This window comes from Variovorax sp. W1I1 (genome assembly GCF_030815625.1).
GTDB lineage: Bacteria > Pseudomonadota > Gammaproteobacteria > Burkholderiales > Burkholderiaceae_C > Variovorax > Variovorax paradoxus_C.
The window spans coordinates 5,342,288-5,399,958 of record NZ_JAUSWZ010000001.1; the positions used below are offsets into that span (position 1 = coordinate 5,342,288).

Annotated in this window: 39 protein-coding genes (2 of these 39 running past the window's edge); 24 read left to right on the forward strand and 15 right to left on the reverse strand. The window is 66.4% G+C overall.

From position 1 onward, the window contains the following. A protein-coding gene (locus QFZ83_RS25015) for a pectate lyase (RefSeq protein WP_307510917.1) crosses the window boundary here: on the forward strand, positions 1-1,643 show its 3' portion. It extends 16 nt beyond the left edge of the window; 1,643 of the gene's 1,659 nt are visible here — the last part of the coding sequence; its start codon lies beyond the left edge, outside the window; it ends in the stop codon at positions 1,641-1,643. 237 nt (positions 1,644-1,880) lie between these two features. Next, the gene (locus QFZ83_RS25020; protein WP_307510919.1) at positions 1,881-2,756 is read left to right on the forward strand and encodes an alpha/beta fold hydrolase; all 876 of its coding nucleotides are present in this window, start codon (positions 1,881-1,883) and stop codon (positions 2,754-2,756) included. Between the two features lie 26 nt (positions 2,757-2,782). Here QFZ83_RS25020 and QFZ83_RS25025 read toward each other — a convergent pair whose 3' ends face one another. The 3 genes from QFZ83_RS25025 to QFZ83_RS25035 are packed head-to-tail and all read right to left on the reverse strand — an operon-like array spanning position 2,783 to position 9,283. After that, a complete protein-coding gene (locus QFZ83_RS25025) occupies positions 2,783-3,625 on the reverse strand; it encodes a fumarylacetoacetate hydrolase family protein (RefSeq protein ID WP_307510921.1) in 843 nt (280 codons plus the stop codon). A gap of 53 nt (positions 3,626-3,678) precedes the next feature. Then, positions 3,679-4,572 (reverse strand): hypothetical protein, encoded by an 894-nt coding sequence (locus QFZ83_RS25030; protein WP_307510923.1) that lies wholly within the window; start codon positions 4,570-4,572, stop codon positions 3,679-3,681. Then, entirely contained in the window at positions 4,535-9,283 is a 4,749-nt protein-coding gene (locus QFZ83_RS25035) for an RICIN domain-containing protein (protein WP_307510924.1), read from the reverse strand. Before QFZ83_RS25035 ends, QFZ83_RS25030 begins: the two co-directional genes overlap by 38 nt. Positions 9,284-9,496: 213 nt before the next feature. Between QFZ83_RS25035 and QFZ83_RS25040 the strand changes: the two genes are divergently transcribed. From QFZ83_RS25040 to QFZ83_RS25075, 8 genes are all read left to right on the forward strand, one after another. After that, a complete protein-coding gene (locus QFZ83_RS25040; protein WP_307510925.1) occupies positions 9,497-11,089 on the forward strand; it encodes an ABC transporter substrate-binding protein in 1,593 nt (530 codons plus the stop codon). A gap of 10 nt (positions 11,090-11,099) precedes the next feature. Continuing rightward, positions 11,100-12,044, forward strand: coding sequence for an ABC transporter permease (locus tag QFZ83_RS25045; RefSeq protein WP_307510927.1), 945 nt, complete (start codon positions 11,100-11,102; stop codon positions 12,042-12,044). 3 nt (positions 12,045-12,047) lie between these two features. Next, complete coding sequence (locus tag QFZ83_RS25050; protein WP_307510929.1) at positions 12,048-12,887, forward strand: ABC transporter permease; 840 nt, start codon at positions 12,048-12,050, stop codon at positions 12,885-12,887. Beyond that, the gene (locus tag QFZ83_RS25055) at positions 12,887-13,933 is read left to right on the forward strand and encodes an ABC transporter ATP-binding protein (protein WP_307510931.1); all 1,047 of its coding nucleotides are present in this window, start codon (positions 12,887-12,889) and stop codon (positions 13,931-13,933) included. Before QFZ83_RS25050 ends, QFZ83_RS25055 begins: the two co-directional genes overlap by 1 nt. 157 nt (positions 13,934-14,090) lie before the next feature. Beyond that, a complete protein-coding gene (locus QFZ83_RS25060) occupies positions 14,091-15,068 on the forward strand; it encodes an ABC transporter ATP-binding protein (protein ID WP_307510932.1) in 978 nt (325 codons plus the stop codon). Continuing rightward, positions 15,065-16,381: an amino acid deaminase gene (locus QFZ83_RS25065; protein ID WP_307510934.1), complete on the forward strand. Its 1,317-nt coding sequence runs from the start codon at positions 15,065-15,067 to the stop codon at positions 16,379-16,381. Before QFZ83_RS25060 ends, QFZ83_RS25065 begins: the two co-directional genes overlap by 4 nt. A 20-nt stretch (positions 16,382-16,401) precedes the next feature. Continuing rightward, positions 16,402-17,895 (forward strand): amidohydrolase family protein, encoded by a 1,494-nt coding sequence (locus QFZ83_RS25070; RefSeq protein WP_307510936.1) that lies wholly within the window; start codon positions 16,402-16,404, stop codon positions 17,893-17,895. A gap of 39 nt (positions 17,896-17,934) precedes the next feature. Further along, the gene (locus QFZ83_RS25075) at positions 17,935-18,897 is read left to right on the forward strand and encodes a LysR family transcriptional regulator (protein ID WP_307510938.1); all 963 of its coding nucleotides are present in this window, start codon (positions 17,935-17,937) and stop codon (positions 18,895-18,897) included. 34 nt (positions 18,898-18,931) lie between these two features. On the opposite strand, the gene QFZ83_RS25080 is transcribed toward QFZ83_RS25075, so the two are convergent. From QFZ83_RS25080 to QFZ83_RS25090, 3 genes are read right to left on the reverse strand one after another with little or no spacing between them, the layout of a single operon-like run. Continuing rightward, complete coding sequence (locus QFZ83_RS25080) at positions 18,932-20,374, reverse strand: aldehyde dehydrogenase (protein WP_307510939.1); 1,443 nt, start codon at positions 20,372-20,374, stop codon at positions 18,932-18,934. An 18-nt stretch (positions 20,375-20,392) separates the two neighbouring features. Further along, positions 20,393-21,589, reverse strand: a complete 1,197-nt coding sequence (locus QFZ83_RS25085; RefSeq protein ID WP_307510940.1) for an ABC transporter ATP-binding protein — start codon at positions 21,587-21,589, stop codon at positions 20,393-20,395. A gap of 35 nt (positions 21,590-21,624) precedes the next feature. Continuing rightward, positions 21,625-22,413 (reverse strand): SDR family oxidoreductase, encoded by a 789-nt coding sequence (locus tag QFZ83_RS25090; RefSeq protein ID WP_307510941.1) that lies wholly within the window; start codon positions 22,411-22,413, stop codon positions 21,625-21,627. A gap of 363 nt (positions 22,414-22,776) precedes the next feature. Here QFZ83_RS25090 and QFZ83_RS25095 point away from each other — a divergent pair, with 363 nt between their 5' ends. From QFZ83_RS25095 to QFZ83_RS25105, 3 genes are all read left to right on the forward strand, one after another. Continuing rightward, a complete protein-coding gene (locus QFZ83_RS25095; protein WP_373457510.1) occupies positions 22,777-24,000 on the forward strand; it encodes an ABC transporter substrate-binding protein in 1,224 nt (407 codons plus the stop codon). 93 nt (positions 24,001-24,093) lie between these two features. Further along, the gene (locus QFZ83_RS25100; RefSeq protein WP_307510944.1) at positions 24,094-24,984 is read left to right on the forward strand and encodes a carbohydrate ABC transporter permease; all 891 of its coding nucleotides are present in this window, start codon (positions 24,094-24,096) and stop codon (positions 24,982-24,984) included. Next, positions 24,981-25,847, forward strand: a complete 867-nt coding sequence (locus tag QFZ83_RS25105) for a carbohydrate ABC transporter permease (protein WP_307510946.1) — start codon at positions 24,981-24,983, stop codon at positions 25,845-25,847. The genes QFZ83_RS25100 and QFZ83_RS25105 overlap by 4 nt, the downstream gene beginning before the upstream one ends. A gap of 60 nt (positions 25,848-25,907) precedes the next feature. Here the strand turns inward: QFZ83_RS25105 and QFZ83_RS25110 are convergent, their stop codons facing one another. Further along, on the reverse strand, positions 25,908-27,629 hold the full coding sequence (locus tag QFZ83_RS25110; RefSeq protein ID WP_307510948.1) for a thiamine pyrophosphate-dependent enzyme: 1,722 nt from the start codon (positions 27,627-27,629) through the stop codon (positions 25,908-25,910). Positions 27,630-27,783: 154 nt separating this feature from the next. Next, a complete protein-coding gene (locus QFZ83_RS25115) occupies positions 27,784-28,548 on the reverse strand; it encodes an SDR family NAD(P)-dependent oxidoreductase (RefSeq protein WP_013539157.1) in 765 nt (254 codons plus the stop codon). A gap of 202 nt (positions 28,549-28,750) precedes the next feature. Between QFZ83_RS25115 and QFZ83_RS25120 the strand changes: the two genes are divergently transcribed. Beyond that, entirely contained in the window at positions 28,751-28,954 is a 204-nt protein-coding gene (locus QFZ83_RS25120; protein WP_307510951.1) for a hypothetical protein, read from the forward strand. Positions 28,955-28,984: 30 nt separating this feature from the next. Beyond that, positions 28,985-29,956: a DUF72 domain-containing protein gene (locus QFZ83_RS25125; RefSeq protein ID WP_307510954.1), complete on the forward strand. Its 972-nt coding sequence runs from the start codon at positions 28,985-28,987 to the stop codon at positions 29,954-29,956. Between the two features lie 35 nt (positions 29,957-29,991). On the opposite strand, the gene QFZ83_RS25130 is transcribed toward QFZ83_RS25125, so the two are convergent. From QFZ83_RS25130 to QFZ83_RS25145, 4 genes are read right to left on the reverse strand one after another with little or no spacing between them, the layout of a single operon-like run. Beyond that, positions 29,992-30,174: a hypothetical protein gene (locus QFZ83_RS25130; RefSeq protein ID WP_307510955.1), complete on the reverse strand. Its 183-nt coding sequence runs from the start codon at positions 30,172-30,174 to the stop codon at positions 29,992-29,994. A 24-nt stretch (positions 30,175-30,198) separates the two neighbouring features. Continuing rightward, on the reverse strand, positions 30,199-30,678 hold the full coding sequence (locus QFZ83_RS25135) for a UdgX family uracil-DNA binding protein (RefSeq protein ID WP_307510956.1): 480 nt from the start codon (positions 30,676-30,678) through the stop codon (positions 30,199-30,201). Further along, positions 30,654-30,983, reverse strand: a complete 330-nt coding sequence (locus tag QFZ83_RS25140) for a four-helix bundle copper-binding protein (protein ID WP_307510957.1) — start codon at positions 30,981-30,983, stop codon at positions 30,654-30,656. The genes QFZ83_RS25135 and QFZ83_RS25140 overlap by 25 nt, the downstream gene beginning before the upstream one ends. Continuing rightward, positions 30,983-31,198: a hypothetical protein gene (locus tag QFZ83_RS25145; RefSeq protein WP_307510958.1), complete on the reverse strand. Its 216-nt coding sequence runs from the start codon at positions 31,196-31,198 to the stop codon at positions 30,983-30,985. The genes QFZ83_RS25140 and QFZ83_RS25145 overlap by 1 nt, the downstream gene beginning before the upstream one ends. A 256-nt stretch (positions 31,199-31,454) precedes the next feature. Here QFZ83_RS25145 and QFZ83_RS25150 point away from each other — a divergent pair, with 256 nt between their 5' ends. The 4 genes from QFZ83_RS25150 to QFZ83_RS25165 are packed head-to-tail and all read left to right on the forward strand — an operon-like array spanning position 31,455 to position 34,539. Next, positions 31,455-32,468, forward strand: coding sequence for an acyl-CoA dehydrogenase (locus QFZ83_RS25150; RefSeq protein ID WP_307510960.1), 1,014 nt, complete (start codon positions 31,455-31,457; stop codon positions 32,466-32,468). Continuing rightward, complete coding sequence (locus tag QFZ83_RS25155; protein ID WP_307510962.1) at positions 32,456-33,214, forward strand: PIG-L deacetylase family protein; 759 nt, start codon at positions 32,456-32,458, stop codon at positions 33,212-33,214. Before QFZ83_RS25150 ends, QFZ83_RS25155 begins: the two co-directional genes overlap by 13 nt. Before the next feature lie 9 nt (positions 33,215-33,223). Beyond that, positions 33,224-33,829 carry a bifunctional 2-polyprenyl-6-hydroxyphenol methylase/3-demethylubiquinol 3-O-methyltransferase UbiG gene (locus QFZ83_RS25160; RefSeq protein WP_307510963.1) on the forward strand — a complete coding sequence of 202 codons (606 nt, stop codon included), beginning with the start codon at positions 33,224-33,226 and terminating at the stop codon, positions 33,827-33,829. After that, a complete protein-coding gene (locus QFZ83_RS25165; RefSeq protein WP_307510964.1) occupies positions 33,826-34,539 on the forward strand; it encodes a glycosyltransferase family 2 protein in 714 nt (237 codons plus the stop codon). Before QFZ83_RS25160 ends, QFZ83_RS25165 begins: the two co-directional genes overlap by 4 nt. Before the next feature lie 555 nt (positions 34,540-35,094). On the opposite strand, the gene QFZ83_RS25170 is transcribed toward QFZ83_RS25165, so the two are convergent. Genes QFZ83_RS25170 through panD form a run of 3 tightly spaced genes read right to left on the reverse strand, consistent with a single transcriptional unit; the run spans position 35,095 to position 36,179 of the window. Beyond that, positions 35,095-35,451 carry a PIN domain-containing protein gene (locus QFZ83_RS25170; protein ID WP_306883156.1) on the reverse strand — a complete coding sequence of 119 codons (357 nt, stop codon included), beginning with the start codon at positions 35,449-35,451 and terminating at the stop codon, positions 35,095-35,097. Beyond that, on the reverse strand, positions 35,452-35,751 hold the full coding sequence (locus QFZ83_RS25175; RefSeq protein WP_306883157.1) for a hypothetical protein: 300 nt from the start codon (positions 35,749-35,751) through the stop codon (positions 35,452-35,454). Positions 35,752-35,777: 26 nt separating this feature from the next. Next, positions 35,778-36,179: an aspartate 1-decarboxylase gene (panD, locus tag QFZ83_RS25180; protein ID WP_306883158.1), complete on the reverse strand. Its 402-nt coding sequence runs from the start codon at positions 36,177-36,179 to the stop codon at positions 35,778-35,780. 170 nt (positions 36,180-36,349) lie between these two features. On the opposite strand from panD, the gene QFZ83_RS25185 reads away from it, so the two are divergent. From QFZ83_RS25185 to QFZ83_RS25205, 5 genes are all read left to right on the forward strand, one after another. Further along, the gene (locus QFZ83_RS25185) at positions 36,350-38,176 is read left to right on the forward strand and encodes an ABC transporter ATP-binding protein/permease (protein WP_307510965.1); all 1,827 of its coding nucleotides are present in this window, start codon (positions 36,350-36,352) and stop codon (positions 38,174-38,176) included. Positions 38,177-38,258: 82 nt separating this feature from the next. Further along, positions 38,259-39,029: an SDR family oxidoreductase gene (locus QFZ83_RS25190; RefSeq protein WP_306883160.1), complete on the forward strand. Its 771-nt coding sequence runs from the start codon at positions 38,259-38,261 to the stop codon at positions 39,027-39,029. An 822-nt stretch (positions 39,030-39,851) separates the two neighbouring features. Then, positions 39,852-40,067: an MbtH family protein gene (locus tag QFZ83_RS25195; RefSeq protein ID WP_306883161.1), complete on the forward strand. Its 216-nt coding sequence runs from the start codon at positions 39,852-39,854 to the stop codon at positions 40,065-40,067. Between the two features lie 108 nt (positions 40,068-40,175). Next, entirely contained in the window at positions 40,176-44,468 is a 4,293-nt protein-coding gene (locus QFZ83_RS25200) for a MupA/Atu3671 family FMN-dependent luciferase-like monooxygenase (protein WP_307510966.1), read from the forward strand. A 154-nt stretch (positions 44,469-44,622) separates the two neighbouring features. After that, positions 44,623-57,671, forward strand: partial view of a non-ribosomal peptide synthetase gene (locus QFZ83_RS25205; protein WP_307510967.1) — the 5' portion only. The gene runs 1,267 nt beyond the window's last position; 13,049 of the gene's 14,316 nt are visible here — the first part of the coding sequence; its start codon is at positions 44,623-44,625; its stop codon lies off the right edge, out of view.

A 57,671-nucleotide genomic window follows, 5' to 3' on the forward strand; every position in this document is an offset into this window, starting at 1 on the left:
CCTACCGTGGCGGCTACGTGTGGTCGTACTCGCCCGACCTCACGCAGACGTTCGGAGAAATGGAGGCCAAGCGCACCATGCTCTGGCTGCAGCCGCCGGGAACCTCCTCCATCGGCCACATCTACCTGGACGCCTACCACGCGACCGGCGACGAGCGCTTCTATCAAGCGGCCGACCGCACGGCCAAGGCCGTCGCCGCCGCCCAGCACAGCTCGGGCGGCTGGAACTACATCCATGACTTCAACGGCGAGGCGTCGCTGCAGGACTGGTACGAGACGGTGGGCAAGAACGGCTGGCGCCTCGAGGAGTTCCAGCACTACTACGGCAATGCGACCTTCGACGACGCCACCACCGCCGTGGCCTCGCAATTGATGCTGCGCATGTACCTGGAGAAGAACGATCCCGTCTATCGGACCGCGACCGACAACGCCATCCGATTCATCACCGACGCGCAGTTCGGCTCCCAGTTCGGCGTGGCCGACGGCGGATGGCCGCAGCGCTTTCCGCACAACCCCAACGCAGTCGCGTCCATGCCGCTGCCCAACCCAGCGCAACTGCCGGCGGGCGCACGCGCAGGCATGGAAGACGGCGACTACACGCTGCACGTGACCTTCAACGACGACGTGATGGGCGAGAACATCAAGTTCCTCACGATGTGCGTGATGACGCTGGGCCGCACCGACCTCGTGGCCAACATCACGCGGGCGATGGATTGCATGCAGCGGATGCAGTGGACCTCGCCGGCGCTGGCGCAGCAGTCGGGCTGGAGCCTGCAGCACCTGTCCCGCACGACGGGCGGCCGTGCCGCCGGCGAACCCGGCGGCGCGCGCTCGTACGAGCCCCGCTCCCTGGCCACGCACACCACGCAGACAAACATCCAGCAGCTCCTGGGCTACTTCACGCTGACCGGCGACAAGAAGTACCTGTCGCAGCTGCAGAAGGCGATCGACTGGCTGAAGTCGCCCTCGATCCAGTTGCCCGCCAACGTCGCGACGCTCAATCCGCTGCTCGCCGGACGCAACGTGGCCACCTTCATCGAACTCGACACGAACGAGCCGCTCTTCGTGCACCGCTACGGCTCCAACATCCACAACGGCGCCTACTTCTTCGACAAGGACATCACCAACACCATCAGCCACTATTCGTCGGGCCGTTCGGTGGACCCCGCCGCGCTGCAAAAGCGCCTGGACGAATTGAATGCGATGACGCAGCCGCAGATCGATGCGATGGTCGCGAAGTCGCCGCTGAAGGCCACCGCGCCCCGCGCACTGCCGAAGTACTTCGCCGCGGTGCGTGAAGTGGACTTTCCCGACCTGTTCGAAGGTGCGGTGCTGAAGACGCCCACAGTGCCTGAATCCGAAGCGCAGACGATCGTGGCCGCGCTGGTGAACGGCAACTACTGGACCGCGCCCGTGCCCGAGATCGTGAACCCATACCGCGGCGACGGCCCCACGGCGCCGTATACCGGCACGGCCTATCGCAGCCGCCACGTCGGCGACATCTACGACACCTCGCCCTACCCGGCCGATGCGCCGCCGGAGATCGCGCCGTATGTGAAGCGCGACAAGCCGCAGTTCATCACGACGGCGAATTTCATCGCCCGCATGGGGCGGCTGATCTCGTTCATTTCACCGGTGTCCTGAAGACCGGCCGCGGCGCCGGTCTTCAGTACCGGCGCCGGTACGGGTTGAAGGCCAGCAGCAAGCCTGCAAGCCCGCGAGCCCAGAAAACGAGGATCGCGCGAGCATGTATTTCAGCCTTGGCTTACGGCCCGCGTCGGCGCTCACTGACCGCAGCAACGGTGCAGGGATTCTTAGCCTCCGTCGATTGCCGGGCCCACACGACTCTGGGTCCGCCCGGCAAGCGAACAGGAGATGCTCATGAGCAATCAAGTGCAGCACCGCCGCATCCAGGTCGGCGATGTCGAGACCTTCTACCGCGAGGCCGGCCCGCAGGACGCGCCGGTCGTCCTGCTGCCGCACGGCTACCCGTGCTCGTCGTATGAGTTCCGCAACCTCATACCGCGCCTGGCCGACCGCTGGCGGCTGGTCGCGCCCGACTATCCCGGCGCGGGCTACAGCGCGACACCGGAGGGCTTCGACTACAGCTTCGATGGCTATGCGGAATTCCTCGACGGCTTCGTGAAGACGCTCGGCATCGAACGCTTCGCCCTGTACCTGCACGACTTCGGTTCCCCGATCGGCGCGCGCTTGGCCATCAAGGCGCCCGCGCGTGTGGCGGCGCTCATCATCCAGAACGGCGATATCCCTTACGAGGATGCGCTCGGGCCGAAGTACGCCGAGATCGAGAGCACATGGACGCTGCCGCGGGCGCAGATGCGCGCGAAGCTCGCCGAGGCGATCACCGAAGAAGTGTTCAAGGAAGAATTTCTCAACGCGGTGAGGCCCGAGCTCGCCGGGCGCATTCCACCGGACCTGTGGAAGCTGCACTGGTCGCTGGTCACGCCAAGGCGCAAGGAGATCGCGATCGACCTGATCGCCGGGTTGAAGGAAAACCGCGCCTGGTTCCCGCAGCACCGTAAATACCTCGCCGAGCACCGCCCGCCGACGTTGATTCTTTGGGGACCGCAGGATCACTACATGCCGGAGAAGTCGGGACGCGCCTATCTTCGAGATCTGCCGGATGCGGAGTTCCATCTGCTGGACGGCGGGCACTGGCTGCTGGAGACGCACCTGGATGAAGTGGTGGCGTTGATGCGAGATTTCCTGGGGCGGGTGCATGGGCGGCCCGGGTGATGCCGCCAAAAAAAAACGGATTTTTCTTAGCCCTGCACCGCAACCTGCCGCTGTGTCCCCATCCCGTCGATGCCCAGCGTGACGACATCGCCGCTCTTCAGGTACACCGGCGGCTTCAATCCCATGCCCACGCCCGGCGGGGTTCCCGTGGAAATGATGTCCCCCGGATGCAGGCTCATGAACTGCGAGAGATAAGCGATGAGATAGCGCACCCCGTAGACCATGGTGGCCGTGGAGCCGCTCTGCCGCCGCACGCCATTGACCTCCAGCCACATGTCCAACTGCTGCGGGTCGGGCACTTCATCGGGCGTCACGAGCCACGGCCCGACGGGTCCGAAGGTGTCGGCCGACTTGCCCTTGGTCCATTGGCCCTGGCGTTCGGTCTGGAAGGCGCGTTCCGACACGTCGTTGATCAGGCAATACCCCGCCACGTGGTCCATCGCCTCCGCTTCGTCGATGTACTTCGCGGTCTTTCCGATCACGATGCCCAGCTCCACCTCCCAATCGGTCTTGGTCGAGCCGCGGGGAATCTCCAACGGGTCGTCCGGCCCTCCGATGGCCGAGGTTGCCTTCAGGAAAACGATGGGCTCGGGCGGCACCGTGGCCCCCGTCTCGACCGCGTGGTCCGAGTAGTTGAGCCCGATGCAGATGAACTTGCCCGTGCCGGCCACGCAGGCACCGATCCGCGGAGAGCCCTCCACCAGCGGGAGCGTCCGCGGGTCCAGCGCTGCAATGCGGGCGAGACCCGAAGGCAGCAACACGTCGTGTGCGATGTCGTTCACATGAGCGGAGAGGTCGCGCAAGCGGCCTTCCGCATCGAGCATGGCGGGCTTCTCCTGGCCGGCAGCTCCATAGCGCAGCAGTTTCATTCTTCGTGGTTCCTTGATGTCTCGGCGAGGGTCGGTCTGTCAGCTGCGCGCCCTCATGTCGCGACACGCTCGAACTGAACGCTCCGACAATCCATCTCGTACTCGAGGTCGATCACCGGCGGCCGGTTGTAGTGCCAGGTCAGCCCGTGCCGGGCGGCACCGCGCCTGACGATCTCATCCGCGATGAAGGGATGGATGTCGTGCACCGTGTACAGCTGCGACCCCGTGGTGCTCGCCCACGTGAATCCCAGCGATGCGAGGCGCCGTTCCATTTCATCGAGCACCCATTGGGCTTTTTTGAGGATGGCGGGCGGCGAGGTATCGCCCAGGCCCACCGCATGGTCGCGGTAGTGCCCCTTGCCTTCGGGTGCTTCGGCGCTGCCGGCCACCACGAAAGAAGCCGCCGCCGAGGCGTCGGGCACGGTGTAGCTGAACGCATGGAACGAGGGCTCCGCCGGCGGCGACACCGCCGGGCACACGTTGCTTCGCGCCACCGGGTTGAGGTCATCGATGAAGAGGCCCCATTCCTTCAACGTTCCTACGTACAGGTTGTTGAACTCGACGAAGCCTTGTTCCGTGAACGGTGCGGGGGACCGCAATTCGCATGCGCAAAACGCCGCCAGCGGGCGTGAGGCCTCTTCAAGGATTTCCTTGATGCGCCGAAAGCCCTGTTTCAGCGGCAGGGGCTCCGCGAATCGCACGCGCTCGATGCGAAACCCAGGCTCGGCGGCCACGCCAGCCGAATATTGCTGGACGCCCGGAATGAACCGATAGCCACCCGGGAGGGAAAGTTGAAGTGCTGGCACGTGATTTCCTTTTGTGGAGAGAGCAAGAGAGAAGAAAGAGAAGCAGGAGAACGGACGCGCCCCGGAGCTTTCGGCCAGGTCGAACGTGCCCGTTCCCGCCTGCTCAGGGAATCTGGCTCCAACGCTGGTTAGCGCCGCCATGGCAGGCGTAGGTGGACAGCGCGGTTCCCTGCGTGGTCGAAGAGCCGGGGACATCGAGGCAAGCGCTGGGAGACACCCGGTTGCGCAGCGTCGCCCCGACCACACTCCACTGCGTGGCCAAGGTGGCCACGCCCGCCGTGGCGCACGCGAGCTGCACCAGGGGGCCGCCGCCGGTGCTGGTGTTGCCCTGCGCCAGGCACAGGCCGCTGTGCTTGGCGACAAACTGGCTGTAGCCGCCGCTGCTGTTGACGGTGAATATCTCGTTGTCGCCGTTGCCGCAGGCCCGCTGCACCACCGTGGCGCCGCTGGCTGTCGAGCCGCCCGACACGTTTACGCACAGGTTGTTGACCTCCGAGCGGATGCGCGTGTCGAAAGCCGGCGCCGTGTCGAGCGATTTCACGTACTCGCCCAGCGCGAGCAAGTCGGCGGCCGGCAGGCTCGATGCATTGCCGTGGCCACCCGCGAGCACGTCCTGCATCGTGGCCTTCTGGCCGTTGTGGAAGAACGTCGGATTGCTCCAGGTGCCGTAGAGCGTCGGCGTGTCGAAGCCCACGCCGGTCAGCGGCTGGTTGCTGCCCTTGCCCGACGAGAGCTGGATCGTGCCCACGTCATGCCGCAGTCCATCGCGCAGCGTGCCGGCCGTGTGGCAGGTCGCGCACTGCGCGGTGTTGAACACCGTCTGGCCGCGCACGGCGTCCACGCTGAGGTTGCCGTCCGCCGTGCGGGCGGGGCTGCGCATGTACTTGTTCAACGAGTTCAGATAGGCCGCGAGATCGTCCAGCTGTGCGTTCTTCCCCGCCTTGGGCACGCCGAGCGGATCGCCCGTGGCCGAGAAGTCGGCGTTCGAGAGAAAACCGGTGCCGCCGAATTCGTTTCGGATGTCGTGCTCGAAGTCCTGCACCTCGTCGAAGTTGGCGGTCCAGTGCAGCTTGCCGTGGCCGGTGCCGCGGCGTCCCTGCAGGCTGATCGTGCGGCGCAGCCCCTCGCCGCGCTGCGTGAAGTCCCACACCATGCCGTCGTCGCCGGCATCCGCATGGCAGCTCGCGCATGACATGTAGTTGTTCATGCTCATGCGCCGGTCGGAGGCGTTGTAGAACACCTGCTTGCCACGCAACGCAGCGGCCGCCATCGGCTCCTGCGCGACCGTGGTGACGCTCTGCAGAAATGCCGGGGCCGCGGACTCCGAGGACAGCACCGAGGCCACGTCGTGCACCGACACCGAGCGCGCGAGGAAGTTGTTGACGTAGAGGCGCTTTCTCGCCGCATCGAGGTACAGGCCGTGCGGCGCGCTGCTGGCGTTGATCTCGCCGCGCACCGAACGGTTGTACGCATCGACGATGGCCACGCTGTTGCCTTCCATCTGCGCCACGAAGATGTAGTCGCCGCTCGGCGAATACAGCGCGGCGCGCGCCGGAGCGCGGTCGTTGAAGTCGATCTGCTCGCCGAACACTTCCGACGCCGTCTGCAGGTTCACTTGCGAGAGGATCGAACGCACGGTCTTGTCGTGCTCCAGCGGCAGGCCGTCGCGGAAGGTTCCGCGCACGATGTTGTCCTTCTTGGAGGGCAGAAGCGCTCGCGCGCCGTCGGGGGAAATCACCACCTGGCTCAGGTAGTTGGGCACACCGCGCGCGGCGGCCTCGGTATCCACCGTGGTCGTGTCGACCGCCAATGCGATGGTGGTGGCGCCGCTGAGGCTCTGCAGGTTCACCTTGTACAGCTGGCCGCCCGTCATCTTCGACTTGAAGCGCGTCACGTAGGCCGATTGCGAACCCGCATCGACCGCGATGCCGCGCACCGCGCCCTCCAGGGCGAGCGTGCCGGTGGTGCTGCCGTTGCTCGGGTCGAAGCTCATCAGCACCGACTTGCTTTCCAGCGTCAGCAAGCCCTTCGCCCCATTGGGCGTGAAGACGACGCCGTACGGACCGCTGCCGTAAGCAAGCGCCACGGTGGCCGAGACGCTGCCGTCCGCCGCATTGAGCGCCACCAGCTTGTCTTCGCCCTGCACCGCGACCCAGATGCGGCCGTCGGGGCCGACCGCCAGCGTCTTCGGCTCCTCGCCAACGCGCACTTCCCAGCGCTTGGCCAACGTTTGTGCATCGATGGCGGCGACGGTGCCACTGTCGGGATTGACCGAGTACACCGAGTTCGCATCGCCCGCGATGTTGGTCGTGTGCGTCGGCGCCAGCGCCGTGACGGGCGCGATCACCGTGAGGTTGTAGGTGTAGAAGGTCTCCTGGCCGTTCGCGGCCTTCACCGTCAGCGTCACGGTGTAGTGGCCGGGCCGCGTGTAGGTGTGCGTGACACCCGGTTGGGTGGCGTAGGCGCTCTGCGTGCCGTCGCCGAAGCTCCAGCGGAACTGCGCGCCGCCGCTGCCCAGCGTGGCCGGGTTGAAACTCAGTTGGCCGTTGACGATCTTCGGTGCGCCGGCGATGCCCGGATCGCCGATCACGGCCTGCTCTCTCAGCGCCGCCACGTCGCTGTCGCCGAGCACGCGGCCGTATACGCGCACCTCGGCCAGCGTGCCCTTGAAGAGCGCGGTGTTGCCCTGGATCTGGCCCAGGATCTTGAACCTGGTCGTCAGGCCCTTGATGCCGGTGGGGCCGGTCGAGGTGGTCTTCACGCCATCGACGTACACCGCCTGCGCGCCCGAGGCCGCGTCGCGTGTCAGCACCACGTGGTGCCAGTTGCCGTCGTTCACCGACGCCTGCGAGCGCGTGCCCGCATCGTCGCCCACCGACAGCTTGATCTTGCCGGTGCTGTCGAGCCAGCCCCAGAACACGTCGTCGACGCCCGGCGACTGGTCGCGTCCGAAGATGCCGGGCGCGGTCCAGGAGTTCGCACCGCCCGCCTGCGTGGTCTTCATGTAGAAGCTCAGCGATGCGGTTCCGCCCAGCGTGGTGGCCACGGTGTCGTTCTTCAGCTGCACGCCCGTGGTGCGGTTCGCGAAGTTCAGGCCGATGCTCTCGAACGCATCGCCGGTGGCGGGCGTGCCGTTGTTGGCGCCGATCTGGTCGGCGAGGCTGCCAGTCAAAGGCCAGTGGTGCGACAGGCTGATGTCGCTGGCGTTGCCGGTGTTGAAGGTGGAGCGGTAGTCCGCGCCGATCGCGTTGCCCGCATAGTCCTTCAGGCCGTTGGCCGGCAGGAACACCTCATAGCTCGTGCCCGGCTGCAACGGCTGCTCAGGGTGGAAGTTGACGATGCCCAGCTGCACGCTGTAGGTGCCCGCCAGCGTGTTGCCGCCCACCGGGCGCACGATGAAGGTGTTGGCGTTCACGCTCTCCGGCAGGATGCTGTCCGTCATGCCGAGGCCGATGCGCGACGTGAGGGCCTGTTGCCTGGCGCCGTTCACGGGCGAGACCTGCTTGACTTCGGGCTTGGTGGTGTCGGGGGCCACCGCATGCACGATGAAGCCGCTGCCCGAGCCGTGGTCGTTGCCTACGTAGATCAGATTTCCGAAGGGCGACACCTGGCCATGGTCGGAGCTCGAAAAATGCGGGTCCGACTCCACGAAGAGCCCGCCGCGCCCGACTTCGACATGGTTGAGCGGATTGCTCACATCGACCTTGTGAATGTAGTTCTGCGCACCCTGGAAAACGTAGTTGTCCTGCGTGCCGCAATACAGCTGCTGGTTGATCACGAGCCGGTTGTCTTCTGCCACGAAGCGCGATCGATCGGTAAGGTCGTAGCCGAACATCTTGCCGCCGCTCTCCTGCGCGGAGCCATAGACCTTCTTGCCGTCGAAGCAGGTGGCGTAGTAGTTGGCCGTGGCCCCGGCAACGGCGTCGAGCACCTTGGGATTCAGCGGGTCCGAAATGTCCAGGCTGGCGAAGCCGCTGGTGTTCGTCATCGAAGTCAGCACCATGTGGTTGCCCATGGTGAAGATCGGGCCCACGCGAAAGCCGCCGAGCTCGCCGGTCGGCACCGGATTGGGCTTGCCGGCGCCGCGATTCGCGAGGACGGCGTTGGCCGGGTCCCTGGCATCGATGATGAAAATCCCCTGCTCCGCCGCCGCCACATACAGATAGGGCGCCTGCCACCAGAGCTGCCAGCTCACGTTGCCGTAGTCACCCTTGTTGACGTTGGGCAGCACCAGCTTCTTGACCTGCTTGATGTCGTTGATGTCGGTGAAGTCCCAGAGCTCCACGCCGAAGACACTGGGCATGGCGACGTACTGCTTGCCACCGATGTGGGCGATGCCGATGGCATGCGGCTCCCTGAATTCCTTGGTGCGGCCGTCCGGTTCGTAGATCCGCTTGGCGAGCTTGATGTTGCGCGGATCGGAAATGTCGTAGAGCAGAAAGCCCCCGGGGCCTAACCCGCCATCGGGCGCGAACGTCGTGAGGAAGTAGCCGTTGAGCATGAGACCCACGTTCTGGCCGTACTTGTACTTGATGTACCCGGCGGTGGGGTGCGTCACTTTGCCACCGGGGATCTTCGGCACGTCGGCACCCGTGCCTGCTCCGGCGCCGTCGTCGGACACCTCATGGATCGTGGAGATGGGCTTGAACAGCTCGGCCTGCGTGTAGGTCAGGTTGCCGAAGCCGGGGCCCTGCAGCGGCAACGGATCGGCCATGAGACCGGCGGCCGCGGAAGCCATGCCCGTGGCAGCCTTCCTGATCGTGTCCAGCGGGTTCACCCCGGTGATCGCCGCGTGCGTCAGCACGGCACAGCAGAACAGGGAACCTACCGCAAGAACTTTCTTGATGCTCATTTTTCATCCTCGCAAATTCGATCGGACGCCATCTTTTCGGTGAGAAAAGATTCGACCGAAATCTAGCAGCGGATCGATGCGGGAACGGCATTGAATTTCGAAGGGAGAGTTCTAATATTCAGATCGGTTCTCAGGGTAAATGGTGATGTTTTGGCATGGGTTGTGCTTCAGAGTTCGGGCCTGAAAAGGGAATCCATTGCCAACCCGCTCTCCATGAAAGAACGTCCCATGTTCCACGCCCCTCTTGTCCGGCGCCTGCCCAGGCTGTCGAAGCGCAGCCTGCTGGGTGCGTCTCTCTTCGCGATGCTGTGCGCCGCGCTGCCGCATCAACAGGCGCATGCCCAGGGGCCGCGCAACTTCGCGACGCTTGCGATGGTGGCCGAGCCTCAGACGCTCGACCCGATGGCATCCACGGCCGACCTGGTCGGAACCATCATGCAGCACGTGTACGAGACGCTCTACACCTTCGACGCCAAGTGGAACGTGGTGCCGATGCTGGCCGAGACCATGCCGAAGATATCGGCCGACGGCAAGACCTACGCCATCACGTTGCGCAAGGGCGTGATGCTGCACAGCGGCCGCGAACTCAATGCCGACGATGTGGTGGCGAGCCTGCAGCGCTGGATGGACCAGTCGCCGCGCGGCAAGGCCGTGGGCAAGGAGATCGAGAGCCTGAAGGCCAAGGGCCCGCTGGGCGTGGAGATCGTGCTGAAGGCGCCTTATGCGCCGCTGCTCTCTCAATTCGCGTTGCCCAGCAATGGCACGGCCGCGATCATGGCCAAGGAATCGATGGCCTCGCCGCTGAAGGACTTCGTCGGCACTGGCCCCTACAAGTTCAAGGAGCGCCGCCCCGACCAGTTCGTGCTGCTCACGCGCTTCGACAAGTACGCCGCACGCAAGGAACCCGCGAGCGGCTACGGCGGCAAGCGCGAAGCGGCCATCGAGGAGCTGCGCTTCGTGCCCGTGCCCAACGCCAGCACGCGCGTCGAAGGCGCGCTCGCGGGCCAGTACGACTTTGCCGACCTGCTGCCGGTCGAAGCGCTGCCGCGCCTGGAGAAGGCCAGTGGCAAGACCGTGCCGATCATCACGCCGTCCTTCGGCTTTCCGCTGGTGGTCTTCAACACCAAGGAGGGCGTGGTCGCCAATCAGGCCGTGCGCCAGGCGATCCAGACCGCGCTCGGCGAAGGCGAAATGCTCGCGGCCGGTTTCGGCGACACGCGCTTCTTCGTGGCCGAGGCCAATCACTTCCCCAAGGGCTCGCCGTTCTACTCGACCGCCGGCGGCGACCAGTACAACCAGCGCAACGCCGCCAAGGCCAAGGAGCTCGCGGCCAAGGCCGGCTACAAGGGCGAGCCGATCCGCGTGCTCACCAGCCGCCAGTACGACTTCCACTACAACATGTCGCTGCTGATGGCCGAGCAGCTCAAGCGCGCGGGCTTCAAGGTCGACCTCAACGTGGTGGACTGGGCGACGCTCACCCAGCGCCGAAACGATGCACGTTTGTGGGAGATCTTCATCACCCATTCGGGGCTCTTCCCCGAACCGATGCTCTCGCCGCCGCAGCTCGGTGACGGCGCACCGGGTTGGTGGGACACGCCCACCAAGAAGTCCGCGCTGAGCGCCTTCAATACCGAGAGCGATCCGGCCAAGCGCGGCGCGCTGTGGGGCAAGGTGCAGCAAGTGGTGTACGACGAGGTGCCCTACATCAGCGTCGGCAAGTTCAACGCGCTCTCGGCCAGGAGCCCCGCGCTGGACAACTACCAGCCCACGAACTGGCCGTTCTTCTGGAATGTGAAGATCAAGTAGGAGGCACCCCTTGTTCCTCCGCTACATCGCCTCCCGCGCAGGCGGCATGCTCATCGTGCTGGCCATCGTGGCGGTGCTGGTCTTCGTGCTCACGCGCGCCGCATCGGGCGACCCGGTCTCGGTGCTGCTGGGCGACCAGGCCACGGCCGCCGACATCGCCCGCGTGCAGAAGGACTACGGCCTCGACAAACCGCTGCCCGTGCAGTTCGGCTACTGGCTGCGCGAAGTGCTGCAGGGCAACCTGGGCACCTCGATCTTCCTGCAGCGCCCGGTGACACAGGCGCTTTGGGAGCGCGCCGAGCCCACCACGCTGCTCGCGCTCATGGCCGTGGCCATCGCGGCCCTGATCGGCGTGCCCTGCGGCATCGTCTCGGCGGTGTTCCGAGGACGGGTGGTCGACCAGCTCTTCACCGGCATCGCGATGCTGGGCGCGAGCATTCCGAGCTTTTGGCTGGGCATCGTGCTGATCCAGATCTTTGCGGTGTCGTTCGGGTGGTTCCCGGTATCGGGCTACGGCGCGCCCGATGCGCCGTTCATGGAGAGGCTGCATGCGCTGGTACTGCCGGCGACGGTGCTGGGCCTTCTGAACTCGGCGCTCATCATCCGCTTCACGCGTGCCTCGATGCTCGATGTGCTCGGTGAAGACTATGTGCGCACCGCGCGCTCCAAGGGCCTCAGCGAGAGCAAGGTGGTGCTCAAGCATGCGCTGCGCAATGCGCTGGTGCCCATCGTCACGGTGATCGGCCTCACGGTCGCGCTGATGATCGGCGGCGCCGTCATCACCGAGACGGTGTTCGGGCTGCCCGGCGTCGGCAACCTCGTGGTGAGTGCGGTGCTGCGACGCGACTATCCCGTCATTCAAGGTGCGCTGCTCGTGATTGCCGCGATCTACGTGCTCATCAATTTCTCGATCGACCTGCTCTACGCCGTCGTCGATCCTCGCGTGAAGGTCTGAGCCGTGCAGATGCCAAGAATGCTCCGCCAGTTGATGCACCGCCGCATCGTGATGGTCTCCGCGCTGGTGCTGCTGGTGATCGCTGTGCTCGCCATCGGCGCGCCGCTGTTCGCCTCCATCGACCCCAACGACACGGCAGTGCTCGACCGCCTCAAAGCGCCGAGCGCCGAGCACCTGCTTGGCACCGACGAACTGGGCCGCGACATGTACTCGCGCATCGTCCACGGCGCGCGCTACTCGCTGGCCATCGCGGCGCTCACCGCGCTGGGCTCGGTCATCGCCGGCACAGTGCTGGGCCTGATGGCCGGCTTCTTCCGGCGCCTGGACACCCCGCTCATGCGCGTGGTCGACGCGATGATGTCCTTCCCCGACATCCTGCTGGCCATCGCATTGGTCGCGATCCTCGGGCCTTCGCTGATGAACACCGTGCTCGCGCTGGTGCTGGTCTACACGCCGCGCGTGGCGCGGGTGGTGCGGGCCTCCACGCTGGTGGTGCGCGAACTGCTGTTCGTCGAAGCCGTGCGTGCGCTGGGCGTTCGCACCTCGCGCATCCTGTGGCGGCACATCCTGCCGAACCTCATGTCTCCGATCCTCGTGCAGGTGTCCTTCATCTTTGCCTACGCCATCCTGGCCGAGGCGGGCCTGTCGTTCCTCGGTGTCGGCGTGCCGCCCGAGATCCCGACCTGGGGCACCATGGTCGCGGGCAGCCAGCAGTACGCGCACCAGGCCTTCTGGGTGGTGCTGTTCCCGGGCCTGGCGATCATCTTCACGGCGCTCTCGCTGCAACTGCTCGGTGATGGCGTGCGCGACCTGCTCGACCCCAAGCTCAAGAAGACCTCGTGATGACGAACGCCAACAACACGCCACACGCGCCACGCCTCACGGTCAGCAACCTGAGCACCAGCTTCCCCACCGAGGACGGCCTGATCCGCTCGGTGGCCGATGTGAGCTTCTCCATCCAACCGGGCAAGACCACTGCGCTGGTCGGCGAATCGGGCTCGGGCAAGTCGGTCACCAGCCTCACGCTGATGCGCCTGTTGCCCAAGACCGCGAACGCGCAGGTCAGCGGCAGCGCTTCGTTCGTCACGCGCGAAGGCAAGACGCTGGACCTGCTGCAGATCGGCGAGCGCGAGATGCGGTCTCTCCGCGGCAACCAGCTGTCGATGATCTTCCAGGAGCCGATGACCAGCCTGAACCCGGTCTTCACCATCGGCGAGCAGATCGCCGAGAGCGTGCGGCTGCACAAAGGGCTCGATCGCAAGTCGGCCCTGGCCCATGCGCTGCGCATGCTGGAACTGGTGGAGATTCCCGCGGCGGCGCAGCGCATCCACGAGTACCCGCACCAGCTCTCGGGCGGCATGCGCCAGCGCGTGATGATCGCGCTGGCGATGGCCTGCGACCCGACGCTGTTGATTGCCGACGAGCCCACCACCGCGCTGGACGTGACGATTCAGGCGCAGATCCTCGAACTCATGCGGCGCCTGCAGGCCGAGACGGGCATGAGCATCCTCTTCATCACGCACAACCTGGGCGTGGTCGCGCACCACGCGGACGATGTGGTGGTGCTGTATGCGGGCCGCGTGGTCGAGAGCGCGCCGGTGCGGCCGCTGTTCGCGCAGCCTGAGCATCCGTACACGCAGGGTCTCTTGGCCTGTCTGCCGGGCAAGGCGCGCGTGCCGGGGCAGCCCAAGCCCAAGCGGCTCTTTGCGATCCGCGGGCAGGTGTCGAGCCCGCTCGCGCCGCCGCCCGGCTGCGCGTTCGAGCCGCGTTGCGACCTGGCGCTGCCCGAATGCAGCGTGGCAATGCCGCCGCTGATCGAGACGCACCATGGGCGCGAAGCGCGCTGCGTTCGCGTGCAGCCGGCCCAGCCTTTGGTGAGGGCCGCATGACAAGCGCGCTGCCTGGCGTTTTGCTCCTTCCCCTTCCGGGGGAAGGCTGGGATGGGGGCAAGCGGCGTTCGTTCGGCGCAGTGCTTCATCCAGTGCCGTCGTGCCCCCACCCCCACCCTCCCCCGGAAGGGGAGGGAGCCAAAACCACAAGCCCACGATGACCACCGCCACTCCCCTCATCGAAGTCCGCGGACTCAAGAAATACTTCGGCAGCAGCGATCGTCCCGTGCGCGCGGTCGACGACGTGTCGTTCGCGATCCAGCCCGGCGAGACGCTGGGGCTGGTCGGCGAATCGGGTTCGGGCAAGAGCACCATTGGCCGCACCGTGCTGCGGCTGGTCGAGCGCACCGAGGGCCAGGTGCTCTACCGCGGCGACGACATCGGCGCGCTCTCGGGCGAGCGCATGCGGAAGCTCCGCAGCAAGCTGCAGATCATTTTTCAGGACCCGTACGCGAGCCTGAATCCGAAGATGCGCATCAGCGCGATCCTGGGTGAGGCGCTGTCCACGCACGGGCTGCACAAAGGGGCAGCGGCGCGCGACAAGCGCATCGCCGAACTGCTGGAGACCGTCGGCCTGCGCGCCGAGCATGCGAGCCGCTTCCCGCACGAGTTCTCGGGCGGGCAGCGCCAGCGCATCGGCGTGGCGCGGGCGCTCGCGGTCGAGCCCGAATTCATCGTGGCCGACGAGCCGCTGTCGGCACTCGACGTATCGATCCAATCGCAGGTCATCAACCTGCTGGCCGACCTGCGCGAGCGCCTGGGTCTCACCATGCTCTTCATCTCGCACGACCTCGATGTGGTCGAGTACCTGTGCGACCGCGTGGTCGTGCTGTACCTGGGCAAGGTGATGGAAGTGGCCGAGACTGACGAGCTCTTCGCGCGGCCTTCGCACCCCTACACCCAGGCGCTTCTGGCCGCGAGCCCGAAGCCCGATCCGACGCTCGCGACCGAACGCATCGCGCTCAAGGGCGACATCCCCAGCCCCATCTCTCCCCCTTCGGGCTGCGTGTTCCGCACGCGCTGCCCGCACGCCATCGAGGCCTGCGCGCAGACCGTGCCGCCGCTCGACGAAATTTCTCCCGGACACTACAGCGCCTGCATCCGCAAGGAACTGCTCTCCAACATCGCCGCATGACGACCATGACAGACACCTCCGCTACCAAAGCCAACTTCAACGACCCGCTGCTGGGCAGCAACTTCAAGGGCTACCCGCGCACGCAGCCGCCGCGCCTGCGCAGCGAAGTCGGCGCCGCTGGCTGGAACGTGCTGGCCGGCGACCTGCCGCTGCCGCTCGCGATGCTCAAGCGCGAGGCGCTGGAGCACAACCTGGCGTGGATGCAGTCTCGGGTGCGCGAGTGGGGCATCGACCTTGCGCCGCACGGCAAGACGACCATGTCGCCGCAGCTCTTCCAGCGCCAGCTCGATGCGGGCGCGTGGGGCCTGACCTTCGCCACTGTCACGCAGCTGGCCGTTGGCGTGGCCGCCGGGGCGCGCCGCACGCTCATTGCCAACCAGGTGGTGAGCGATGAAGACCTGGCGGGCATCCAGCTGCTGCTGAGCGCGAATGCGGGTTTGCGCATCGTGTTCCTGGTCGACTCGCTCGCGCAGCTCGGGCTCATCGAAGACTGGGCCAAGCGCCATCCCGCGAGCGTGCCGTTCGAAGTGATGCTCGAAATAGGCATCGATGGAGGACGCACCGGCTGCCGCACGCACGAAGAAGCGATCGCCGTTGCCAACGCACTGCGCGCCAGCAGCGCCGCGAAGCTGGTGGGCATTGAGAGCTACGAAGGCTTGAATGCCACCGGGTCGACCGAGGCGGACACGGCCTTCGCCAAGGCACTGATGGACCGGATCGAAGCCGTGGCGCGCCACTGCGATACGCACCAACTCTTCGAAGCCGACGAGGTGCTGGTCTCGGCCGGTGGCTCGGCCATCTTCGACCTCGTGGCCGGGCGCCTGAAGCCCGCGCTGAATTCGCCGGTGCGCGGCCTGCTGCGCTCGGGCTGCTATGTCACGCACGACCATGGCTTCTACAAGCGCCTGGTCAACGCGGTGGACGAACGCATGGGCTGCGGGTGCGGGGAAGGCCTGACGCCCGCGATGGAGGTCTGGGCCAACGTTCAGTCGCGGCCCGAGCCGGGCCTGGCGATTCTCTCGGTCGGCAAGCGCGACGTTTCCTTCGACATGTCGATGCCCGTGCCCATCGCACGCTCGGCACGCGGTGCCTTGCAGCCGCAAGCCGTGCCTGCGAGTTGGCACGTCACCGCGCTCAACGACCAGCACGCCTACCTGCGCTGGGACGCGGCCGACGAAGCGCTTGCGCCCGTCGTCGGCGAACGTGTCGGCCTCGGCATCTCGCACCCCTGCACCACCTTCGACAAGTGGCATTGGATGCCCATCGTCGAGAACGACTACCGCGTGAGCGATGCCGTGGTCATCCATTTCTGAGCGAGACAGCAAACGCACCCATGAACAAACAGAAGTACAACGCCACGCTGCTCGAAGCCGGCTTGATCGTGGACGGCTCCGGCGGCCCCTCGTGGCCCGGCGACGTGTTGCTGCAGGGCGACCGCATCCTCGCGCTCGGCGAAGGCCTGCGCGGGCGCTTGCCCGAAGGGCTCACGCTCGCCGACGTCGAGGTGGTCGACTGCCGCGCCAAGGTCATCGCCCCCGGCTTCATCGACGCGCACACGCACGACGATGCGATCGTGCTGCGCGATCCGCTGTGCCTGCCCAAGGTGTCGCAGGGCATCACCACCGTGGTAACGGGCAACTGTGGCATCTCGCTCGCGCCGTACTGCACGCCGCAGTCGAAACCGCCGCTCACGCTGCTGGGCGCGGATTCGTTCAAGCACGCGACCATGGCCGAGTACCGCGCCGCGGTCGATGCCACGCAGCCCGCGCTCAACGTGGCTGCGCTGGTTGGCCACACCACGCTGCGCTTCGCGACGATGCAGGCGCTCGACCGGCCTGCGAGCGCCGACGAACTCGCGCGCATGGAAGCGCTGCTCGACAGCTGCATGGCCGATGGCGCGCACGGCATGTCGTCGGGCCTGTTCTATGAAGAGGCCTTTGCCGCACCGGCCGAGGAAGTGACCGCGCTCGCGCGTGTCGTCGCACGCCACGGCGGCGTGTACGCCACGCACCTGCGCAGCGAGATGCAGCAGATCATCGAGGCGCTGCACGAAGCCGGCGACTCTGCCTTCGAAGCCGGCGTGCCTTTGATCATTTCGCACCACAAATGCGCGAGCCCGGCCAACTGGGGCCGCACCAAGGAGACGCTGCCACTGATCGAGGCGCTTGCGCAGCGCCAGCAGATCGCGATGGACGTGTACCCGTACGTGGCCGGCTCCACCGTGCTGCGCGAGGACATGGTCGATGGCGTCATCGACGTGCTGCTCACCTGGTCCGAGCCGTATCCGGAGATGACCGGCCGCTTGATCTCCGACATCGCAAGCGAGTGGAACGTGACGCAGCAGGAAGCCGCGCTTCGCCTGAAGCCCGGCGGCGCCTGCTATTTCCTGATGCAGGAGGAAGACGTGGAGCGCGTCATCGCACACCCGCTCACGATGATCGGCAGCGATGGCCTGCCGCACGACCGCCATCCGCATCCGCGCCTGTGGGGTGCGTTCCCTCGCGTGTTCGCGCGCTACTGGCGCCAGCGCCGCCTGTTCACGCTGGAACAGGCCGTTCACAAGATGACCGGCATGACCGCGCGCAACCTGCGCATCGCCGACCGTGGCCTGCTGCGCGTCGGCACGATGGCCGACGTGGTGGTGTTCGACCCCGAGACCATCGCCGACACCGCGACCTACGACAAGCCGCACGGCGTGAGCGAAGGCGTCGAGTGCGTGTTCGTGAACGGCGTGCTGGCCTATCGCGGCGGAGAAGGCCAGGACGAAGCGAAGGTGCTCGCGCGCGCGGGGCGGATGCTCACGCGGCGCGCGCGCACCGCGGCCTGACGCTCGCGAACCGGCCCCTGCATCCCGTAGAGTGCACGCATGATCGAATCCACAACCCTTCGGTACTTCTACGAAGTCGCGGCCTTCGGCTCCGTGCGCGTGGCGGCGGAAAAGCTCTTCGTGGCCCAGAGCGCCGTGAGCCGGCAGATCGCGCTACTGGAAGACGAACTGGGCGTGCCGGTCTTCGAGCGCCATGCACGCGGCATGGCCCTCACCGCGGCCGGCGAACTTCTGCTTCGCTATGCGCAGGACAACAAGACGCAGCTGGCCGACCTGAAGGGCCAGATCCACGAGTACGAGACGCTGGCCAAGGGCCATGTGCGCGTGGGGTGCGTGGAAGGCATCCTGCACGGCCTGCTCTCCAGCTTCATGCCGAACTTCATCCGCACGCACCCGGGCATCACCTTCTCGCTCGACCTCATGGGGTCGCATGCGGTGGGCGAGTCGGTGGCGGAGCACAAGTACGACCTGGGCATTCTGTTCGGCGCCTCGCCGCGGCCCGACCTCATCGAGCTGCAGAAGATCGACCAGCCGCTGTGCGTGATCGCGTCGCCGCAGCATCCGCTCGCACAGGAGCGCAGCTGCACGCTCGCGCAGGTCGCCGATGCACCCCTTGCGTTGCCCGATCGGTCCTTTGGCCTGCGCCAACTGGTGGACCGCGTCAGCTCCAAAGGCAAGTTCAAGCTGAACATTGCCGTCGAGACGAATTCCCTTTCCTTCGCGAGCCGGCTGGTCGCGGAATCGGACCTCATCACCTTCCAGCCGAGCGACGTGGTCGCCCCGCTGATCGAGGCCGGCAAGGTGGTGGCCATTCCACTCACCGATGCGTCCCTGCGAACTGCACGCGCCACGCTGGTCGCAAGCTATTCCCGGCGTCTGTCGCTCGCGGCCAACCACCTGTCGCAATCGCTGATCGCCTACATGCAGGGATGGCAGCGGCCCTTGAAGCCGGGGCGCGCCGCCGTGCCTCGCGCGACGCCCTCGAGGGCAAGGACGAAATAGTCTCCAGCCCGGGCGCAGGGCGCGGGCAGCCTGCTCACCCCGGCAGCGTGACCGTGATCATCTTGACCTCGGACATCGCATCCAGCGTGTGCATGCCGCCCAGCCGGCCGATGCCGCTTTTCTTTCCGGAACCGCCGCCGAAGGGCAGGTGGATTTCCCACCAGGTCGTCCCCGCGTTGATGTTGACGATGCCGGCGGGAATCTTCTTCGCCATCGCGATGCCGCGGCCGATGTCTTTCGTGAAGACGCCGACAGAGAGCCCGTAGGCGTTCTGCAATGCGAGCGCCAGGGCCTGCGCTTCGTCCTCGAAGGCAACGACCGGCACGACGGGGCCGAAGGTTTCCTCCCGGCAGAGCAGCATGTCCGGCGTGACGTCGCGCATCACGGTCGGCTCGAAGAAGAGGTCGCTGCCCAGGTCGGGCCGCGCGCGACCGCCGTGCAAAAGGCGTGCGCCCTGCGCCACGGCCTCGTCCACATGCGCCCGCACCTTGGCCGCCACCTTGGCGTTGTTGAGCGGCCCCATGGTCGTGGCGGGATGCAATGGATTGCCGAGCACCTGATCGGCCGCCCTGACGACCAGCTTTTCGCAGAGGCGCTCCACCACGGAGGCATGGGCCAGCACAAAGCCCGTGGCCGCGCACACCTGTCCCGCATTGAAGAACGCACCGCCCGCCGCGGCGGCTGCGGCCGCATCGAGGTCCGCATCCTCGAAGACGATCAGGGGCCCGTTGCCCCCGAGTTCCAGCAGCATGGGTTTTCCGGCGCCTCGCTCGGCGATCTGCCGGCCCGTCGCGGTGCTGCCGGTGAAGGCGATGGCGGTCACGTCGGGATGCGCGACCACCGCATCGCCCACGGTGGCGCCCTCGCCGATCACCAGGTTGACGACGCCGGCAGGAAGGCCGGCGCCTTGCATGGCCGCCATGAGCGCGCAGGCCACCAGCGCGGTGGACGGCGCAGGCACCCAGACCACGGTGTTGCCGGTCGCGATGGCGGGCGCGAGGTATTCCACAGGGATGTTGACCGGAAAGTTCCAGGGCGTGATGACGCCATACACGCCTCGCGGCTGGCGGATGGTCATGACGAGCTTGCCCGGGTCTTCCGCGGGCAGCGTCTGTCCGCCCATCTGCTTGATGAGTTCGGCGGCGAGCCGGAAGCCGTCGGCGGCCTTGGCGACTTCGCCCCGGGCTTCGGCCAGGACCTTGCCCTGCTCGAGCGACAGCGTGTACGCGATGGGCTCGCGCCGGGCATCGATTTCTGTCGCAATTGCCATGCACAGGGCGGCGCGCTCGAACACCGGTGTGGCGGCCCAATCGAAGGCGGCCGCCTGGGCGGCGGCCACGGCCTCGTTCGCCGTCTCGCGGCTCGACCTGGGCACGGTGGCGATGGTTTCGCCATTGGCCGGGTTGACCACCGGCATGGTCTCGGCGGTGGTGGACCAGCGCCCGCCGATGTAGTTTCCCGTTTCGACTTCGGACATGCTGCGGCTGCTCATGGTCTAGCCATACGAGTACGCGACCTCTGCGGCATGGCGCAGCCCCTCGCTGCCGGTGCCGCTCCGCTCCGCGCCGGTGGCGACCGGCCTGTACTCGGTGTGCGCCGCGGCGGCGACACCCACGTGGCGCTCCGTCTCCGCATCGAAGCAATGGGTCGAGGCACCATCGCGGACTTGCAGGTGCACCAGGTCGCCCGGCTTGATTGCCACGCGGTCGTGAACGGACACGCACCAGGGCGTTTCGCTGCCGGCCACGGTGCCGTAGATCTGCGTCTTGTCGCCGGTCGACTCCGTGAGGATCACACGCAGTGCCAGGCCCTCCGGAGCCAACTGCAGATGCTCGGGCCGCAGTCCCAGCAGCACGCGCTGTCCGTCGGCCAGCAGCGGCGTGCACCCGGAAGTCGGAAGATTCCAGGTCTGCCCATCGGGCAGCGCGAGCCAGGTGCGGCCATGTTCGCGATGCACCTGCCCTTGCGTGAAGTTCATCGCGGGCGATCCGATGAACCCCGCCACGAAGCGGTTGACCGGCCGGTCGTAGAGCTCCAGCGGCGCGCCCACCTGTTCCACCCGGCCCGCGCGCATCACCACGATGCGGTCGGCCATGGTCATGGCTTCCACCTGGTCGTGCGTGACATAGACCATGGTGTTGCCCAGGCGCTGGTGCAGGGCCTTGATCTCGGCGCGCATCTGCACGCGTAATTGCGCATCCAGGTTGGACAGCGGTTCGTCGAAGAGGAACAGCGCGGGCTCGCGCACCACCGCGCGCCCCATGGCGACGCGTTGGCGTTGTCCGCCCGAGAGCGCGCGCGGCAGGCGGTCCAGGTAGGGCGTGAGATTGAGCAGGCCGGCGGCTTTCTCGATGCGCGGGCGGAAGTCGCTTTCCGCTTCGCCGCGCGTGCGGGGGCCGAAGGCGATGTTCTCGTAGACCGACAAGTGCGGGTAGAGCGCATAGCTCTGGAACACCATCGAGATGTTGCGCTTTTGCGGCGACAGGTCGTTGGCCCGCGCGCCGCCGATGCGCAGCTCGCCGCCGCTGATGGGCTCCAGCCCCGCGATCATGCGAAGGAGCGTCGACTTGCCGCAGCCCGAGGGACCGACCAGCACGACGAACTCGCCGTGCGCAATGTCCAGGTCGATGCCGTGCACGACGGGCACGCCGTTGAAATCCTTCTGCAGTTGCTTGAGTTGAACCTGAGCCATGGGGTCTCCTTGTGTCTGTGGAAAGGGATCGCGGCTCAGTAGTCTTCGACCGTGATTTCGCGGGCCATGGGGCGGATGCCCGACATGAGGCCCGCGTCCACGGGCAACGCCACGCCAGTGATGACGCGCGCGGCGGGCGACGCCAGGAACAGCACGGCGTCGGCGACATCGTCCGGTGTCGCGAAGTCGCCCAGCGGATACCACTTCTTCAACTCCTCAAACACCTGCGGGTTCTTGTCGGCCCGCGCCTGCCAGGCGGCTGTCTTCACGGTGCCCGGCAGCACGATATTGGCGCGTATGCCGAAGGCGCCCAGCTCCATGGCGAGTGATCGGGTGTAGCTGACGAGAGCCGCCTTGGCGGCGCTGTAGGCCGGGTGGCCGAGCGTCGTGAGCGCGTTGACCGAGCCGATCAGCACCAGCTGTCCGCTGCGGCGCTGGACCATCGACTCGCGCACCGCCTCCACGCAATGGAACGCGCCGTTGAGGTTGAGGTGGATGTCGGCGTGCCAATCCTGCGGCGTGGTCTTGCGCAAGGTCGGGCCGCGCGCCGCGCCCACGTTCGACACCAGCACGTCCACCGGGCCGGTTTCGGCGGCGACCGCGGCCACCTTCTCGCCAAGGGCCGCGCAGTCGGTGATGTCCGCGACCAGAGGATGCAGCCGCGCCAGGTCTTCGGCACTCACGCCCTGCTCGGCCAGCGCAGCCGCCAAGCCCTGCAATGCGCCCGCGTCGTGGTCCAGCGCGATCAATCGGTCGCCGGCCTGTAGCACGCGGCGGCACAGCGCCTGCCCGATGCCGCCGGCGGCGCCCGTGACCAGCGTCACGCGCCTGGAAGGGAGGGCGCCGGACGCGGTTTTGCGGGCCGGCGAGGCGTCTTGATGAACGGGAGACGGGGTCTGGTTTATTTTTTCCACAAGCTGCGCCATATGAATTTCCAATATCGCCCCAGGCCGGGCGACGGCGAATTGCCGGACGCAATTCGCACTCGAATTTGGAGATTACAGGCAACTCCAATCATTGGGCCTTCAATATTTAGCACGCAGGGTTCTGTTTTTTAGATGCCGAGGGTTAGCTCTATCTTCTAGAATCCGCCGGCCTGCTCGTAAGATGAAAAAGCGCAAGCATCGATGACGGCCTAACCACGAATTAATTGATTTTATTTTCAATAGTTTTACGAGGAATTGAATATGAAAAAACGAAATCCGATCTTATTGGCCGGTGCAATTCTTTTTGGCCTTACCGCACTCAATTCCCACGCGGGAAGTATCCGGATCGCGATGTCCAGTTACAGCGACAATACGCGCCCCTGGCTGGAAGCCCTGGCCCGGGAATATGAAAAATCCAACCCCGGGGATACGGTCAAGGTCGAGGTGGGAAGCTGGGAAAACATGCAGCAGAAACTGCAGGCGGAAATCGCCAGCAACAATCCGTCCGACCTGGCCCATGTCGCCACCCGCTGGGTCGGCGATTTCGTGAATGACGATCTGGTCGAGCCCGTGGACAACTACGCCAATGCGGCCTTCAAGGATCGATTTATTCCCGCATTTCTGAATGCCGGGAATATCAATGGAAAAGGATATGCACTGCCCATTGCAGCCAGCGTGCGCGCCATGTTCTACAACAAGGAATTGCTGAGCAAGGCAGGCTTTCCCAACGGCCCAAAAACCTGGGACGAGGTAATTGCCGCCGCGAAAAAGATCAAAGCCACCGGCGCCTATGGCTACGGCATTCAGGGCAAGGACCTGGACACCGACACCTATTTCTATTACGCGCTCTGGAGCATGGGCGGCGACGTGCTGGATTCCGCCAACAAGGCCGCATTCAACTCGCCGACCGGCGTCAAGGCCGCCGCGCTCTACAAAAGCATGATCGACCAGGGCCTGACCGAACCGGGCGTCGCCGGCAACACGCGCTACGACCTGCACAACCTTTTCAAGCAGGGGCGCCTCGGCATGGTCATTTCGCTGCCGCCGCTGGCCAAGGAAATCGCCAAGGACGCGCCCAAGCTGAAATACGGCATCACCGGCGTGCCCAACGGGGCGAAGGACATCACCTTCGGCGTGACCGACTCGATCATGATGTTCAAGACATCGAAGAACAAGGAAACCGCCCAGAAATTCCTCAGCTTCATGTTCTCCAAGGCCGCGCGGCTGAAGTTCGATCAGGCCGAAGGCTTCATGCCGGTGACACGCGAGGTGGCCAACGACCCCGTGTTCAAGGACGACCCGGTGCTTTCCGAGTTCGTGACGCTGCTGCCCAACGCGCGCTTCGCACCGCTGGTCGCCGGCTGGGAAGACTCGGCACAGGCCGTCACCAACGCGCTGCAGGCCATCTACCAGGGCAAGGCGGAGCCGAAGGCGGCGCTGGACAAGGCTGCGGCCGAAGCCAATACCAAGCTCGGCAAGAAGTAAGCAGGCCTTGGAGGCGCGGTCCCCGGCCGCGCTTTCTTGCTTGCCTCCCGCGTGCCGCACGCACGCCTATTTCGACCGTATTGCGATTGACCTATGCAGAATTCCGTTCGAGGCCCTGTCCTGCCCTGGGGGCTGATTGCTCCGAGCCTGCTGCTGACAGTTTTCATCCTGGCCTACCCGCTGTCCACGCTGGTGTTCCAGTCGGTGCACGACATCTCACGCTTCGGGCTGCTGCGCGCCTTCAATGGCCTCGACAACTTTCGCACCGTGTTCACCGATCCGGTGTTCGGCCATGTGGTGTGGCGCACCGTGCAATGGACGGTGTGCGTGGTCGGCGGCGCGGTGCTGTGCGCCATTCCGGTGGCGCTCATCCTGCAGCAGGACTTTTATGGCCGGGGCCTCGCGCGCACGATCGTGATGTTGCCCTGGGCGGTGTCGCTGACGATGACCGCCATCGTCTGGACCTGGTCCTTCAATGGCCAGTACGGCATGGTCAATGCGAGCCTTGCGATGGTCGGGATCATCCAGGAGCCGATCAACTGGCTGGCCGACGGGCAGCTCGCCTTCTGGGTGGAAGTGGGCGTGGGCATCCTGGTGTCCATTCCCTTCACCGTCACGATTTTTCTGGGTGGCCTCTCGTCGGTCTCGCCGGACATCTACGAAGCCGCCGGCATCGAGGGCGCGTCCCGCTGGCAGCAGTTTCGCCGCCTCACGCTGCCGCTGCTCAAGCCGTTCATCCACATGGCCATCGTGCTGAACGTGATCTACGTCTTCAACTCCTTTCCCATCATCTGGATCATGACGCAGGGCGGGCCCGACAACGCCACGCACATCCTCGTCACCTGGCTCTACCACCTGGGCTTCCGCATGGGCCGCCCCGGCGAGGCCGCCGCCATCTCGCTCGTGATGCTGGGCTTGCTGCTGGTCTTTACCGTGCTGTATGTCCACATGCAGAAACGGCAGGCGGGGAAGGACGCCGCATGATCCGCAAAGTGACCCGCAAAGAAAAGCTCCTGCGCAGTCTCTGGTGCTGGCTGCTGCTCCTGCCGCTGGTGGCCGTGGTGGCCTTTCCGTTGGCGGTGATGTTTCTCACGGCGCTCAAGCCGGCGTCCGAGATCTATGTCTATCCGGCGCGATGGCTGCCCGAGCAATGGCAGTGGAGCAATTTCTCCGCCATGTGGACCCAGACGGGATTCGGCCGCGCGCTGCTCAACAGCCTGCTGGTTTCGCTCTCCGCCACGGTGCTGACGATTGCCGTGAGCGTTCCCGCGGCCTATGCGCTGGCGCGCCTCAAGTTTCGCGGCCAGGGCGGCTACCGGCAGTTCTTGCTTGTGACGCAGATGATCGCGCCCGTGCTTCTGGTGGTGGGCCTGTTCAAGATGGCGGCCAGCATCCCCTGGTTCGACGGAAGCAACATGACCGATTCGCGCCTGGCCGTCGTGATCGCCTACGGCGCCTTCGGCATCGCCTTTGCCGTCTGGATGATGACTTCGTACTTCGAGACCATTCCGCGCGACCTGGAAGAGTCGGCCTGGCTGGAAGGGTCGGGGCCGGTGCGCACGGTCTTCAAGGTGTTCCTGCCGCTGGCATTGCCGGCCATGGCGGTGACGGCGCTGGTCACCTTCGTCAATGCCTGGAACGAGTTCGCCGTCGTCTACACCCTGATCCGCTCCACCGAAAAGCAGACGCTGACCGTGCTCGTCACCAACATGGTCGCGGGCCAGTACGTGGTGCAGTGGGAACTGGTCATGGCGGCCGCCATCTGCGCGGTGGTGCCTGTCGCCATCCTGTTCGCGTGGATGCAGCGCTACATGGTGCAGGGCCTGACCTCGGGCTCGGTCAAGTAGCGACGGCGATCGGGAGCCCCGAGGTCCTGGAGCGCAACAACTTCCAGGATCTTGCCGCCCTCACTGCGTGAAGTTGTCCTTCAGCAGGTCCACCACATCCGACGACCGGCCGCTGAGCACGGCCTTGGCCGAATACAGCATGGTTCCCGCGACCTGGCTGAACTCCACCTTCGGCGGCATCACCAGCTCGGTGCGGTTGACCTTCACGTCCAGCAGCGCCGGCCCCGGGTGCGCGAGAAAAGCGCGCACCGCATCGGGCAACTGCTCCGCCCGCTCGACCTTCTGCCCGTAGAAGCCGATCACCTCGGCCAGCCGCGCGAAGTCGGGGTTCAAGAGATCGGTGTAGTTGTCGAGCAGGCCTTCGACCTTCTGCTCGAGCTCCACGAAATTGAGGCTCGCGTTGTTGTAGACCACGACCTTGATCGGCAGCTTCTCCTGCACCGCCGTCATCAGGTCGCCCAGCAGCATCGCAAGACCGCCGTCGCCCGACAGCGAAATCACCTGCCGCCCCGGGTAAGCCTTCTGCGCGCCCAGCGCCTGCGGCATCGCGTTGGCCATGGTGCCGTGCAGCAGGCTCACCACCGTGCGGCGCCGGCCGTTCATGTTCAGGTGGCGCAGCGACCACACCATCGGGCTGCCGCCGTCGGCGGTGAAGATCGCATCGTCGGCGGCCAGCTCGTCGATGACCTGCGTCAGGTGCTGCGGATGGATCAGGCCTTCCTTGCCGGGCCGCTCGTCGCGCCGCAGCGTCTCGAGGGCCTCCTTGCGGTGCTGCAGGCACTCGTCGAGAAAGGCGCGATCGCTGCGCTCTTCGAGCAACGGAATCAACGCCTCGATGGTGTGCGCGACGTCGCCGACGAGACCGAGCGCAATCGGATGCCGCCGCCCCAGGTGGCTGCCGTCGGTGTCGATCTGCAGGATGGTGGCCTTGGACGGATAGAACTGGCTCCATGCGAAATCCGCGCCGAGCAGCAACAGCGTGTCGCATGCCTGCAGCGCGTGATAACCCGACTCCACGCCGAAGATGCCGGTCATGCCCATGTTGAGCGGGTTGTCGTATTCGACGAAATCCTTGGCGCGCGAGGTGTGGGCGATCGGCGCCTTCAGGCATTGGCCGAGCGCCAGCAGCATCTCGTGCGCGCCTTCGCAGCCGTGGCCGGCATAGATCGCGATCCTGCGCCCCTTGCCGAGCAAGGCGGCCAGCTGGGCCAGTTCGGCATCGTTCGGACGCACCACCGGCGCGGCACGGTGCACGGCGAAGGGCGGCCCTTCTTCCTTGACCTCCGCCTGCGCGATGTCGCTCGGCAGGATGACGACGGCCACGCCGCCGCGCGACAGCGCCGCCTGTGCAGCCAGTGCCGTGACGCGCTGCGCCTGGTCGGCCGAATACACCTGCGCGCAGAAGATGCTGCAGCCCGCGTAGATCGACTTGAAGTCCACCTCCTGCGGAAAGTCCATGCCGAGTTCGCTCGTCACGACCTGGCTCGCGATCAGCACCACCGGCGCGCGGTTGCGGTTGGCTTCGTAGATTCCGTTGATGAAATGCAGCCCGCCGGGCCCGCACGAGCCGGCGCAGGCCGACAGTTCGCCCGACAGGTACGACTCCGCGCCGGCGGCGAAAGCGGCCGCCTCTTCGTGCCGCACGTGCACCCACTCGATCTCGCTGCGGCGGATCGCGTCGGTGACGTGGTTCAGCGTGTCCCCGACGATGCCGTAGCAGCGTTTGACGCCGGCCTGCTGCAGGGTTTCGATGACGAGGTCGGCGACTTTGCGGTGGGCCATGGGTGCTTCCTTTGCTGCAAAGCGCAAAGGCTACGGAGCCGTCGTCCCGCGCCCGTGGGTGCGCTTCGGAAGCCTCGGTAGGATTTCGCCGCACCGGAATCGCGGCCATCGCTGCAGTTGCAGTTGCAGTTGCAGTTGCAGTTGCAGCCGGGAGCTAAGCCATGTCGGGCTGCCCGTTCGAAGCCATGAGTCCGCCATCGACCGGCAGCGCGACACCGTTGACGAAGCTCGCATCGTCGCTCGCGAGAAACGCCACCACCGCCGCGATCTCTTCGGGCTGTGCGCCGCGGCCCAGCGGAATGCGCTCGTTGAACTTGGCCATCAGCTTGCGGTCGCCCTTCATGTCCTCGGTCATCGGCGTGAAGGTGAGGCTCGGGCACACCGCATTCACCCGCACGCCGTCGCGGCCGTGGTCGAGCGCCAACGCCTTGGTGAAGTTCACGATGGCGCCCTTCGAGGCGTTGTAGAAACCCATGCCCCAGTCGCCGCCGAGACCCGACACCGACCCGGTGTTGACGATGCAGCCCTTGCTCTCGATGAGGTGCGGCATGGCGGCGCGACAGCCATGGAACACGCCGCCGACGTTGGTGGCCATGATCTTGTCCCAGCCGTCGAAAGGCGCCTCGGTGACCGTGCCCTCCACCGCGATGCCCGCGTTGTTGAACAGCACATGCAGCGCGCCGAAGCGCTTGAGGGTCGCCGCCACCAGCGCCTGCACCTGCTTGTAGTTCGACACATCGGTCACCTTCACCAGCGTGCGCTCGGGCGGCAGGTCGCGCGCCACCCTGTCGAGCTTGGCCTTGGTGTTGCCGGCGAGCACCACGTTCGCGCCTTCCTGCGAGAAGCGGCGGGCCGTGGCCTCGCCGATGCCGGAGCCGGCGCCCGTGACGATGACGACCTTGTCGGTGAAACGTTGCATGTGAATCTCCTGGTACGACGACATCGAACGCATCGCATGGTTCGACGTCTTTTCACGGCAAGTTTTCACAGCGCGGCTGGCGTGTTCATGTGGGACAAGCGCCTTCGCACTTGTCTGACATTGCTGCGGCCGCCGCGGGCGCAGCGTCTGTTTTTCCTTTGCTCTTTTTCTTCTCTCCTCTTCGACGAAAGGAGACTTCGACATGGACGATCGACAGGCAACGCGCGACAAGCGGGACAACCGCCGCGTTTTCGCATGGGGCATCCTGGCGGCCATCGTCATCATGCTGGGCACGCTGGCGTACTTCCATGCCGTGCAGAAGCGGTTCGATGCACCCGTGCAGATCGCGCCCGCGCAGAGCGAAAGCGCACCCGCCGAAACGCCCGCCACCACGCCGGCCAAGTAGCCGGACACCTGGCAACAAGACACGCACACCATGGCCTCACGCGCACCGCACGCGGACATACGCATCGGCATCTCGGGGTGGCGTTATGCGCCCTGGCGAAAACGGTTCTACCCGCCCGGCCTCGTCCAGCGCAACGAGCTCGCGTTCGCCTCGCGGATGCTCTCCACCATCGAGATCAACGGCTCGTTCTATTCGCTTCAACGGCCCGAGTCGTATCGGGCCTGGCACGACGAGACGCCGGATGACTTCATGTTCGCGGTCAAGGGCCCGCGCTACATCACGCACATGCTGCAGTTGAACGACGTGCGCACGCCGCTTGCGAACTTCTTCGCATCGGGCGTGCTGGCGCTCGAGAAGAAACTGGGCCCCGTGCTCTGGCAGCTTCCGCCGCGCATGCGCTATGACGCCGAACGCCTGGAGCGCTTCCTCTCGCTGCTGCCGCACGACGCCAAATCCGCAGTGGCGCTGGCACGCGAACACGACGATCGGATGACGGGCCGGTCGCTGCTGAAGGCGCCGCGCGGTCTTCGGATCCGTCACGCCGTCGAGGTGCGAAACCGCAGCTTCATCGATCCCGCATTCATTGCCACGCTGCGCCGGCACGGCGTGGCACTGGTGGTCGCCGACACGGCGGGACGCTGGCCCCTCCTGGAAGACCTGACCGCGGACTTCGTCTACCTGCGGTTGCACGGCGACGAGGAGCTCTACGCCAGCGGGTATGGAGATGCCGCACTCGATCGCTGGGCCGCACGCATCGACGCATGGCGGCGCGGCCGCCAGGTGCCCGGTGCGAAGCTGGCTTCGACCACCGCCGCGCGGCGCGGCAAGCGCGACGTATTCTGCTACTTCGACAACGACGTCAAGGTGCACGCGCCCTACGACGCCGCTCACCTGGCGATGCGCCTCGGCCTCGCGACCGGCCTGGGCGCCGACGACCGGTTCGCTCCGGAAATCGACACGACCGGCATCGCCTCGGCCAAGGCCTTCTGGACAAGCGCCTGATCTCGCGCGCGCCGTCGCGCAGGCCAAGCATGCGATCAAGCCGTCTGGGCAACGGCTTTCCTTGGGCGCGCCGGCGCAGCCCTCTTGCGCACTCGCGGCGGCGCCTTCTCGAAGATCGCCGATGCCTGCGACAGGTCGTCGAGCCACGCCTTCCACGCCTCGGCCCGCTGCTCGGGATCGCCGCGCAGCAGCGCCGATGGATGCAGCGTTACCAACACCCGCCGGCCCGCCGCGTCTTCATGTCAGCGGCCGCGCTCGCTCATCACGGCCACGTGGCGTCCCAGCAGCGAGCGCGCTGCGACCGCGCCCAGCGCGAGCAACGCGACGGGCTCCACCAGTGCGATTTCGCTTTCGAGCCAATGGTGGCAGGCATCGGCTTCGCGCTGCGCGGGTGTCTTGTGGATGCGGCGCTTGCCGCGCAGTTCGTACTTGAAATGCTTCACCGCGTTGGTCACGTAGAGCCGCTCGCGCGACCATCCGAGTTCCGCCACGGCGCGATCGAACAGCCGCCCGGCCGGGCCCACGAAAGGCCGGCCCGCCAAATCCTCCTTGTCGCCCGGCTGCTCGCCGACCACCATCAACCGTGCATGCACGGGCCCTTCGCCGAAGACCGATTGCGTCGCGCGCTCGCCCAGCGGGCACTCGCGGCAGGCATCGGTCGCGTCGCCGAGCTTGCGCAGCGCGATCTCGGCCGGCTTCAGGCCGCCACCATGCGCCGGCATTCCGCTTCGCACTGCCTGCAGGCTTCGGCGCAGCGCTGGCAGTGGTCCATGTCGTGGGTGGCGCATTCGGTGCCGCAGAGCTTGCAGATGTCGGCGCACAGGCTGCAGACGAGGCCCGCGTTCTCGCTGTTGCGCGCCATGACGCCCGCGGCAGTCGTGCAGATCGCCGCGCAGTCCAGGTCCAGCGCGATGCAGCGCGCCATGGTGCTCGACACTTCCTCGACGCAGGCCGCGGCGCAGTGGTTGCACGCCACCGCGCAGGCGTTGCAGAGCGCGATGCAGCGCGAGAAATCGTGCGGCTTCATCACGAGCCGCCTCCGCGCCGGGACTGGATCTGGTTGCTGCCGCCGACATGGCTCTCGCGGTCGTGGCGGCTCTGGGGCGTGCGGCTCGGCTCGTTGCGGGAGGTGGGGTCTTGATGGCCTGCCTTGTTGTGTTCCGAGGGTTTGGTGTCGTCGTCGTTTCCGTTGGTGGTGGCATCGCTGCCGCTCGCGGCATTGCGGGTATTCGGGTTCGCCATTGCTGCTGCTCCTTGGCAAGTTGAAAACCACTTTTCTCTTCCCGCGACGAGTTCCAGCGTGTGGGAAGAGGCCGCCCCCGGGCGTCGGTCGTGCCTCGCGATGGCGGCAACTATGTTTTTGCGGCTTCCCCTGTTCGGTCCTACACGGCCGGAAGCCGCCCACCGACGATTTGCGTTGCATGGTTTGCCTACCTTGTGCCGAAGTTTCCTTTTCTTGCTTTCTGCTTTCATCTCAAACAAACCAAGCACGCCGCCCATGTTCGAACCGGCACCCGACAACGTCCTGCTGCGGCAACTGCAACTGCGCCACGGGTGCGGGTTGGCGCTGAAGCACCTGGCCGATGCGGGCATCGACGTGCTTCCCCGGCCCGGCAGCGGCCAGACCCTGGCGCGCTGGCGCGTGCTGGCCGACGTGGCGGCGCACGACCTGTCGCTGGCGAAGCTGTTCGAAGGACACACCGATGCACTGGCCATACTGGCCGAACTCGACCGCGCGCCTCTCGCGACCGCGGGCTCGCTCTGGGGCACGTGGTGCGCGGAACCACCCGACGCGCGCCTCGCGCTTCATGCAGAAGGCGACGATCGAATCCGCCTGACCGGCACCAAGGCGTGGTGCTCCGGCGCGGCGACGGTGACGCACGCCGTCGTGAGCTGCTGGAACGCGGCGAACGAGCCGTGCCTCGCGGCCGTCGCGATGGACCAGCCCGGCGTACGCGTGACCGGCGATGGCTGGCACGCCGTCGGCATGGCTGCGAGCGCCAGCGTCGATGTGCGTTTCTATGGCGCCATTGCCACGCCGGTCGGCCGGCCCGGCGACTACGTGAACCGGCCCGGTTTCTGGCAAGGCGGCGCGGGCATCGCGGCGTGCTGGTTCGGTGGCGCGCTGGGCATTGCGCAGGCCGTGCATCGGCTGCGCGGGCCGGCACCGGATGCCCATCGCCTCGCGCACCTCGGCGCCATCGACGTGGCCCTGACCGCGGCGGCCGCGCAATTGCGCGAAGCCGCCGACTGGATCGACGGGCATCCGCAAGACAGCGCGCGGCGCACCGCCCTGCGCGCGCGCCTGGCTGTCGAGCAGGCCGCCAACGAGGTCCTGCGCCATGCCGGCCGCGCCGTGGGCGCCGGCCCGCTGTGCCGGGACCCGCGCTTCGCCCGCGCCATGGCGGACCTGCCCGTGTTCCTGCGCCAGAGCCATGCCGAGCGCGACCTCGCCGCACTCGGCCAATTCGCCGCCGACGACAAAGAGGAGCCCTCGTCATGGACGCTGTAGCGCGCCGCGCCATCCGGGGAGATGGCACCACCGAAGCCGAATGGAGCCGCTGGCCCGGGCTCGCGCGACTGCCCGCGATCGCGCCGAAGGAACTGGTGCCTGCGCACGCACGCGCCGTCGTCGTGGCGCCGCATCCCGACGACGAAGTGCTTTCGGTCGGCGGCCTGCTCGCGCAACTGGCCGACTGCGGCCGGCACGTCGAAGTGATCGCCGTCACCGATGGCACCGCCAGCCATCGCGGCTCGACGGAGTGGCCGGTCGAACGGCTCGCGCGAACCCGGCCCCGCGAGAGCCTCAAGGCCTTGCAGTGCCTGGGCCTCGCCGTCGAACCCGTCCGGCTGGGCCTGCCCGATGGCGGCACCAAGGCATTGCGCGCCGTGCTGGCGGCCCGGCTCGTGTCGCTGCTGCGGCCCGGCGACGTGGTGTTCACCACCTGGCGGCAGGACGGCCATCCCGACCACGAAGCGACAGGCGAGGCTTGCGCACTGGCGGCCGCGAGCACCGGCGCCCGGCTGGCGGAAGTGCCGGTGTGGGGCTGGCACTGGTCGCGGCCCGGCGACATGCGCATGCCCTGGTCGCACGCCTTCCGGCTCCCGCTGAACGAAGACGCCGTGCGGCGCAAGCGCGCGGCCGTCAACGCGTTCACCAGCCAGTTGCGGCGCGATGCCTCCACCGGCTCCGGTCCAGTGCTGCGCGCCACCACGGTCCAGCGCGCGGCGCGCCCCTTCGAAGTGATCTTCCTGTGAGCCGCGGCCATGCAGCATGACCAGCAACGGTATTTCGAAGCGCTCTATGCGGCCAGCGAAGACCCGTATGCGCTGCGCCATCGCTGGTACGAGGCCCGCAAGCGCGCACTGCTGCTGGCCGCCTTGCCGCGGGCCCGCTACCGGCGGGCCTACGAACCGGGCTGCGGCATCGGCGAGCTCACGCTCGCGCTGGCGCCGCGCTGCGACCATCTGCTGGCGAGCGATTTCTCACTGCATGCCGTGGACATCGCACGCGAGCGCACCAGCGAACTCGCCAATGTGCGCGTCGCACAGCATCAATTGCCCAGTGACTGGCCGCGCGACGCCGGCCGCTTCGATCTCATCGTGCTGAGCGAGCTGGGCTACTTCCTCGACCACGACGACATGCACCGGCTGGCAGCCTGTTGCGAAGACACGCTGGAGGCCGACGGCGTTCTGGTGGCCTGCGACTGGCGGCCCGATTTCGCGCAGCGCAGTCTCTCCACCCGGGAGGTGCACGGCGCACTGGCCGCACTGGGCCTGCCGCGCCTGGCCCTGCACGAGGAAGACGACTTCGTGCTCCAGGTCTGGGCGCGCGATGGCCGCTCGGTGGCGCAGCGCGAGGGCATCCGGTGATCGGCGTCGTGATTCCCGCGCACAACGAAGGCGAGCGCATCGGCGCCGCGCTGGACGCGGTGCTGCGGGCAGCGGCCCACCCGGCGCTGGAGGGCGAACACGTCGGCGTGGTGGTCGTGCTCGACAGCTGCAGCGACGCCACCGAAGCGATCGCCATGCGGCATCACGGCGTGGCGCGGCTGGTACTCGATGCGCGCAACGTCGGCATCGCACGCGCCAGGGGCGCCGATTTCTGCATCGGTGCGGGCGCGCGGTGGCTGGCTTTCACCGACGCCGACACCATCGTCTCGCCCGACTGGCTGGTGAAACAGCTCGCCGAGAACGCCGAGGTGGTCTGCGGCGTGGTGGACGTGGCCGACTGGAGCGCCCACGGCCCCGACGGCGGCAGGCTGCAATCGCATTTCGCGCACCACTATGTCGACGCGGACGGGCACCGCCACGTGCACGGCGCCAACCTGGGTGTAGCGACCGAAGCGTATTGCCGCGTCGGCGGTTTCGAGCCGCTGGCATGCAGCGAGGACGCGGCCCTGGTCGACGCCCTGGAGGCTTCCGGCGCACGCATCGCATGGAGTACCGGCCCGCGCGTCACGACCAGCGCGAGAACCGATGCACGCGCGCGTGGCGGCTTCGGCGACACGCTGCTCGCGATGGTGGCGTCGCTTGGGGTAACGCCGTCCGAGATCGCTTTGCGCAAGGGCTCCGTGGCTTGAGCCGCTGGTTCGCGAGAACGTCAGCCATGGCTGCATGTCGGCGCAGCAAGGATCCGAACTGAAATCCCGCCGCAGGAACACAACGAAAAAGGCGCTACAGCTTTGATAGCTATAGCGCCTTACGAATTTGGTGCTGGGGCGGAATCTTAAAATGGCCTGCAACCCGCGCCAGCACTCGCTTTCGCCAATTCGTCCAATCTGCCGGGTACACGTTTGGGTACACCAAAACTGCCGGAAGCAGCCCCAAGTTTCAGGCATCACACCAGAGACAAACGGGCCACCGAGACAGGATTATCCCATTTCCAAATCGGCGAGCCAAGCTACGCGCAGCGTTGCCCCAAGCCAGTTAGATGAGTTCCACAACATCGCGCAGGGGCGCTGCAGTCTGGGGCAACCCACGCTTCTCGAGCAGCGCGACCAACGCGATCGCGTCGTACTGCGGGCGGGCTCAGCGCTCGCGCATTCGCTTCAAAGCCGCGAGCGCGGTGAGCTTCTCCAGCAGCAACTGGTTGAGGACGAATTCGTCAAGGGTCTGTACCTCGATGCCGAACGGGTTCAGCACTTCCCCTTTTCGTCCCACGTCACGATCGCATCCGCATGCCCAGTGATCGCAGCCGCCAGCACGTGGCGGTCATCAGGGTCCGGTAGCTTCAACCCCTCGATCAGGTGTTCGTTGCCTGAGACAAGGCAGTCCGGAATAGCGTCCTCCATGGCTTGCGCGGCAGCGGCAATCTGGACGCCCATGCCGGGCCGGTCCCGCAACAAGCTGCGCGTCCACTCATCGCGGATGTGAACGGACCACTTCCCGCCAGAGAGGTCCGCGTCAGCCAGGCTAAGCAGCACGTCGCGCAGCGACGCCGAATACAGGACGTTGGCATCGAGCAGTGCTGTGTACTGGGCGCTTCCCGCCACTCACAGCTCCTCGCCCATCTCCTGGGAGAGGTCGTTCAATTGTTTGAGGGCACCGGCCGCCCCCCGCTTCTGCTCGCCCTTGTAGCGCATGAGTTCTTCGAACTCGATGCGGCGGTGCCGGTTGATCAACCGGCACTTCAGCCGCGCGGCCGGCGCAAGGGCGCCTTGGCCGTCGTGTTCGGGCTGCTGCGGCGGCCGCAGCCGCGGTAGCTTCACGTCGAAGCCGTTCCAGTTGCTCGCGCAGGCCCGCTCGTCCTCAGCCAGCGTCTCCTCGAGCAGGCGGCGCTGCTCGGCGTTCATGGCCTCGGACTTGGCGCCGCGGGGGCTCAGGCCGGTATGGGCTCGCTCGAGGCCTGTTGTATAGGAACGTGGGCGCGCTCCTCCTTGATGCGATTCGCACTGTCCACAAACACCAGCTTGGGCAGATGGCCTGACACGCGCTCCTCCGGCACGAGGCCGAAGGCGGCAATGATCAGCAGGTCCCCGACAGATGCCCTGCGCGCGGCCGATCCGTTCACCGAGATGATGCCGCTGCCGCGCTCGCCGCGAATGGCGTAAGTCACGAAGCGCTCGCCGTTATTGATATTCCAGATGTGCACCTGCTCGTTCTCCGCAAGGTTGGCAGCATCGAGCAGGTCCTCGTCGATTGCGCAAGACCCTTCGTAGTGCAATTCGCAATGGGTCGCGGTGGCGCGATGGATCTTGGATTTGAGCAGTGTTCGAAACATGATCGGGAAAATTTCCTTAAAGGTTCCGGAGCCGAGCGGGCCATCTGGGTGGCGCGCGCTTCGCCGGACGCAGGCAGGCGGGCCGAGTGTAGGCAGGCTTCCAATTCGGGGCAATCGCATATTGCACATCGCACGTGGGCACAATTCAATAACAACAATTCAGGCGCCACATGCGAAGCATCGATACAAGAAAAACGTCTGTAGTTCTTTCGACTGATTCCACGGGCAATCAAAGCGAGCGCTCCGACTGGGAAACACTCCGCCGCCTCGTTCCCTATCTGTGGCAATACAAATGGCGAATTCTTGCTGCACTCGCATTCATGATTGCCGCGAAGGTGGCGAATGTCGGCGTGCCGGTGCTGCTCAAGGTCCTGATCGATGCGGTCACCTCCAAGCCCGATGTCAAGCAGGCCGTGGTGGTTGTCCCGATCGCATTGCTGCTTGCCTATGGAATGCTTCGCCTTTCCACGACGCTTTTCACCGAATTGCGTGAGCTCGTTTTTGCCAAGGCCGCGGAAGGAACCGCGCGCAGGATCTCTCTCGAGGTGTTCAGCCACCTGCATTCGCTGAGCCTGCGCTTTCATCTGGACCGCCAGACCGGGGGCATGACGCGCGACATCGACCGCGGTACCCGCAGCGTGCAGGCCCTGATCTCGATGACGCTCTACAACATCGTGCCGACGCTGGTCGAGTTGACACTGGTGCTAGCCATTCTGGGCGTGAAGTTCGGCTTGTTCTTCATCTGGGTCACTTTGGGCGCGCTGGTGCTCTACGTCTGCTTCACCGTCGCAGTCACCGAATGGCGCACCAAATACCGGAGAACCATGAACGAGTTCGCCTCGGTTGCGCAGACCCGGGCGATCGATTCGCTCTTGAACTACGAGACGGTCAAGTACTTCAACAACGAGGAGTTTGAAGCGAGTCGGTATGACGCCAGCCTCGACCACTTCCGGAAGGCCGCCGTCAAAAGCCAGCGCACGTTAAGCATGCTCACCATCGGCCAGCAATTGCTCGTGACGGGGAGTCTTGTGCTCATGCTTTGGCATACGACCTCGGGCGTGCTCGAAGGCCGCATGACCCTGGGCGACCTGGTGATGGTCAACGCCTTCATGATCCAGCTCTACATTCCGCTCAACTTCCTGGGCGTGATCTACCGGGAGATGAAGCAGAGTTTCACCGACGTGGACAAGATGTTCATGCTGATAGATGAAAAGCGCGAAATCCTCGACGCGCCAGGAGCCCGAACACTCACGGGCTCAGACTCCACCGTGCGCTTCGAGGACGTAAGCTTCGCCTATGAGCCCGCGCGGCCGATCCTCAAGCATGTGAGCTTCGAGATCCCGGCCGGCAAGACGGTGGCCGTCGTCGGCCCCTCGGGCTCGGGCAAGTCCACGCTGGCGCGGCTGCTCTATCGCTTCTACGACGTGCAGGAGGGTCGCATCACCATCGGTGGCGAGGACATCCGCGAGGTCACCCAGTCGAGCGTGCGCCGGGCCATTGGCATCGTGCCGCAGGACACAGTGCTCTTCAACGACACCGTCGAATACAACATCGCCTACGGCCGGCCGGGGGCGACGCGCGAAGAGGTGGAAGGTGCGGCGCGGGCCGCGCGCATCCATGACTTCATCTCGGCCACGCCCAAGGGCTACGAGACAACCGTGGGCGAGCGCGGCCTGAAGCTCTCGGGCGGCGAGAAGCAGCGTGTGGCCATCGCGCGCACGCTCCTGAAGAACCCGCCGATCGTGATCTTCGACGAGGCCACCTCGGCACTCGATTCGGCCAACGAACGCGCCATTCAGTCGGAGCTCAAGAGCGCCGCGCAGGACAAGACGACGCTCGTGATCGCGCACCGCCTGTCGACCGTGGTCGATGCGCACGAGATCCTGGTGCTCGAATCCGGCGTGATCGTCGAGCGCGGCACGCACGCCGAGTTGCTGTCCAGGCAGGGTCGCTATGCCCAGATGTGGAACCTGCAGAAGGTCGAGGGCTACGAATAGGCAGCATGTGCTCCTTGCTCTCGGCAGAATCCCTCGGTCGCCGGAAGGCCGTCTTTGAATCCTTACTCGGAATCGCACATCCATGGACCTGACAACGTTGTTCTCGCTCAAGGGCCGCACGGCGCTCATTACCGGAGGGTCGCGCGGCATCGGCCGCACAATTGCGCAGGCCTATCTGATACAGGGTGCCCGGGTCTACATTTCGGCGCGAGGTGCCGAGGGCTGCGACCGCGCCGCGGCGGAGTTATCGCAGTACGGAGAGGTTTTTTCTTTGCCGGCGGATGTCTCGACGCTCGACGGCGCACAGGCACTCTCGAACGCCTACGCGGCCCGCGAAGGCTCGCTGGACATCCTCGTGAACAACGCCGGGACGGCCTGGGGTGCGCCCTTTGACGAGTTTCCTGAAACCGGATGGGACAAGGTGGTCGACTTGAACCTCAAGACGCCCTTTTTCTTGACGCAATGCTTCGCGCCCCTGCTGCGCAAGGCAGCGGCGAACCACCTCCCGAAGGTGATCAACATTGCGTCGGTCGACGGCATCTCGGTGGGACCACGGGAAACCTATTCGTATGCAGCCAGCAAGGCGGGCCTGATCCAGCTGACACGACTGATGGCATTGCGGCTCGCGCCCGAACGCATCGTCGTGAGTGCCATTGCACCTGGCGCATTCGCCACCGATCTCAACAAGAGTGCACGAGACCATGGCGACGACGTCGCGGCCTACATTCCTCTGGGCCGCATCGGCACAGCCGAGGATATTGCAGGAGCGGCCATCTACCTCGCGTCGCGCGCCGGTGACTATGTCGTCGGCTCGACGCTGATTGTCGACGGCGGGGCCACGCACGCAAGATGAAGTTTGCGTGGCGGTCTCCAGAACGCCACGATGTGCGCGTTTTGAGCAACTGTCTTCGGACATGCGTTCGGCAGTGGCCTGAAGGCCGGGGACGGGCCTCTTCGCAACGTCCGTTCAAGCCCAATCCATGATCGGTGCAAATCCTGTTCGCCAAGCGACGTTCAGGTGTTGGAACGCCCCAGCGCCATGAAGCGCCCGGCAGTTTCCAACATTCCCACGATGGAGACGGCATAGCTTCCGGTTCCTTCGGACGCGCATCGGCAGTCCGCATCTGCCCCGAGCATTGCCGAAACGAGATTCTCAGAAGTTCACAGCAAGATTGCGGCTCTTCGGCGCACGACAGTGTTCATCGGAAGCCCACCCGCCGGCTCGCCGACGAGCGTCCGTACAGAAGGCATGACAGAAGGCTGATTGTCGGCCGCGCCTACTGAACAAGCCCGAGCGCATCACTGTCGCCGACCTCACCCGCAAGCGTCGATGCTAGGCAGGAGTCGCGGTGCGGCCTCCGGCGAGATGTCGTTCGTCCTCGCAAACCGAACCTCCCGAAATGGGCAGCGCCAACTTCGACTGGCGCTCATCGCAATTGGACGAGCCAAATAGCCAACAGGAGTGCCAATGAATTAGTTATAAATTCTTATTGAAATAGAAAGGACTACTTTTTCAATTGGAGTTCAAACCCTTTTTTCCCTATAAGAACTACATATTGCGGGCCTCATGGCCTTGTGCTGGAATGTCACATCCATTTGCAGTTACACCGACGCCTTCTCGGATTTAGCGCCAATAGCATGAGAATTAAGTAGTCACTTTTATTGAAATAGATCCATGACCAATCCTTTCGACCACAGCGACGCTTCATTTCTGGTTTTAGTCAACGACGAGAACCAGCATTCCATCTGGCCTGGCTTTGTCGCAGTTCCCCAGGGTTGGAAAAAGGTTCACGGGCCTTCCGCCAAGAGTGAATGCCTGGAGTTCGTCGAGAAGAATTGGACCGATATGCGTCCGAGAAGCCTCGCACAGGCAATGAGCGATCAGCGATAGCGGCTGCTTAGCTCTCTTCAAAGCTGTGCGGAGTCCCGTCGCGCTCATTCCGCGCAGTCGGGCCTGATCGTTTGGCTTTCTCGAAAACGCAAGTCAACAGGACCTCAAATGGCGTCATTTCCTGCAGATGGCTGGCCGCTGTCTTCCGCGCAGCTCGGGCTCTGGTTTGAGCGACAGTTCTATCCAAGTCTGCCCTCCCACAACGTTGGCGAATACATCGAGATTGCGGGCGCGGTGAATGCAGAACTGTTCCTGCATTGCCTGAGGACGGCGGCCGAGGAGGCCCAGGCGCTGGGGACCACATTCATCGAGATCGACACCGCACCCCGGCAGGTCGTCGGCGGAAAGCTCAGCGAACGATGCGTGAGCTTTGTCGACTTGAGCGGCAGCGCCGATCCGCATCGGTCAATGCTCGACATGATCGCTCGCAAGATGGAGACATCGCTCTCGCCGGCGGATCCCGAGCTCTTTTCTTTCTGCCTTTACAAGCTCGCTGCCGACCGGTTCGCTTGGCACCACCTCTACCACCACATCGTCATCGACGGTTTCGGTTATTCGCTCATCGCGCGCAGGGTCGCGGAGCTCTATACGGCAGCCCTCGAGCATCGCGCAGCCCCGCAAAGTTGGTTCAGGCCGCTTTCCCAGCTGCTAGCCATCGAGCAGACGTATCTGTCCTCGGACGCCTTCAAGGCCGATCGCGATTTCTGGGATGAATACCTCGCCAAGCTCCCTGCGCCGACGCGTTTCGGGGACGGCACGCGCAGCTTCTCGCGGCTGCCGATCCGAAGCAGCTACCGAGTGGAGAAGCCTGCGCTCGATGCCTTGGCGGAACTGGCCCGCGCGTCCGAGACGTCGCTCGCTCGGACACTGATCGCGACCGTTGCCGCCTACCTGTTCCGCACCACGGGCGTTCGGGATCTGTCCATTGGTCTGCCGGTCGCCGGAAGGTCAGAGGAAACGCGTGCGATTCCCTGCATGATGTCGAACACCCTGCCGATGCGGCTGTCGATTTCTCCAGAAATGACCATGCGGGACATCGTCACGATCGTCGACAGAGAAATCCGTACAGTGCTCGCGCATCAACGCTATCCGGCGTCGCGCCTGTACCTGGACGCCAAGCGAATCAGAGGGTACGGGAGCGACTTCGGCCCTGTGATCAATGTGATGCCGTTCAAGAAAGGCATCTCCTTCGGGGGCCTCGCAACCAAGTCGTACAACACGTCCGCCCGCACAGCAGCTGACATCTCCTTCTCCTTCTTCGTGGGCGAGGACAGCAGTGCCGACGTCTATTGCACCGCGAACGCTTCCGCATACTCGCTGTCGGACGTGCAGGCACACCAGGAACGGCTGCTGCGCTTCATCGATTCGAGCCTTGCCCATCCGTCGGTCCCCGTCGCGGCGCTGGACATCCTGAGCGCTGAGGAACGCCAGCGAGTGCTGACGGACTGGAACGGCGAGGACCCTGGTTCTTTCCCCGACACGCTCGCAGGCCTGTTCGAGCGACAGGCCGCTGCAACACCCAATGCACGTGCCATCTCGTTCGAGGCGACCGACCTGTCGTACCAGGAACTGAATCAGCAGGCGAATCGGCTTGCCTGCCACCTCAGTTCCCGAGGCATCGGCCCAGACAGCATCGTCGCGTTGGCACTTCCGCGCTCGCCTGAATTGGTGGTCGGTCTGCTCGCCGTCCTGAAGGCGGGTGCGGCATATCTCGCGCTTGACCTCGACTATCCCGCGGACCGCCTGAGGTTCATGCTCGAGGATGCCCGGCCCCGCTGCATCATCTCGAAGTCCGATGTGTCCCACCTCCTCGCAGGCGTCGAAACGCTCGAAGTGCGTCTCGACGACCCGTCGTTCTGCGCCGAGCTCGCAACCCTGTCGGCAACGAACCTGACCGACGCACAGCGAAAGCGCACGCCCAGCCCGCTCGATCTCGCCTATGTGCTGTACACCTCGGGCTCCACCGGCCGGCCCAAGGGCGTCGCCGGCACGGCGAGAACGCTACTCAACAGGCTTCGATGGGACGTGCAGCAGGCTGACGAAGAAACGGTGTACGCCCAGAGGACGACCCCGAATTTCATTGACTTCGTCTGGGAAGTGCTCATGCCGCTCATCGGCGGACAGCGCTTGGTGGTCGTCCCACCGCAGCTCAGCAAGGACGTCAACGGACTGATCACATTGCTGGCCTCCGAGAAGGTGACCCGCATCGTCCTTGTCCCGTCGCTGCTCGAAGCGATGCTCGAGGACGAGCTCAAGGTGGGCACCCGGCTGCCGCACCTGCGGTATTGGTCCTGCGGCGGGGAAGCGTTGACCCCGGCGCTTGCCGAGCGTTTCAGGAAGGTGCTGCCGCAAGCGCTGTTGGTCAATTTGTACGGCACTTCCGAGTTCTGGGATGCGGCCGGCTGGGTCAATCAGAGCTTCGACAGCCTAGACGCGCCAAGCGTGCCGATCGGCACCCCTTTGCCGGGCGTGCAGGTCTATGTGCTCGACGCTCTGCTCCAGCCGGTCCCGCCGGGGGCGGTCGGCGAACTGTTTGTCGCCGGTGCGGGGCTTGCGAGAGGCTATCTCGGTCGCCCGGCCTTGTCAGCCGAACGCTTTGTGGCGAACCCCTTCGGCCCGCCCGGCGAGCGGATGTACCGCACGGGCGACCTGGCACGCTGGAGTGAAGAAGGCGTGCTCGGGTATCTGGGCCGGGTCGACCACCAGATCAAGCTGCGGGGTTTCCGGGTCGAGCCCGGCGAAATCGAGGCGCAACTGATCAAGCATCCACTGATCAAGCAGGCTTGTGTCGTGGCACAGGCGGACGCGGCGAGCGGCAAGCGCCTTGTCGCCTATCTGGTCGCGGACGAAACCGCGCTACCCCAGCGCTCACGCGCCCCGGGATTTGGGCTCTTCTATTTCGCCGATGCGAATCAAGGCCAGGATGGCGAGCAGCTTTATCGGCTCTATGTGGAGGGTGCAAAGTTCGCGGACCGCAACGGCTTCGCGGCGATCTGGACGCCGGAGCGGCACTTCACCAAGGTGGCTGCGGCGTTTCCCAATCCGTCGGTGCTGAGCGCGGCACTGGCGATGGTCACCGAACACATCCAACTGCGCGCGGGCAGCGTGGTGCTGCCGCTGCACCACCCCTTGCGGGTGGCCGAGGAATGGTCGGTGGTCGACCACCTCTCGCACGGCAGGGTCGGCATCGCCTTTGCGTCGGGTTGGGTGCCAGAGGATTTCGTCTTCGCCCCCGACAATTACGCCAACCGCTATCAGGTCATGCTCGACGGCGTACAGCAGGTGCGCGAGCTCTGGCGCGGCGGCACGATGATTGCACGCAACGGCGTCGGGCATGAGACGCAGTTGCGGCTGCAGCCCAAGCCCGTGCAGCCCGAGCTGCCGGTCTGGGTCACGGCCACGCGGAGCCCAGCGACCTTCGAGGCTGCCGGGCGCATCGGAGCGAACGTGCTGACGGCGCTGCTGAGTCTCACGATCCCTGAGTTGACCGAGAACATCCGGATTTACCGCGATGCGCTGCGCGCCAACGGACACGATCCGGACGCGCACAAGGTAACGCTGATGCTGCATACCTTTGTCGGGCCCGACGACGAGACAGCACGCCAAATGGCTCATGAGCCGATGGTCCAATACTTCCAGTCCCACACGGAACTGCGAAAGAGCGTATCGAAAGACCTCGCTGGCGAAATCCCCAACAAGGCGATTGGCGAAGTCGACGACGAGCAGTTGATCACGGCCGCAGTGCGCCGCTTCTTCGGCACCTCGTCGCTCATCGGCGGCCCCGAGAGCTGCCTGGCCCTGGTGCGTAAGCTGGAGAAGATCGGCGTTGACGAGTTTGCGTGCCTGATCGACTTCGGCGTGCCCACGGACCGGGTGCTGGAGAATCTGGTGCACTTGGCGACGGTGATGAAGCGCTCGCGCCTGGGGCCAACGCCGGACTCAGCGCAGATGCACACCGAACTGGCCGCCACGCTGCCCGACCACATGGTGCCCACGCACTACGTGTGGCTGGACGCGCTGCCTCTTACGCCGAATGGCAAGCTGGATCGCAAGACATTGCCGATGCCGCATTTCGCGCCAAAGGAAGTTCGTGCGCCTGGCACACCCCATGAAGAAGCACTGGCCCAGCTCTTCGCGGAGATCCTGGGACTGCCGCAAGTGGGCGTCGAGGAAAGCTTCTTTGACCTTGGCGGCCATTCGCTGCTGGCGACACGTCTGATCAACCGCATTCGCACGACCATGGGCGTCGAGATCGGCATCCATACGCTGTTCGAGGCCTCGAGCGTGGCACTGTTGGCCGGCAGGCTGGCTGCGGCGCCCAAAGCGCGCACGGCGTTGCGCCCGGTCCGGCCGAGCAGCCAGTTGCCGAGATCCACCGTCCAGTACGACAACAGCCTCTGAATTACGGGCACGTCGTGCGCAGGCGGGATGCGGGGCTTGTAGCGTGCCATCGCTGCACGCGGCTTGCGAGCCGGGCACCCCTGCCCCGTCTTACCTGTCTGTCCAGACCGCCCGCGTGTCTGCGGGAAACCTCTCATCTAGTTCGGAACCTTCAATGATTCCCCTGTCTTTTGCGCAACGGCGGCTGTGGTTCCTCTACCAGATCGACGGGCCCACACCCATCTACAACGTTCCGACCGCCGTGCGGTTCGAAGGGCGCATGGACGACGCGGCGCTGGAGTTGGCACTGGCCGACGTGGTGGTGCGCCACGAAAGCCTGCGCACCGTCTTCTCGGACTCGGCAGAGGCGCCGCAGCAACTCATTCTTGCGCCCGAGGCCGCGCGTCCGGTCCTGCAGGTGGAGAAGTCTTCCGAAGCCACGCTCACGCAGCAGATCGCGCAGGCCTCCGCGCACAGCTTCAGGCTGGACAGCGAGATCCCGTTTCGCGCCTGGCTGTTCCACCTGGATGAGGAACACCACGTCCTGCTGCTGCTGTGCCACCACATTGCCTGCGACGGCTGGTCGTGGGCGCCGCTCGCGCGCGACCTGTCCGCCGCGTATGCCGCACGTTGCCAAGGCAAGCCGCCGGCGTGGGAGCCCTTGCCCGTGCAATACGCCGACTACACGGTCTGGCAGCGCGACTTGCTGGGCAGCGAAGCCGACCCCGACAGCATCATCGCCACACAGTTGCGTTACTGGCAGCACGCGCTCGCCGGCCTGCCCGAACAGCTGGAACTCCCGACCGACAGGCCGCGACCGGAGATATCCAGCTATCGCGGCGACGATGTCGCGTTCCGGTTCGATGCGCAACTGCACCAGGGCCTGGTCGCTGTCGCCAGAGAAGGACAGGCCAGCCTGTTCATGGTGCTGCAGGCCGCGCTGGCTGCGCTCTTCACCCGCATGGGCGCGGGCACCGACATCGCCCTGGGCAGCCCCGTCGCCGGGCGCACCGACGAAGCGCTGGACGACCTGGTCGGCTTCTTCCTCAACACGCTGGTGCTGCGCACCGACACCTCGGGCAACCCCAGCTTCCGTGAACTGCTTGCCCGCGTGCGCAAGACCAACCTGGCCGCCTATGCGCACCAGGACCTGCCCTTCGAGCGCCTGGTGGAGGTGCTCAACCCGGTGCGCTCGATGGCACGGCATCCGTTGTTCCAGGTCGCTCTGGTGCTGCAGAACAACGCCCGCGCCAGCTTCGAGTTGCCGGGACTCACGGCGTTGAGTTCTCAGTCGATGGAGTCGGTGGCAGCCACCTTCGATCTGTCGGTCGAACTGCGGGAGCATCGCGACAAGGCTGGCGCGCCGCAGGGCATGACGGGGCGGCTCGGCTTCGCCACCGATCTGTTCGATAGGGCCAGCGTGGAAGTGTTGGTGGCTCGCCTGCAGCGCGTGCTGGAGGCAATTGCTGCCGATGCCTCGCAGCCCATCGGCCACATCGAGATCCTCGCGCCCGAGGAGCGCCAGCAGATCCTTGTCGGATGGAACGACACCATCGCGCCGCTTCCCCAGGCCACGCTGCCCGCGCTCTTCGAACAGCAAGTGGCACAGACGCCGGACGCCATCGCCCTGGTCTTCGAGGACCGGCGCCTGAGCTACGGCGAGCTCAATGCACGTGCCAACCAGTTGGCCCATCACCTGATCGCCCAGAGCGTGGGACCCGAGCGCTTCGTGGCCCTGGCGCTGCCGCGTTCCCTGGAGCTGGTGGTCGGCCTGCTGGCCATCGTCAAGGCCGGCGCCGCCTACCTGCCGCTGGACGTGGACTATCCCAAGGACCGCCTGGCCTTCATGCTCCAGGATGCCGCGCCCGTCTGCATGATCAGCGACGCGGCCACCGCACAGCTGCTGCCCCCAGGCGTGCCCACACTGCTGCTGGACGCGACCGACGTGGGCCAGGCGATCGCCGCGTGCTCGACGGCCAACCCCACCGACCGCGACCGCACCCGCCCCCTCACCCCGCTCAACCCCGCCTACGTCATCTACACCTCCGGATCCACCGGCAGGCCCAAGGGCGTGGTCATCCCCCAGCAGAACGTCGTGCGCCTGCTGGGCGCCACCGAGCACTGGTACCGCTTCGGCCCGGACGACGTCTGGACCATGTTCCATTCCCATGCCTTCGACTTCTCGGTCTGGGAGCTGTGGGGGCCCCTGCTTCGCGGCGGCCGCCTGGTCGTCATCCCCAATCTGCTCAGCCGCTCGCCCTCGGAGTTCCTGGCGCTGCTCGTGCGCGAGAAGGTCACGGTCCTGAATCAGACGCCTTCGGCCTTCTACCAGCTGATGCAGGCCGACCTGGAGCAGCCGCACCTGCGCGCGGGACTGGCGCTGCGCTGCGTGATCTTCGGCGGCGAAGCCCTGGAGCTCAGGCGCCTGCAGGACTGGTACGCACGGCACGCGGACAACGCCCCGGTGCTGGTCAACATGTACGGGATCACCGAGACGACGGTGCATGTCAGCTACATCGCGCTGGACCGGCAGATCGCCGCAGTGGAGGCCAACAGCCTGATCGGGCGTGGCATCCCCGACTTGCAGGTGCATGTGCTGGATGCGGCGCTGCAGCCCGTGCCCGCGGGTGTGCCGGGTGAGCTGTATGTGGCAGGTGCCGGGCTGGCGCGCGGCTACCTCAATCGCCCCGGCCTGAGCGCCGAGCGCTTCGTGGCCAATCCCTTCGGCGCTCCGGGCAGCCGCATGTACCGCACTGGCGATCTGGCCCGATGGCGCGCCGACGGCGTGCTCGACTTCCTCGGGCGTGCCGACCAGCAGGTCAAGATCCGGGGCTTTCGCATCGAGCTCGGAGAGATCGAGGCCGCCCTGGTGGGTCTGCCTGGCGTTGCGCAGACCGCCGTCATCGCCCGCGAGGACACCCCAGGCCACAAGCAGCTGGTGGGCTATGTCGTCACACAGGACGACCTGCCCGTGGATGCCCAGGCGCTGCGCCGTGCGCTCTCGGACTTCCTGCCCGAACACATGGTCCCCGCGGCCATCGTCGTGCTGCCCGCCCTGCCCCTGACTCCCAACGGCAAGCTCGACCGCCGAGCCCTGCCCGCCCCGGACTTCACGCCCCAGAGCATCCGCGCACCGCGCACCCCCCAGGAGGAGATCCTGGCCGCCCTCTTCGCAGAGATCCTGCACCTGCCACAGGTGGGCATCGACGACAACTTCTTCGACCTGGGCGGCGACAGCATCAGCTCCATCCAGCTGGTCAGCCGCGCCCGCAAGGCGGGCCTGCTCATCACCCCGCGCAGCATCTTCCAGCACCAGAACGTCGCGGCACTCGCAACGGTGGCCGTTCCGCTGGGCCTGCAGGACAACAACGACTTCACCGCGTCCGGCCTCTCACTTCTCACCTTGAGCGAATCCGAGCTCGAACGCCTGGAGCAGCAGCACCCCTTGCTCGAGGAGATCCTGCCCCTGTCGGCCCTGCAGCAGGGCCTGCTGTTCCACGCCCTGTACGACGAGCGCGAGGCCGACGCCTATGTCGTGCAGATGGCCTTCGAACTCACCGGCCCCCTGGATGGCGCAGCCCTGCAGGCGGCCGCCCGCGCCCTGCTGCAGCGCCACGCGCACCTGCGCGCCGCATTCCTGCACCAGGACCTCTCCGAGCCCGTGCAGATCATTGACCGCCAGATCGCCCTGCCCTGGCAGGACATCGATCTGATCTCGCTCGATGCCAACGCGCGCGAGGCCGGCCTGGCCCACTTCCTCGAGCAGGATCGCCTGCAGCCCTTCGACCCCGCCCAAGCGCCCCTGCTGCGCTTTGCGCTCGTTCGCCTGGCCCCCCAGCGCGCCCGCTTCGTCTTCACCAGCCACCACATCCTGCTGGACGGCTGGTCCATGCCGATCCTGCTCAAGGAGCTGTTCGCGCTCTATGAGAGCCGGGGCGATGCCCACGCCCTGCCGCCGGCCACGCCCTATCGCAACTACCTGGCCTGGTCCAGGCAGCAGGACCGCAGCGCCGCCGAGCAGGCATGGCGCGAGGCCTTCGCGGGCCTGCAGGAGCCCACCAAGCTCGTCTCCTCGCCCGCCTCCACCTCGGGGCGCCAGGAGTCCTTCGCCTTCAGCCTGCCGCACACGTTGACCGACGCCCTCACCCGGCAGGCCCGCCAGCACAGCCTGACGCTCAACACCCTCATGCAGGGCGCATGGGGTGCGCTGCTCGCACGCCTGACGGGCCGCCAGGACGTGGTCTTCGGCATCACGGTCTCCGGTCGTCCCCCTGAGCTGGCCGGCGTGGAGTCCATGGTGGGCCTGTTCATCAACACCCTGCCGCTGCGCCTGCAGTTCCAGCCCGACGAGCCCGTCGCCCAGGTCCTCGCACGGCTGCAGGACGAGCAGTCCTCGCTCATCGCGCACCAGCACCTGGGCCTGTCGGACATCCAGCGCCTGAGCGGCTTCGCTTCGCTCTTTGACACGCTGTTCGTCTTCGAGAACTATCCGGTGGACCCCAGGGGGCGCCAGCCTTCCTATGCGGGCGTGCAGGTCGCACGGGCCGGGGGCAGCGGGGGAGACACCACCCACTATCCGCTGAGCATCGCGGTCATCCCGGGGGCGCAGTTGCAGTTGCGGGTGGGCTATCGGCCTGACCTGTTCGAGCGTGCTGACGTGGAGCAGATCGTGCAGCGCCTGCAGCGGGTGCTCGAAGCGATTGCCGCCGATGCCTCGCAGCCCATCGGCCACATCGAGATCCTCGCGCCCGAGGAGCGCCAGCAGATCCTTGTCGGATGGAACGACACCATCGCGCCGCTTCCCCAGGCCACGCTGCCCGCGCTCTTCGAACAGCAGGTGGCACAGACACCGGACGCCATCGCCCTGGTCTTCGAGGACCGGCGCCTGAGCTACGGCGAGCTCAATGCACGTGCCAACCAACTCGCACATCACCTGATCGCCCAGGGCGTGGGACCCGAGCGCTTCGTCGCCCTGGCGCTGCCGCGTTCCCTGGAGCTGGTGGTCGGCCTGCTGGCCATCGTCAAGGCCGGCGCCGCCTACCTGCCGCTGGACGTGGACTATCCCAAGGACCGCCTGGCCTTCATGCTCCAGGATGCAGCGCCCGTCTGCATGATCAGCGACGCGGCCACCGCACAGCTGCTGCCCCCAGGCGTGCCCACACTGCTGCTGGACGCGACCGACGTGGGCCAGGCGATCGCCGCGCGCCCGACGGCCAATCCCACCGACAGCCACCGCACCCGCCCCCTCACCCCGCTCAACCCCGCCTACGTCATCTACACCTCCGGATCCACCGGCAGGCCCAAGGGCGTGGTCATCCCCCAGCAGAACGTCGTGCGCCTGCTGGGCGCCACCGAGCACTGGTACCGCTTCGGCCCGGACGACGTCTGGACCATGTTCCATTCCCATGCCTTCGACTTCTCGGTCTGGGAGCTGTGGGGGCCCCTGCTTCGCGGCGGCCGCCTGGTCGTCATCCCCAATCTGCTCAGCCGCTCGCCCTCGGAGTTCCTGGCGCTGCTCGTGCGCGAGAAGGTCACGGTCCTGAATCAGACGCCTTCGGCCTTCTACCAGCTGATGCAGGCCGACCTGGAGCAGCCGCACCTGCGCGCGGGACTGGCGCTGCGCTGCGTGATCTTCGGCGGCGAAGCCCTGGAGCTCAGGCGCCTGCAGGACTGGTACGCACGGCACGCGGACAACGCCCCGGTGCTGGTCAACATGTACGGGATCACCGAGACGACGGTGCATGTCAGCTACATCGCGCTGGACCGGCAGATCGCCGCAGTGGAGGCCAACAGCCTGATCGGGCGTGGCATCCCCGACTTGCAGGTGCATGTGCTGGATGCGGCGCTGCAGCCCGTGCCCGCGGGTGTGCCGGGTGAGCTGTATGTGGCAGGTGCCGGCCTGGCGCGCGGCTACCTGAACCGCCCGGGCCTGAGCGCCGAGCGCTTCGTGGCCAATCCCTTCGGCGCTCCGGGCAGCCGCATGTACCGCACAGGAGACCTGGCCCGATGGCGCGCCGATGGCGTGCTCGACTTCCTCGGGCGTGCCGACCAGCAGGTCAAGATCCGCGGATTCCGCATCGAGCTCGGAGAGATCGAGGCCGCCCTGGTGGGTCTGCCCCATGTTGCGCAGGCCGCCGTCATCGCCCGCGAGGACACCCCAGGCCACAAGCAGCTGGTGGGCTATGTCGTCACACAGGGCGACCTGCCCGTGGATGCCCAGGCGCTGCGCCGTGCGCTCTCGGACTTCCTGCCCGAACACATGGTCCCCGCGGCCATCGTCGCGCTGCCCGCCCTGCCCCTGACTCCCAACGGCAAGCTCGACCGCCGAGCCCTGCCCGCTCCGGACTTCACGCCCCAGAGCATCCGCGCACCGCGCACCCCCCAGGAGGAGATCCTGGCCGCCCTCTTCGCAGAGATCCTGCACCTGCCACAGGTGGGCATCGACGACAACTTCTTCGACCTGGGCGGCGACAGCATCAGCTCCATCCAGCTGGTCAGCCGCGCCCGCAAGGCGGGCCTGCTCATCACCCCGCGCAGCATCTTCCAGCACCAGAACGTCGCGGCACTCGCCGCAGTGTCCACGCCCCTGGCTTCGCAAGATGCCACGGCGGACATCTCTACCGGGACGATTCCCGCGACACCGATCATTCGCTGGTTGATCGAGCGCGGCGGCCCGATACGCCGCTACAACCAGTCGATGCTGCTGCAGGTGCCCGCGGACGTGCAGCAGGACCATCTGGTTGCCGCCCTGCAGGCGTTGCTCGACCAGCACGATGCGCTGCGCATGCATCTGCATTCCGCGACCCGTGCTGCCCAGAGTAGGATGGGCTGGCAGCTGGAGATACCGCCAGTGCCGGCCTTCGGAGCCAGCGAGTGCCTTCGCCGCATCGACACGGTCGGTTTGCACGAGGACGGCCTTCGTATGCTCATTGCCGAGGCCTCGCGCGCAGCCGCAGCCCGCCTGGACCCCGAGGCCGGCCGCATGCTGCAGGCCACCTGGTTCGACGCCGGCAGCGCACAGCCGGGACGCCTTCTGCTGACGATCCACCACCTGGCGGTAGACGGCGTCTCCTGGCGCATCCTCGTGCCCGACCTCGAACTGGCCTGGCGGGCCGCGCTGCACAACGAGCGCGCCAAGCTGGGGCCTCGCGGCAGTTCCCTGCGGCACTGGGCGCTGCGCCTGAACGCCGAAGCGCTCTCTGCACGACGGCTCGCCGAGCTGCCCTTGTGGCAGTCCATCGTGGGCGCATCGGACCCGCTGCTGTCCCATCGTCCGCTCGATGCGACCCGCGATACGGTCGCAACGGCCCGGCGCCTGACCCTGAGCCTACCCAGCACGCTCACCTCCGCACTGCTCACGCAGGTGCCGGCACTCTTCCATGGTCGCATCAACGACGTGCTGCTGACAGCCTTCGCGCTGGCCGTGGCCCACTGGCGCCGCAGGCGTTCATCCGAACAAGCCTCGGGCGTTCTCTTCGATCTCGAAGGCCATGGCCGCGAAGAGATCTTCCAGGACATCGATCTCTCGCGCACCGTGGGCTGGTTCACCAGCATCTTCCCCATGCGCCTGGACTTGCAGGGCATCGACCTGGATGACGCGCTGCGTGGCGGCCCGCACATGGGCCGTGCGCTCAAGCAGAGCAAGGAGCAACTGCGCGCCCTGCCCGACAACGGCCTGGGCTTCGGGCTGCTGCGCTACCTGAACCCCGAGACGTCCAAGGTCCTCGCCGGTGCCGCACCGCAGATCGGGTTCAACTACCTGGGCCGCTTCGCCGCCCCGCGGGCGCAGGACTGGGCCGCCGCACCGGAGGCCGGCGCATTGGGCGGCGGCGGGGACGCCGAAGCGCCGCTGGCACATGCGATCTTGCTGGACGCGCACACGCGCGACAAGGCCGATGGCCCTGAACTCCACGCCTCCTGGGCCTGGGCCTCCGAGCTCTTTGGCGAAGAGGACATCCGCGATCTTGCCAAGGGCTGGTTCGATGCGCTCGAAGCATTGGTCTCGCATGCCCAACGCAGCGACGCTGGCGGCTTCACGCCCTCGGACTTCCCGCTGCTGACGCTCGCGCAACCGGAGCTCGAACGCCTGGAGCAGCAGCACCCCTTGCTCGAGGAGATCCTGCCCCTGTCGGCCCTGCAGCAGGGCCTGCTGTTCCACGCCCTGTACGACGAGCACGAGGCCGACGCCTATGTCGTGCAGATGGCCTTCGAACTCACCGGCCCCCTGGATGGCGCAGCCCTGCAGGCGGCCGCCCGCGCCCTGCTGCAGCGCCACGCGCACCTGCGCGCCGCATTCCTGCACCAGGACCTCTCCGAGCCCGTGCAGATCATTGACCGCCAGATCGCCCTGCCCTGGCAGGACATCGATCTGATCTCGCTCGATGCCAACGCGCGCGAGGCCGGCCTGGCCCACTTCCTCGAGCAGGATCGCCTGCAGCCCTTCGACCCCGCCCAAGCGCCCCTGCTGCGCTTTGCGCTCGTTCGCCTGGCCCCCCAGCGCGCCCGCTTCGTCTTCACCAGCCACCACATCCTGCTGGACGGCTGGTCCATGCCGATCCTGCTCAAGGAGCTGTTCGCGCTCTATGAGAGCCGGGGCGATGCCCACGCCCTGCCGCCGGCCACGCCCTATCGCAACTACCTGGCCTGGTCCAGGCAGCAGGACCGCAGCGCCGCCGAGCAGGCATGGCGCGAGGCCTTCGCGGGCCTGCAGGAGCCCACCAAGCTCGTCTCCTCGCCCGCCTCCACCTCGGGGCGCCAGGAGTCCTTCGCCTTCAGCCTGCCGCACACGTTGACCGACGCCCTCACACGGCAGGCCCGCCAGCACAGCCTGACGCTCAACACCCTCATGCAGGGCGCATGGGGTGCGCTGCTCGCACGCCTGACGGGCCGCCAGGACGTGGTCTTCGGCATCACGGTCTCCGGTCGTCCCCCTGAGCTGGCCGGCGTGGAGTCCATGGTGGGCCTGTTCATCAACACCCTGCCGCTGCGCCTGCAGTTCCAGCCCGACGAGCCCGTCGCCCAGGTCCTCGCACGGCTGCAGGACGAGCAGTCCTCGCTCATCGCGCACCAGCACCTGGGCCTGTCGGACATCCAGCGCCTGAGCGGCTTCGCTTCGCTCTTTGACACGCTGTTCGTCTTCGAGAACTATCCGGTGGACCCCAGGGGGCGCCAGCCTTCCTATGCGGGCGTGCAGGTCGCACGGGCCGGGGGCAGCGGGGGAGACACCACCCACTATCCGCTGAGCATCGCGGTCATCCCGGGGGCGCAGTTGCAGTTGCGGGTGGGCTATCGGCCTGACCTGTTCGAGCGTGCTGACGTGGAGCAGATCGTGCAGCGCCTGCAGCGGGTGCTCGAAGCGATTGCCGCCGATGCCTCGCAGCCCATCGGCCACATCGAGATCCTCGCGCCCGAGGAGCGCCAGCAGATCCTTGTCGGATGGAACGACACCATCGCGCCGCTTCCCCAGGCCACGCTGCCCGCGCTCTTCGAACAGCAGGTGGCACAGACACCGGACGCCATCGCCCTGGTCTTCGAGGACCGGCGCCTGAGCTACGGCGAGCTCAATGCACGTGCCAACCAACTCGCACATCACCTGATCGCCCAGGGCGTGGGACCCGAGCGCTTCGTCGCCCTGGCGCTGCCGCGTTCCCTGGAGCTGGTGGTCGGCCTGCTGGCCATCGTCAAGGCCGGCGCCGCCTACCTGCCGCTGGACGTGGACTACCCCAAGGACCGCCTGGCCTTCATGCTCCAGGATGCCGCGCCCGTGTGCATGATCAGCGACGCGGCCACCGCACAGCTGCTGCCATCGGGCGTGCCCACCCTGCTGCTGGACGCGACCGACGTGGACCAGGCGATCGCCGCGCGCTCGACGGCCAACCCCACCGACCGCGACCGCACCCGCCCCCTCACCCCGCTCAACCCCGCCTACGTCATCTACACCTCCGGATCCACCGGCAGGCCCAAGGGCGTGGTCATGCCTGTCGCGCCGCTGCTGAATCTGTTCTCCTGGCACGCGGGCATCGACGAATCCGCAGACGCATCCACCGTCGCGCAGTTCACATCGCTGAGCTTCGACGTTTCCGCGCAGGAGATTTTCTCGACGCTCTGCACCGGCAAGACACTGGCCATTCCCACGAACGAGATTCGAAGCAACACATCGGATTTCCTGAAGTGGTGCAAGAAGAACAGCGTCACCGATTTCTTCATTCCGAACATCGTTCTCGACCTTCTGTGCGAATCGGAATCCGAAGATCGCTTGGACGATTCGCTCCGGGTGTTCCAGGCCGGTGAAGCACTGCAACTGAGTGCATCGGTCGCCAGGTCGTTTGCACGCAGCCCGCAGCGACGGCTGCACAACCACTACGGGCCGACCGAGACCCACGTCGTGACGGCATACGACCTTCCCGATGCGGTGAACGAATGGCCCGCGGTTCCACCCATTGGCCGGCCGATCTGGAACACGCAGGCGTACGTGCTGGATGCCATGCTGCGTCCCGTGCCGGCCGGTGCGTCGGGTGAGTTGTACGTGGCAGGTGCCGGCCTGGCGCGCGGCTACTTGAACAGGCCGGGCCTCACCGCCGAGCGCTTCGTGGCCAACCCCTTCGGCGCTCCGGGCAGCCGCATGTACCGCACAGGCGACCTGGCTCGATGGCGCCCCGACGGCGTGCTCGACTTCCTCGGGCGCGCCGACCAGCAGGTCAAGATCCGCGGATTCCGCATCGAGCCGGGCGAGATCGAGGCTGCGCTCACGCGCCTGCCCCATGTCGCGCAGGCCGCCGTCATCGCCCGTGAGGACACGCCCGGCCACAAGCAGCTGGTGGGCTACGTGGTGCCCGAGTCCGCCGACTCTCTGATCGACACCGCAGCCCTGCGCCGCGCCCTGGCCGAGCAGCTGCCCGACTACATGGTCCCCGCGGCCATCGTCGTGCTGCCCGCCCTGCCCCTGACCCCCAACGGCAAGCTCGACCGCCGAGCCCTGCCCGCCCCGGACTTCACGCCCCAGAGCATCCGCGCACCGCGCACCCCCCAGGAGGAGATCCTGGCCGCCCTCTTCGCAGAGATCCTGCACCTGCCACAGGTGGGCATCGACGACAACTTCTTCGACCTGGGCGGCCACTCCCTGCTGGCCACCAAACTCATCAGCCGCATCCGCTCAGCCCTGGGCGTGGAGCTGGCCATCCGCACGCTGTTCGAAGCACCCAGCATCGCGCAGCTCGCGCAACGCCTGGGCGAGGACTCCACCGCCGCACGCACGCCCCTGCGCGCCATGCCCAGGCCCGCACAGGTCCCGTTGTCCTTCGCACAGCAGCGCCTGTGGTTCCTGCATCGCCTGGATGGGCCCAGCGCCACCTACAACATCCCCCTGACACTGCGCCTGGCCGGCCCGCTCGATGGCGATGCCCTCGCGCAAGCCCTGTGCGATATCGCAGCCCGCCACGAGAGCCTGCGCACCATCTTCCCCGACACGGACGATGTGGCCCAGCAGGTGATTCTTCCACCGGAGGCTGCGCGACCCGTCCTGCAGGTGCTCGACGTGTCCGAAGCAACGCTGGCCGAGCAGCTCTCCGTGGCCGCAAGCCACGGCTTCGAACTCGCGCACGAGTTGCCCCTGCGCGCGTGGCTGTTCCGCCTCGATCCCCAGCAGCATGTCCTCTTGCTGCTGTGCCACCACATCGCCAGCGACGGCTGGTCGCTCGCACCGCTGGCGCGCGACCTGTCCACCGCCTACGCCGCGCGCTGCCTGGGCAAGGCCCCCGCATGGGCTGCGCTGCCGGTGCAGTACGCCGATTACGCCCTCTGGCAGCGCGAGCTGCTGGGCGACGAGAGCGATCCCCACAGCACCAGTGCGCGCCAGCTGGCCTACTGGCAGCACGCCCTGGCCGGCCTGCCCGAGCAGCTGGAGCTGCCCACCGATCGCCCACGCCCGGCCGTCTCCAGCTACCGCGGACAGAGCATGGCGTTCTCGATCCCGCCCGAGGTGCACCAGGGCCTGGTCGCCATCGCCAGGGAAGGGCAGGCCAGCCTGTTCATGGTGCTGCAGGCCGCGCTGGCCACGCTCTTCACCCGCATGGGTGCGGGCACCGACATCGCCCTGGGCAGTCCCATTGCCGGGCGCACCGACGAGGCCCTGGACGATCTGGTGGGCTTCTTCATCAACACGCTGGTGCTGCGCACCGACACCTCGGGCAACCCCAGCTTCCGCGAACTGCTCGCACGCGTGCGCAACACCGACCTGGCCGCCTATGCGCACCAGGACCTGCCCTTCGAGCGCCTGGTGGAGGTGCTCAACCCCACGCGCTCGATGATGCGCCATCCGCTGTTCCAGGTGGCCCTGGTGCTGCAGAACAACGCCCGGGCCAGCTTCGCGCTGCCGGGCCTGGTGGCCACGGGCGAGCCCGTGGCCAACCACACGGCCAAGTTCGACTTGTCCTTCGCCCTGTGGGAGCAGCGCGACAAGAGCGGGCAGGCGCAGGGCATTGCCGCCCGGGTGGAGTTCGCCACCGACCTGTTCGAGCTGGCCACCGTGGAGCAGCTGGTGGTGCGCCTGCAGCGGGTGCTCGAAGCGATTGCCGCCGATGCCTCGCAGCCCATCGGCCACATCGAGATCCTCGCGCCCGAGGAGCGCCAGCAGATCCTTGTCGGATGGAACGACACCATCGCGCCGCTTCCCCAGGCCACGCTGCCCGCGCTCTTCGAACAGCAGGTGGCACAGACACCGGACGCCATCGCCCTGGTCTTCGAGGACCGGCGCCTGAGCTACGGCGAGCTCAATGCACGTGCCAACCAACTCGCACATCACCTGATCGCCCAGGGCGTGGGACCCGAGCGCTTCGTCGCCCTGGCGCTGCCGCGTTCCCTGGAGCTGGTGGTCGGCCTGCTGGCCATCGTCAAGGCCGGCGCCGCCTACCTGCCGCTGGACGTGGACTATCCCAAGGACCGCCTGGCCTTCATGCTCCAGGATGCCGCGCCCGTCTGCATGATCAGCGACGCGGCCACCGCACAGCTGCTGCCCCCAGGCGTGCCCACACTGCTGCTGGACGCGACCGACGTGGGCCAGGCGATCGCCGCGTGCTCGACTGCCAACCCCACCGACAGTGACCGCACCCGGCCCCTCACTCCGCTCAACCCCGCCTACGTCATCTACACCTCCGGCTCCACCGGCAGGCCCAAGGGCGTGGTCGTCTCCCATCTCAATGTCTGCAACTTCATGCAGTCCATGCGCGA

What these genes read in the sequence shown, in the direction of transcription:
- QFZ83_RS25020 (WP_307510919.1), top strand. Translation starts at nt 1,881, where the DNA reads ATGAGCAATCAAGTGCAGCACCGCCGCATCCAGGTCGGCGATGTCGAG.
- QFZ83_RS25200 (WP_307510966.1), top strand. Translation starts at nt 40,176, where the DNA reads ATGGCGTCATTTCCTGCAGATGGCTGGCCGCTGTCTTCCGCGCAGCTC.
- QFZ83_RS25135 (WP_307510956.1), bottom strand. Translation starts at nt 30,678, where the DNA reads ATGCCGGCGCATGGTGGCGGCCTGAAGCCGGCCGAGATCGCGCTGCGC.
- QFZ83_RS25030 (WP_307510923.1), bottom strand. Translation starts at nt 4,572, where the DNA reads ATGGCGGCGCTAACCAGCGTTGGAGCCAGATTCCCTGAGCAGGCGGGA.
- QFZ83_RS25060 (WP_307510932.1), top strand. Translation starts at nt 14,091, where the DNA reads ATGACCACCGCCACTCCCCTCATCGAAGTCCGCGGACTCAAGAAATAC.
- QFZ83_RS25125 (WP_307510954.1), top strand. Translation starts at nt 28,985, where the DNA reads ATGGCCTCACGCGCACCGCACGCGGACATACGCATCGGCATCTCGGGG.
- QFZ83_RS25190 (WP_306883160.1), top strand. Translation starts at nt 38,259, where the DNA reads ATGGACCTGACAACGTTGTTCTCGCTCAAGGGCCGCACGGCGCTCATT.
- QFZ83_RS25195 (WP_306883161.1), top strand. Translation starts at nt 39,852, where the DNA reads ATGACCAATCCTTTCGACCACAGCGACGCTTCATTTCTGGTTTTAGTC.
- QFZ83_RS25160 (WP_307510963.1), top strand. Translation starts at nt 33,224, where the DNA reads ATGCAGCATGACCAGCAACGGTATTTCGAAGCGCTCTATGCGGCCAGC.
- QFZ83_RS25110 (WP_307510948.1), bottom strand. Translation starts at nt 27,629, where the DNA reads ATGGCCCACCGCAAAGTCGCCGACCTCGTCATCGAAACCCTGCAGCAG.
- QFZ83_RS25140 (WP_307510957.1), bottom strand. Translation starts at nt 30,983, where the DNA reads ATGAAGCCGCACGATTTCTCGCGCTGCATCGCGCTCTGCAACGCCTGC.
- QFZ83_RS25100 (WP_307510944.1), top strand. Translation starts at nt 24,094, where the DNA reads ATGCAGAATTCCGTTCGAGGCCCTGTCCTGCCCTGGGGGCTGATTGCT.
- QFZ83_RS25155 (WP_307510962.1), top strand. Translation starts at nt 32,456, where the DNA reads ATGGACGCTGTAGCGCGCCGCGCCATCCGGGGAGATGGCACCACCGAA.
- panD (WP_306883158.1), bottom strand. Translation starts at nt 36,179, where the DNA reads ATGTTTCGAACACTGCTCAAATCCAAGATCCATCGCGCCACCGCGACC.
- QFZ83_RS25175 (WP_306883157.1), bottom strand. Translation starts at nt 35,751, where the DNA reads ATGAACGCCGAGCAGCGCCGCCTGCTCGAGGAGACGCTGGCTGAGGAC.
- QFZ83_RS25025 (WP_307510921.1), bottom strand. Translation starts at nt 3,625, where the DNA reads ATGAAACTGCTGCGCTATGGAGCTGCCGGCCAGGAGAAGCCCGCCATG.
- QFZ83_RS25040 (WP_307510925.1), top strand. Translation starts at nt 9,497, where the DNA reads ATGAAAGAACGTCCCATGTTCCACGCCCCTCTTGTCCGGCGCCTGCCC.
- QFZ83_RS25120 (WP_307510951.1), top strand. Translation starts at nt 28,751, where the DNA reads ATGGACGATCGACAGGCAACGCGCGACAAGCGGGACAACCGCCGCGTT.
- QFZ83_RS25075 (WP_307510938.1), top strand. Translation starts at nt 17,935, where the DNA reads ATGATCGAATCCACAACCCTTCGGTACTTCTACGAAGTCGCGGCCTTC.
- QFZ83_RS25070 (WP_307510936.1), top strand. Translation starts at nt 16,402, where the DNA reads ATGAACAAACAGAAGTACAACGCCACGCTGCTCGAAGCCGGCTTGATC.
- QFZ83_RS25185 (WP_307510965.1), top strand. Translation starts at nt 36,350, where the DNA reads ATGCGAAGCATCGATACAAGAAAAACGTCTGTAGTTCTTTCGACTGAT.
- QFZ83_RS25095 (WP_373457510.1), top strand. Translation starts at nt 22,777, where the DNA reads ATGAAAAAACGAAATCCGATCTTATTGGCCGGTGCAATTCTTTTTGGC.
- QFZ83_RS25145 (WP_307510958.1), bottom strand. Translation starts at nt 31,198, where the DNA reads ATGGCGAACCCGAATACCCGCAATGCCGCGAGCGGCAGCGATGCCACC.
- QFZ83_RS25105 (WP_307510946.1), top strand. Translation starts at nt 24,981, where the DNA reads ATGATCCGCAAAGTGACCCGCAAAGAAAAGCTCCTGCGCAGTCTCTGG.
- QFZ83_RS25115 (WP_013539157.1), bottom strand. Translation starts at nt 28,548, where the DNA reads ATGCAACGTTTCACCGACAAGGTCGTCATCGTCACGGGCGCCGGCTCC.
- QFZ83_RS25055 (WP_307510931.1), top strand. Translation starts at nt 12,887, where the DNA reads ATGACGAACGCCAACAACACGCCACACGCGCCACGCCTCACGGTCAGC.
- QFZ83_RS25035 (WP_307510924.1), bottom strand. Translation starts at nt 9,283, where the DNA reads ATGAGCATCAAGAAAGTTCTTGCGGTAGGTTCCCTGTTCTGCTGTGCC.
- QFZ83_RS25085 (WP_307510940.1), bottom strand. Translation starts at nt 21,589, where the DNA reads ATGGCTCAGGTTCAACTCAAGCAACTGCAGAAGGATTTCAACGGCGTG.
- QFZ83_RS25080 (WP_307510939.1), bottom strand. Translation starts at nt 20,374, where the DNA reads ATGTCCGAAGTCGAAACGGGAAACTACATCGGCGGGCGCTGGTCCACC.
- QFZ83_RS25150 (WP_307510960.1), top strand. Translation starts at nt 31,455, where the DNA reads ATGTTCGAACCGGCACCCGACAACGTCCTGCTGCGGCAACTGCAACTG.
- QFZ83_RS25065 (WP_307510934.1), top strand. Translation starts at nt 15,065, where the DNA reads ATGACGACCATGACAGACACCTCCGCTACCAAAGCCAACTTCAACGAC.